Raw genomic sequence first — 56,580 nt, 5'->3', positions numbered from 1 at the left:
CGCCCCTGCCCTGCCCGCCTCGCGCGTCCTGCCCCGGGTAAATGCCCGCGCCGTGGTGATGGTGGCTTACCTTCTGTTCCTGCTCTTGCCGATCTACTGGCTGCTGAACATGAGCCTGAAGACCAATGCCGAGATCCTCGGCAGCTTCAGCCTCTGGCCGAAGGATCTGACCTTCCGGAACTACGCGACCATCCTGACCGACCCGTCCTGGTACATGGGCTATGTCAATTCGATGATCTACGTGGTGATGAACACGGTCATCTCGATCACCGTCGCGCTGCCCGCCGCCTATGCCTTCAGCCGCTACACATTCCTCGGCGACAAGCATCTGTTCTTCTGGCTGCTGACGAACCGTATGGCCCCGCCCGCGGTGTTTGCCCTGCCCTTCTTCCAGCTCTATTCCTCGGTCGGGCTTTTCGACACCCATATCGCGGTGGCACTGGCGCATTGCCTCTTCAACGTGCCGCTGGCGGTCTGGATCCTCGAGGGCTTCATGCGCGGCGTGCCCAAGGAAATCGACGAGACTGCCTATATCGACGGCTATTCCTTCCCGCGCTTCTTCGTGAAGATCTTCATGCCGCTGATCGCCTCGGGCATCGGGGTCGCGGCCTTCTTCTGCTTCATGTTCTCCTGGGTCGAGCTTCTGCTGTCGCGGACGCTGACCAGCGTGGACGCCAAGCCCATCGCCGCTACCATGACACGCACGGTCAGCGCCTCGGGACTGGACTGGGGGGTGCTGGCCGCCGCGGGTGTGCTGACCATCGTGCCCGGTGCGCTCGTGATCTACTTCGTGCGCAATTACATCGCCAGGGGTTTTGCCCTCGGGAGGGTTTGATGACAGCAGATCAGGAAGCCATGATCCGGGACGCGCTCGATGCGCTGGCCCCCGGCGAATTCCACTTGCCCGACGCGGTCGGCGCCCGATGGGATACGCTCTGGATCGGCGAGAAGGTGGGGATCGGCAACGATTTCCTGCGGGCCGTACGGGAGGGCCGGTTCGAGGGGATCGAGGATACCGGCCGCAAGGAACACGGCCTGCATGTCTACGTGAAGACGGGGTAAGCGCATGGACTGGATGGCCTGGACCTGGCCCACGGCGGCCTTCTTCGCCACGATCGCGGCGCTTCTGGTGCTGTTCACCGTGCTGGCGATCCGGTTTCCGGAAACCCCGCGCGTGGGTGTGCTCAGGTTCGAGACGACCCGCGGCGACCGGCTCTTCATCACGTTGCTGGGCGCGGCCTTTCTCAATCTGGCCTGGCTGGGGCTTGCGCCCTGGCCGCAATGGGGCGCGCTGATCCTTTGCGCGGGCTGGGCCGCGGCCGTCTTCCGCTGGGTGTGACCCGCGCAGGACGGTCGGGCGGCGGGATTGGAGGCCCGCCGCGCTGACGCACGGCCCGACGACACGAAAAGACTGGGTTCAATAGGGAGGAAACCATGACCCACGGATACCGAACCACAACCGCGCTGGGGTTGGCGCTGGGCCTTCTGGCCGCGCCCGGCTGGGCAGGGATGGACGAGGCGCGCAGCTTCCTCGACGCCGAGATCGGCGACATGTCGGTGCTGTCGCGCGCCGATCAGGAGGCCGAGATGCAATGGTTCGTCGACGCCGCCAAACCCTTCGCGGGGATGGAGATCAAGGTCGTTTCGGAAACCATCACCACCCATGAATACGAATCCAAGGTGCTGGCCCCGGCCTTCAGCGCGATCACCGGCATCAAGGTCACCCACGACCTGATCGGAGAGGGCGACGTGGTCGAAAAGCTGCAGACCCAGATGCAGTCGGGCGAGAACATCTACGACGCCTATATCAACGACAGCGACCTGATCGGCACCCATTGGCGCTATCAGCAGGCCCGCAACCTGACCGACTGGATGGCGGGCGAAGGCGCCGACGTGACGAACCCGGGGCTCGACCTTGAGGACTTCATCGGCACCAGCTTCACCACCGGCCCGGACGGCAAGCTGTATCAGCTGCCCGACCAGCAATTCGCGAACCTCTACTGGTTCCGCTACGACTGGTTCACCGACCCGAAGACCATGGAGGATTTCAAGGCCAAGTACGGCTACAATCTGGGCGTCCCGGTCAACTGGTCCGCCTATCAGGACATCGCCGAGTTCTTCACCGGCCGCGACATGTCCTACATGGGCGCCGAGGGCGACATCTACGGCAACATGGATTACGGCAAGAAGGACCCCTCGCTCGGCTGGCGCTATACCGATGCCTGGATGTCGATGGCGGGCATGGGCGACAAAGGCGAACCCAATGGCCTGCCGGTCGACGAATGGGGCATCCGGGTGAACGAGAACAGCCAGCCCGTGGGGTCCTGCATGGCCCGCGGCGGCGCCACCAATTCGCCCGCGGCGGTCTATGCGGTCACGAAGGCGATCGAATGGCTGCAGAAATACTCGCCCCCCACGGCGGCGGGCATGACCTTCTCGGAGGCCGGTCCGGTGCCCGCCCAGGGCCAGATCGCCCAGCAGATGTTCTGGTACACCGCGTTCACCGCCGACATGGTGGGCGATGGCGCGGGCGCGGTGCTGAACGAGGACGGCACGCCGAAATGGCGGATGGCCCCCAGCCCGCATGGCGCCTATTGGGAAGAGGGCATGAAGATCGGCTATCAGGATGCCGGGTCCTGGACGCTGATGAAATCGACGCCCGTGGACCGGGCCAAGGCGGCCTGGCTTTATGCCCAGTTCGTCACCTCGAAGACGGTCGATGTGAAGAAATCGGACGTGGGGCTGACCTTCATCCGCGACTCCACCATCAACTCGCAGCACTTCACCGACCGCGCACCCATGCTGGGCGGGCTTGTCGAGTTCTACCGCTCGCCCGCCCGGGTGCAGTGGTCGCCGACGGGCACCAACATCCCCGACTATCCGAAGCTCGCCCAGCTCTGGTGGCAGAATATCGGCGATGCGATGTCGGGCGCGAAGACCCCGCAAGAGGCACTGGACTCGCTTTGCGCCGATCAGGAGAAGGTTCTGAGCCGTCTCGAACGCGCGGGCGTGCAGGGCGATCTGGGGCCGAAGCTGAACGAAGAACGCGACGCGGAATACTGGCTCGAACAGCCCGGCGCGCCGAAGCCGAAGCTCGCCAACGAGGAAGAAGAGCCCAAGACCGTCGCCTATGACGATCTGATCCAGTCCTGGAGCAACTGAGCCCTTTTTGCGCAACCGTGGCGCCCGGCCCTTGCTGGCCGGGCGTTTTTCGTTTGGCGGGGAAAGATCCCGGACCCGGCCGAGGACGGACAGTGCCGCGCGCCGGGGTATGACACCGAACCGATCCATGCAGAGGGATCGCAGGCCGCCCCATCCGGAAACGCACCACGTTTCCGGGGACCGGTCCTGCCAACGCTTACGCGGCGGGTGCTTCGGCGGGCAGGATCTTTTCGGGGGCCATGCCGCGCCTAGCCGCGCTTTCAAGGACGGCTTCGCGCATCGCGGGACTGTTCGACAGCAGCTTGCGGAACCGCGCCTCGTCGAGGACCAGAAGCGTCGAGGGGGCGATGGCCCGCACCTCGGCCCGGCGCGGCCTGCGGGTCAGGATCGCCATCTGCCCGAACATCTCGCCCCGGCCAAGCCGCGCGATCTGGCCCGCCATCTCCATCTCGACCGCGCCGCTGGCGATGAAGAAGACCGAACGCGCGGGCATCTCCTTGCGGAAGATCACCTCACCCGGATCGGCATGGCGGGTCACCAGAGCGCGCACCAGCCGCCGCAGCACCGCTTCGTCGAGCCCCGCGAAGAGCGGGAAGCGCCGGACCAGATCGGCCTTGCTCATGGCAAGATCCAGCCGCGGGCGCTCTTCGGCCGCGGCGCGGCGACGGTCGATCTCCTGCATCAGCACCGCGAACAGCTCGGCCCCGATCAGCCCGTCCTCGCGCAGCGACCGGTATTCGCGTTCCTCCAGCCGCAGCGCGGTGCGACGGATGAAGCGGCGCTCCAGTTCCTCGGCATAGCCCGGGAATTGCAGCCTCAGCCCGTCCAGCGCGGTTTCCAGCGCCTCGTCGCGCCGTTCCAGAAGTTCCTGCAACAGGTCCGCCACCCGGCGTCCGTGGATGCGCCGGATGCGCGCCTCGATGAACCCGCCCAGATCGCGCAGCACCAGCCGCTGGATCAGCAGGTCCTCGAACCGGTCGGCGGTCAGCCGCGCCAGCGGACCTGCGATGCGCAGCCGGTTGTTCAGCACCACCGCCAGCCGGAAGGCGCGGCTGTAGCCGGTGCTGGCCTTCGAGGCGGTGCGATAGCCTGACCGCCCGCCGGTGCGCGCGCCCTCGATCAGTCGGTCGGCATTCGACAGCATCCGTTCGGCAAGCCCGAGCGGGATGGTGCGGTCGCGAATGCGGTTCAGGATGGCGTCCCGTTCGGCCCCGGCAAGCGCCACCAGCCCCAGCGTCACGCGGTCCCGATCAAGGATCTCGGCATCCGCATCGGCGGTCTTCACCGCCTCGTCCAGCCGCTCGCCGAAGCGCTTGGCCTCGGAGCGCACGATGTCGTGCGAGAGATCATAGGTTTCGGTGGTGCGGGCGACGTCCTCGCGCACCGTCTGCAGCGCGACCGCCACCACCTGGTTGGACAGCGCCCGGTCGATGGGCGACAGCCGGTCGAGCCCCAGAAGCCGGATCACCGGCCGCAATGTCGTCCCCTGCACGAGCAGGGTGAACAGCGTGAACCCGGTCGCAAGGATACCGACCACGCGCTTGACCTCGACCGGGACATGGACGCTTTCGGTCACCGCCAGCGCCAGCGCCAGCGTGACCGCGCCGCGCAGACCGCCCCAGAGGATCGCCACGCGATAGGGCCGCTCGACCATGGGCGAAAGCCGCAGCAGGGTCAGAAGCGGCAAGAGCCCGAAGAGGATCACGACCCGCGCCGCGATGGCCGCCACGGCCACGGCGGCGACAAGGCCCAGATCGTCCAGCCGCACCTCTTCCATCAGGCGCGGGATCAGCAGTGCGGCCAGCACGAAGATCAGCGCCCCGGCCCAATGCGCCAGCAGGTCCCAGACTTCGCGCAGGTTCGTCATCGCCGAGGGCGCCAGCCGCCCCGGCCCCATCAGGTTCAGCGTCAGCCCCGCCGCCACCACGGCGATCACGCCCGAGGCGCCGACGCTGCGCTCGGCGAGGATATAGGCCAGATAGGGCAGCGCCACCGACAGCGAGATCTGCGCCAGCTCGAACCGCTGGAACAGCGTCATCGTCCATATCGCCACCCGCGCGCAGATCCAGCCGGTGACGGCCCCGCCCGCGATCAGCATCGGAAAGCGCCCCAGCGCCGAGGAAAAGGCGGGGTCGGGCACGTTATCCATGACAAAGCTCATGAACAGACCAAAGAGCGCGATGGCGGCGGCGTCGTTCAGGAGGCTTTCGCCCTCGATGATGCGGGCAAGACGCCGCGGCGCCGAGATCGACCGGAAGATGCCCACCACGGCCGACGGATCCGTGGTCGAGACGATGGCCCCGATCAGCAGGCAGACGGTGATCGGCCAGGGGCTTGCCCAGGCCAGCGCGTAGCCCACCGACAGCGTCGCGACCACGACCGCGACCACCGCCAGCATCAGGATCGGCACCCAGTCGTCCAGCATGCGGCGCAGGTTCATCCCCAGCGTGACCTGGAAAAGCAGCATCGGCAGGAAAACGTAAAGAAAGACGTTCGACCGGATCGGCAGGTTGAGGATCGCCTCGGCCACCGGATTGAGCGCATCGGTCAGGTCGGTCCGCAGGAAGAAGATGGCGCCCGCGCCGATCATCATCCCCAGAACCGCCAGGATCACCGCATAGGGCAGCCTCAGCCGCGCGGCCAGCGGTTCCGCTGCGGCGATGACCACGAAAAGGCAGGCGGTAATGGTGGTGAGAACGACAATGTCCATGGCTCTGAGATAGGCGAAAGCGACAGGGGGGGAAGCGCCGCACGGAAAACCCGTGTGCTCCGCGCTGGGTCAGGGCGCCGCGGAGGACAGGCTACCGCGCCGGGGACGCGACGATCAGGGGGCTCAGGCCAGAAGCGAACAGATCCGCCGCACGCCCAGTTCGTAGCCCTCGATCCCGCAGCCGGCGATGACGCCATCGGCCCGCAGCGAGACATAGGACCGGTGGCGGAAGGCTTCGCGCTTGTGAACGTTCGAGATATGCACCTCGATCACCGGCCCCTCGAAGGCGTTCAGCGCATCGAGGATCGCGACCGAGGTATGGGTGAAGGCCGCCGGGTTGATGACGATGGCGCAGGCGGTCTGCCGCGCCTCGTGAATCCAGTCGACGATCTGCCCTTCGTGGTTCGACTGCCGCAGCGTGACGGAGAACCCCTTTTCCCCGGCCACCCGGGCGCAGGCGGTCTCGACATCGGCCAACGTCTCGCGACCATAGATCTCGGGCTCGCGCTGCCCAAGCAGGTTCAGGTTCGGACCGTTCAGGATGTGGATCGTCTTCATGGGTGGCTCCCGAAACCGCGCCTGTTCTTTCTAGCGCGGACGGGCGCGGCCGGAAAGGCCGCCCCGCCCGGTCCGGCTTGAGGGCTCAGGTATTGAAGAGGAAATGCATCACGTCGCCATCCTGGACGACATAGCCCTTGCCTTCGGCGCGCATCTTGCCCGCGTCCTTGGCCCCCTGCTCGCCGCCATGGGCGATGAAATCGTCAAAGGCAATGGTCTCGGCCCGGATGAAGCCGCGCTCGAAATCGCCATGGATGACGCCCGCGGCCTTGGGCGCCGAGGTGCCCAGCGGAATGGTCCAGGCGCGGGCCTCCTTGGGGCCCACGGTGAAATAGGTCTCGAGCCCCAGAAGCCCGTAGCCCGCCTTGATCAGCCGGTCGAGGCCTGCTTCCTCCAGCCCAAGCTCTTCCAGAAAGACCTCGGACTCCTCGGGATCGAGCTGGCTGATCTCTTCCTCGATCTTGGCCGAGATCACGACGCTGGCCGCGCCCTCCGTCTCGGCCATGGCCGCCACGGCGGCCGAGAAGGCATTGCCGGACGCGGCCTCTTCCTCGGCGACGTTGCAGACATACAGCACGGGCTTGGCGGTCAGAAGCTGCAGCATGCCCCAGGCCCTGGCATCGTCCTCGGCCACCGCGACGGTGCGGGCGGGACGGCCCGCGTTGAGGGCGTCGAGCGCGGCTTTCAGAAGACGCTCCTGCTGGATGGCGTCCTTGTCGCCGCCCCGGACCTTGCGGACGAGCCCCTGCAGACGCTTCTCGATCGATTCCATGTCGGCGATCATCAGCTCGGTCTCGATCACCTCGGCATCGGCGACCGGATCGACCCGGCCCTCGACATGGGTGACGTCGCCATCCTCGAAGCAGCGCAGCACATGGGCGATGGCGTCGCATTCGCGGATATTGGCCAGGAACTGGTTGCCGAGCCCCTCGCCCTTGGAGGCGCCCTTCACCAGCCCCGCAATGTCGACGAAGGTCATCCGGGTCGGGATGATCTGTTTCGACCCCGCGATCTCCGCCAGCTTGTCGAGACGCGGATCGGGAACGGCAACCTCGCCCACATTGGGCTCGATGGTGCAGAACGGGAAATTCGCCGCCTGCGCCGCTGCGGTGCGGGTCAGCGCGTTGAAAAGGGTCGATTTGCCCACGTTCGGCAGGCCGACGATGCCGGTCTTGAAGCCCATGATCCCGTCTCTCCTGGCTTGGGTGCGCGGGCATGTAGGGGGCGCGGACCCCGCCCGTCAAGCGTCCCCGTCGGGCCGGGTCGTCCCGCCGGCCGGTTTGTCCGGCCCAATCGCCGCCCGGGGGCCCTCGCCAACGGCCGGACCCGGGCGCAATTCTTCGCAGAAGAATTGGGGCCCGCCCAAACCGGCCCGCCCCCAATCGCCCTCAGTCCGGGGTCGCGCGCGTCACGAGGCCAGCCACCCCGTCCCAGGCGCCGGGAGACAGCGCGATCCCGAGAACCCGGTCCGGGTTCGTGGGCGGCGGCATCTCGACCGCGTCGAGCTTGGTGAACCCGAACCGCGCGTAATAGGGCGCGTCCCCCACCAGCATCACCCGGTCCACCCCCAGCGCCTCGGCCCGCGCCAGCGAGTCGCGTATGAGAAGCGCCCCGAGCCCCTCGCCCTGGCGCGTCGGGTGCACCGCGACCGGCCCCAGCAGCAGCGCCCCGGCCGCACCGATCCGGATCGGCCAGTAGCGGATCGCCGCCGCCAGGATGCCGGCCTCGTCCCGCGCGGTCAGGCACAGCGCCGCGACTGGCGGCACCCCGTCCCGCAGCCGGTAGGACGACAGCGCCGTGCGCCCCGGCGCGAAACAGAGGTCGTAAAGCGCCTCGACGTCCCACCAGTCCTCGGCCGTTTCTTCCGCCACCCGGTTCACCGCGCTCTCCCTTGTTGCTGGAACCGGCCCTAGCACGAGGTTATGCCGGGGGAAATGCCCGAGAGGACCGCCATGTTCTACCGCCCCGAGGCCGGTCACGGCCTGCCGCACAACCCGTTCGGCGCCATCGTCGCCCCCCGGCCCATCGGCTGGATCTCGACCCGCGACGGCGCGGGACGGGACAACCTCGCGCCCTATTCCTTCTTCAATGCCGTGGCCTACGAACCGCCCCAGGTGATGTTCGCCTCGACTTCGGCCAAGCCGGATCGCGACGGCACCAAGGACAGCGTGGCCAATATCCGCGACACTGGAGTCTTTTGCGTCATGATCGTCGAGGAGGCCGCTACCGATGCGATGAACGCGACCTCGGCCCCCGCCCCGCGCGAGACCGACGAATTCGCCCTCGCCGGGATCGCCCGCGCCCCTTGCGAGACCATCGCCTGTTCGCGGGTGGCCGGAGCACCGGCCGCGCTGGAATGTCGGCTGACCCGGATCGTCACGCTGCCGGGGGCGGCCAATTTCGCCGTCTTCGGCGAGGTCACCGGCATCCATCTGCGCGACGACTGCCTGGTCGACGGCCGCTTCGAGGTCACCCGGTTCCGGCCGCTCGCCCGGCTCGGCTATCGCGATTATGCCGTGGTGCGCGACACCTTCGAGCTGAAGCGCCCCGGCGACTGAGACCAAGACCAATCGGCCGAAGCCGCCACCCGCGGAATTAATGGACATGCGGCCTTGGCGCCGTTTCCATTCCGGGACGGGACGCTTAAAAGGGGCGCCGGCATGCCAGATCCAAAAAGAGGGACGGATGACATGGAACGAATGATCGCGGTGATCGGCGGCTCGGGCGTCTACGACATCGACGGGCTTGAGGACGCGCGCTGGCAGGCGGTGGACACCCCCTGGGGCAAACCCTCGGACGAGATCCTGACCGGCACGCTCGACGGGATGAAGATGGCCTTCCTGCCGCGCCATGGCCGCGGCCACGTGCATTCGCCGACCTCCGTGCCCTACCGCGCCAATATCGACGCGCTGAAACGGATCGGCGCCACCGATGTCGTCTCGGTCTCGGCCTGCGGCTCGTTCCGCGAGGATTTCGCCCCGGGCGAATTCGTCGTGGTCGACCAGTTCGTCGACCGCACCATCGCCCGCGAGAAAAGCTTCTTCGGCGAAGGCTGCGTGGCCCATGTCAGCATGGCGCATCCGACCTGCGCCCGGCTGTCGGCCGCCTGCCTGCAGGCCGCGCGCGACGAGGGCATCACCGTGCATAGCGGCGGCACCTATCTGGCGATGGAAGGCCCGCAATTCTCGACGCTCGCCGAGTCGAAGCTTTATCGCGAGAACTGGGGCTGCGACGTGATCGGCATGACCAACATGCCCGAGGCCAAGCTCGCCCGCGAGGCCGAGCTTTGCTATGCCTCGATCGCGATGGTCACCGATTACGATTGCTGGCATCCCGACCATGACGCGGTCGAGGTGGCCGATATCGTCAAGACCCTGATCGGCAACGCCGAAAAGGCGCGCGGCATGGTCAGCCGCCTGCCCCGGCTGCTGGGCGCGCACAAGCCCTGCGACAAGGGCTGCGACACTGCGCTGGAATACGCGCTGATCACCGCCCCAGAGAAACGCGACCCGGCGCTGCTGGCCCGGCTCGACGCCGTCGCGGGCCGCGTGCTCGGCCGCTAAGCCGAAAACGACCCTGACGCCCGGCCTGCACGGCCGGGCGTTCGCACAAGAACAAGCGCCCCAATCAGGCCGCTGCGCTCAGCAGAAGCGCCGTCAGATAGACGCCATAGCCGGCCACCAGACCCCCGCCCTCGGCCCGCGTGATCCGCCCGCCGGTCCAGGCCACGACGATCAGCCCGGCCGTGGCCGCCAGCATCACCCAGACATCGAACCCGGCGATCCGCCCGGCCACCTCCAGCGGCTGCACCAGGGCGGTCACGCCAAGGATGCCCAGAAGGTTGAAGATGTTGCTGCCGATGACATTGCCGATGGCAACACCGCTTTCGCCGCGCCGCGCCGCCATCAGCGAGGTGACAAGCTCGGGCATCGACGTGCCGATGGCGACCACGGTCAACCCGATCACCGCCTCGGACAAGCCAGCCGCGGCGGCAAGCCCCACCGCCCCCGCTACCAGAAGTTTGGCCCCGGCCAGCGTCAGCCCCAGCCCGAGCGCCATGACCGGCAGGGCCAGCCCCGGTCGGTCGAGCGGGCCGAGCGTCTCTGCCTCGGCCTCGTAAACCGCCCCGGCCGCGGTCGCGGACCGCCGCTCCTGCCAGATGGTGACGGCAAGATAGGCCACCAGCAGCGTCAGCCCCGCCGCACCGCTGCCGCGCCCCAGCGCGCCGCCCAGCATGGCCAGCACGGCAAGGCCGGTCGCAAGCGCCAGCGCGCCGCCGTCGCGCCGCAGGGCGGCCGGACAGACCTGCATCGGCCGCACCAGCGCCGCCAGCCCGAGGATAAGAAGGATGTTGCCGATATTGCTGCCGACGACATTGCCAAGGGCGATGTCGGGCGCGCCGGTCAGCGCCGCCTGCAGGCTCGTCACCAGTTCGGGCGTCGAGGTGCCGAACCCGACGAAGGTCAGCCCGATGATCATCGGCGACACGCCAAAGCGCCGGGCCAGCGCGACCGCGCCGCGCACCAGAAGCTCGCCGCCCGCGATCAGCGCCGCGAGCCCGGCCAGAACCAGGACGATATCCAAGGGAAAACTCCAAGGCCCCGACCCCGCCGGCCGCGCCCGGACCCGGGGCGCGGCGAGGCCGACCTAGGATGGCGCCGCGTCCCCTTCAAGGGGCGCGAGGCGCGGCCTTGCGGTCTTTGGCGCCGCACCGCTACTTTCGCGGCTCGGAACCGTTCTCGCGCACGAATTTCCGGATGAAGGCCCGGATCTCGCGCGCCGCACTGGTATCGAGCGCCTTGCAGAGCGCGACAAATTCCTCGCGCTCGTCCTTGTCCAGCCGCAACACCAGCTGACTGTCCTTCTTGCCGCCCTTCTTCCCCATCCGGACCTCACGCCGCCATTGATTTTTGCCTAGGCGATGTATATACATTTTCCATTAACCTCAAGCGGGCATGGGTCCACAAGAGAAAAAGGAAGGGATCGGGAAAATGAATCTTCATGTCGCGCAGACCCTGTTGACGCGGGACCGGATGGACTGGCGCAAACCGCATCTCAGCTGGATTTCCGACCGGTTCTACCGCTATTTCATGACCTCGCGCAGCTGATCCGTCGCAGCCGACCCGCCGCTTGCGTCAAACCACGCCCTTGCGGGGGGCAAGGCCTTGCGCCAGAACCGGGGCCCGAAGGATCTGAAGCAGAGGGCCCCCGGGATGATCGCCAGCAGCAGCGTCAAGGACTACATCCGCACCATCGTCGATTTCCCCCATGAGGGGATCATGTTTCGCGACGTGACCACGCTTTTCGCCGATCCGCGCGGGTTTCGGATGGCCATCGACCAGTTGTTGAACCCCTATGCCGGGGCGCAGATCGACAAGGTGGTGGGGCTCGAGGCACGCGGCTTCATCCTTGGCGGCGCCATCGCTCACCAGCTTTCCAAGGGCTTCGTGCCGATCCGCAAGAAGGGCAAGCTTCCGGCTGCGACCATCGCCGAGGAATACAAGCTCGAATATGGCGAGGCCGTGGTCGAGATCCATGACGACGCGCTCGCTCCGGGCGAAAAGGTGCTGATCGTCGACGATCTCCTGGCCACCGGCGGGACCTGCGAGGCGGGCATCAAGCTGTGCGAACGGCTTGGCGCCGAGGTGATCGGTTGCGCCTTCATCGTCGACCTGCCCGATCTTGGCGGCCGCAAGCGGCTGGAAGAGATGGGGATGGACGTGCATACGCTCTGCGCCTACGAGGGCGCCTGACGACAGCGCCGGGGGCGTTGCCCCCGGACCCCCAGGGTATTTCTGCCAAGAAGAAACGAACGTCCGCTTCTTCTTGGCGAAAATACCCACGACGCGACCGCGCCGTCCGCGCCCGAGATCAGGATGGGGCCCGCAGCACCGCCCCCGGGTTCATGATCCCGGCGGGGTCGAGCGCAGCCTTGATCGCCCGCATCGCCGCCAGCCGCGCCGGGTCGCCGTAGCGTTCCAGATCCTCGACCTTCATCCGCCCGATCCCATGCTCGGCGCTGACCGAGCCATCGAAGGAGGCCACCAGATCGTGAATGCAGCGCTTGATGGCGCTGCGGCGGGGCTCATGATCGGCCCGGGTCTCGCCCGGCATCGGGAAAACGTTGTAATGCAGGTTGCCGTCGCCCAGATGGCCGAAGCAGTTGATCCGGAAGCGGCCGATCCGGGCCAGCGCGGGTCCGGCCGCGGCGATGAAGTCGGGGATCGCGGAAAGCGGCACCGAGATGTCGTGGGACGAGATTGCCCCGATCCGCCGGTTGGCCAGCGGGATCGATTCGCGCACCATCCAGAAATCGTGCCGCTGCGCCTCGGACTGCGCCACCAGACCATCCGAGACCAGCCCCGCCTCGAAGGCCTCGGCAAAAAGGTCCTCGAGCGCCGCGGCCGGGTCCTGCCCGGCACCGAGCCCGAGGTCGATCAGCACTGTCCAGTCCGGCGGATCGGCGAAGGGACGGCGCAGGTCGGGCAGGGTCTCGGCGATGAAGTCGAACCCGGCACGGTGGATCAGCTCGAAGGCCGAGATCCCCTCGCCCACCCGGTCCCGTGCCATGGCCAGCAGCGCCAGCGCCGCCGCCGGATCGCGCACCGCCAGAAGCGCCGCGCCCGTTCTCGCAGGCCGGGGCGCCAGTTTCAGCGCTGCCGCGGTGATCAGCCCCAGCGTGCCTTCGGCCCCGATCAGAAGATGCCGCAGGTCGTAGCCGGTATTGTCCTTCCGGAGCCGCTTGAGCCCCTTCAGGATCGACCCGTCGGGCAGCACCGCCTCGATCCCGAGGCAGAGATCGCGCGCATTGCCATGGCGCAGGACGTTGACGCCGCCCGCATTGGTCGACAAAAGCCCGCCGATGCGCGCCGAGCCCTCGGAGGCCAGAGACAGCGGAAACAGCCGCCCCGCCGCCTCGGCCGCGTCCTGCACCTCGGTCAGGATGCAGCCCGCCTCGGCCACCAGCACATTCTCGTCGGCATGGACCGCGCGAATGGCCCGCATCCGTTCCAGCGTGACGATTACCGGGGCGGGGCCCGCTTCCAGGATCTGCCCGCCGACAAGACCGGTCCCGCCGCCATAGGGCACGATGCCGACCCGCGCGGTGGCGCAGGCGCGCACGATCTCGGCCGCCTCCTCGACCCGCCCCGGCGCCAGCAACAACCCTCCCTGCCCCCGGAACCGGCCACGCGGCTCTTCCAGATAGGCGGGCGTCAACTCGCAGAAGACGGCGGCGGGCAGGCGAGTGCGCAGGTCGGCGGCAAAGGCGTCGGTGACAGGGTTCAGCATGGGCATTCCTTTCCCCACCGGTGAAGCATGGCGGGCCGCCCGCTGGCAAGCCGGTCGGACAGGGTTGGACAGATCGGGCGGAGAGCTCAGTCGGAGAGGAGCTCCAGCACCACGACCGTCGGACGGGACGGCAGCGTGCGAAGCGACAGCTCGAGCGACGAATCCCCCGGCCGGGTCACCGCGAACTCGTCCGCCATGCCGGCCAGAAAGCGGTCGAGCGTCCGGGGGCCGAACCAGTGCATCGGGATCACCACCGAGCTTTTCAGCCGGGTCAGCACCGCGATCATCGAGGGCAGGTCCAGCGTCAGCCGCCCGTCGACCGGCGCCATCACCACGTCGAGTCGCCCGAGCGCCGCGAATTGCGCCTCGTCCGGGATGTGGTGCAGGTGGCCCAGATGCCCGATGCAAAGCCCCGCCACCTCGAAGACGAAGATCGAGTTGCCGTTGGGGTGGACCGCCGCACTGTCATAGCCGCGAATGTCGGTCGGCACGTTGCGCACAAGCATCTCGCCCAGATCGAGGTGATGATCGGCCGCGACCCCGTCCCTGGCCCAGCCCCGCAGCACATGGGGAATGGCCGGATCGGGAAAGGATGTGAAATGGGTTTCGTGGGCGTTGTTCATGGTCACCACGTCGGGCGTGACCGGCATCGGGCCGAGATAGCCGGTATAATCGGTCGCCGCGACCAGACCGCCCGGGGTTTCGAGCAGAAAGGTCGCGTGATCGACGAAGGTCAGCCGAACCGTGTTCTCGGCGAGCGGCGTGCCGAAGGACGCGCGGTGCAGGTAGGCGATGCCGGGGTCCGCATCGGCGATGGCGATGCAATGGCTGAGCCGCCGTCCATCGGCAGCGGCGGACGAGGCGGTCAGGACCGCAAGCAGGATCAGGCAGGATCGCAGCATGGATGGCACCTCCCGCCCCGAAGATAGCGCCCGGTCCGCGCCGGTCACGCCCGGGCGGTTCGATTCACGCAGCATCAATGCAAGCATGGCTATCTGCGCCCAGGCCCGGACAGCACGTCAGGGTCCTGGCGCAGAGGGTTCTCATGCAACTGCCGAAACTCACTCCCCCCGCCGACCCGCATGTCGTGCAGGATTTCTTCGTTCCGGTCTTCTGGGGCATCACCGATGCCGACGAGATCGCCGCCTTCGCCCGGGCGATGGCCAAGCGCATGGCGGGCGGCGTCCATTTCGCCGACAATTTCCTCAGCTGGGGGCGCAACAACTCGATGTTCGACGACCAGCCCTTCATGACCGCCTGGCAGGGCAATCTGGGCGATCACGCGATCGACCAGGCGACGGTCTGGCGGCGGTATATCCTGGCCTGCGCGGGCTATCACGCGGTCCAGCTCGAGGGCGACTTCGTCGAATGCGGCTGTTATCGCGGCACCGCGGTCAAGGTCGTGGTCGACTATCTGGGCGGGCCGGAATTCCCTCGCCAGTTCTGGGCTTACGATCTTTTCGAACATGATGACAGCGACCCGCATCACGCGATGCCGGAACACGGGCCGGACCTGCACGCCCGGGTGCAGGCGCGGTTCGCGGGCTATCCGACGGTGCGGATCGTGCGCGGCCGCATCCCCGATGTCCTGCGGACCGAGGCGCCGCAGAAGATTTCCTACCTACATCTCGACCTCAACCAGGTCGGAGCGGAACTTGCCGCGCTGGAAATGCTGTTCGACCGGGTGGTGCCGGGCGGCATCGTCATTCTTGACGATTACGAATGGTCGATGGGCTACCGTGCGCAGAAGCTGGCCGAGGACCCGTGGTTCGACGCCCGCAACTATCGGGTCTTCCCGCTGCCGACCGGACAGGGGCTGGTGCTGAAACGCTAGGCCCTGCGCCGGACGGCCTCAGGCCAGACCGGTCTCGGTCCGGCCGCGCCGGTCGCGGCGCAGGTTCGAATAGAGCACGTGATTGCGCCAGCGTCCGTTGATCTGCAGATAGCTCTGGGCCACGCCTTCGTATTTGAAGCCGCATTTTTCCAGAACCCCGCGCGAGGCGGCATTCTCGGGCAGGCAGGCGGCCTCGATCCGGCTCAGATCCTTGTGGGTGAAGGCGTATTGCACCAGAGCCTCGATCGCCTCGCGCATGTAGCCGTGGCGGGCATGGCATTCGCCGATCCAGTAGCCGAGCGTGCCCGATTGCGACGGGCCGCGGCGGATGTTGTCAAGCGTGATCGCCCCCAGCAGCGCGTCGTCCGAGTGGCGGAACAGGAAAAGCGGCACCGCCGAGCCGGTGCCCAGCGCCCGCTGTGCCCAGTAGACCCGGTTGGTGAAGGCCTTGCGCGACAGATGGTCGGGCGACCAGGTCGGTTCCCAGGGGGTGAGGAACCCCATGCTCTCGGCCCTGAGCATCGCCCAAGGCCGGAAATCGGCATGAACCGGGGGGCGCAGGGTCATTCGCTCGGTCTCGATCCGGACCTTGCGCCTGAACCCCAGCATCAGGCGGCGAGCCTGCCTTGCAGCGCGTCAAGCGCCGGTGCCCCCGAGACGGGGCCGTAAAGGGCCAGCGCCGGGCGGGCGGTTCCGGCCAGCCGGGCCGCGAACTCGCGCACATCGCCGGTGGTGACCGCGTCGATATTGGCGACCGTCTCCTCGACCCCGGGCACGCGGTCCCAGATCGAGACCAGCCGCGCCAGCCGTTCGGCCCGGTTGGACGGGCTTTCCAGCCCCATCAGAAGCCCCGCCTTCATCTGCACCCGGGCGCGCGCCACCTCGGCCGGCGTCATGTCCTGGGCGGCGCGGGCCAGCTCGGCCATGGTCAGCTCGGCCATCGGTCCGACCTGTTCGGCGCTGGTGCCCGCGTAAAGCGTCAGCATCCCGGTATCGGCATAGGCGCCGGTCTGGGCGAAGACGGTATAGCAGAGCCCGCGTTTCTCGCGCAGTTCCTGGAACAGCCGCGAGGACATGCCGCCCCCCAGCGCGGTCGAGAAGACCTGCGCGGTATAGATGCCCGGGTCGCGATAGCCGGGGCATTCGAAGGCCAGCGCCATATGCGCCTGTTCCAGCGGCTTGATCTCGCGCCGCTCGCCGCTGGCGAAACGCGCGGGGTCCAGCTGGCCGCGCGCGGCGGGCGTCTGTCCCGAGAAAAGCGCCTCGGCCAGGCGCACGATCTCGGCGTGATCGACCGCACCCGCGGCGGCCAGGATCATCCGGTCGGGCGTGTAATGCGTGCCGATGAAACGGAAAAGATCCTCGCGGGTGAAGCCTCGCACCCGCTCGGCCGGGCCGAGGATCGACCGGCCCAGCGCCTGATCGGGATAGGCGACCTCTTGCAGCCAGTCGAAGATCACGTCGTCGGGGGTGTCGAGCACCTGCCCGATTTCCTGCAGGATCACCCCGCGTTCGACCTCGATCTCTTCTTCGGCGAAAAGCGGGTTCACCAGGATGTCGGCCAGCACGTCCAGCGCCAGCGGCACGTCGGCCTCCAGCACCCGGGCGTAATAGGCGGTCATCTCGCGCGAGGTATAGGCATTGATATAGCCGCCCACATCCTCGATCGCTTCGGCGATCTGCAGGGTCGTGCGCTTCTCGGTGCCCTTGAAGGCCATGTGTTCAAGGAAATGCGCGATGCCGTTTTCCTCGGGCCGCTCGTCGCGCCCCCCGGCCATGATCCAGATCCCGATGGCCGCGGATTGCAGACCGGGCATCCGCTCGGTCACGATACGAAATCCGTTCGGCAGCCTGTGCAGCTCGACGCTCAACGCTTGCGCCTTTCATTGATGAGGGCTTCGAGGGCGGCAAGGTCGTTCTCGACCGGGCTCACCCGTTCCGGCCGGTCATACAGATCGGCCATCGATTTTGGAAGGGGCGGCCGCGCGCCGGTGGCGGCCTCGACCGCATCGGGGAATTTCGCCGGATGCGCCGTGGCCAGCGTCACCATCGGCGCGGCCGAGGCGGGCTGGTCGGCCGCGACCTTCACGCCCACTGCCGTATGCGGGCAGATCGTCAGCCCCGTCGCGGCAAAGGTCGCGCGGATCGTGTCTGTCGTCTCGGCCTCGGACGCACGGCCCGAGGCAAAGGTCTCGCGCAGGAATTCCAGCGCGCCCTGGCTGATGGCAAAGCCGCCCTTGGATTTCAGGTCCTCCATCTGCCCGGCCACGGCCGCACCGTCGCGGCCATAGGCCTCGAACAAGGCGCGCTCGAAGTTCGAGGACACCTGAATGTCCATCGACGGGCTGATCGAGGGCGCAACGCCCTTCGTTTCATAGGCCCCGCCGGTCAGCGCCCGGTGCAGGATGTCGTTCTGGTTGGTGGCGATCACCAGCTTCTCGACGGGCAGGCCCATGCGCTGCGCGATATAGCCCGCGAAGATGTCGCCGAAATTGCCCGTGGGCACGGTGAAGCGGACCGGGCGGTGCGGCGCGCCGAGGCTGACCGCCGCGGTGAAGTAGTAGACGACCTGGGCCAGCACCCGCGCCCAGTTGATCGAGTTGACGCCGGCAAGCCCGACCGCGTCGCGGAACTCGAAATGGTTGAACATGTCCTTCAGCCGCGCCTGGCAATCGTCGAAATCGCCCTTCAGCGCCAGCGCATGCACGTTGTCCTCGGCGGGGGTCGTCATCTGGCGCCGCTGCACCTCGGAAACCCGGCCCTCGGGGAAGAGGATGAAGACATCGACATTGCTCAGCCCGCGGAAGGCCTCGATCGCGGCCGAGCCGGTATCACCGCTGGTCGCCCCGACGATGGTCACCCGTTGCCCAGACCGTTCCAGCGCGGCCTGGAAGAGCTGGCCGATCAGCTGCATCGCGAAGTCCTTGAACGCGAGCGTGGGGCCGTGGAACAGTTCAAGCAGGAAGTGGTTCGGGCCGATCTGGGCCAGCGGCGCGCGGGCGGCGTGGTTGAAGCCGGCATAGGCGCGGGCGATGATCGCCTCGAATTCTGCGTCGGTGAACGTATCGCCCACGAAGGGGCGCATCACCCGGAACGCGGCCTCTTCATAAGAAAGCCCCGCAAGTGCGGCGATGGCCCCGGGCGTCATCGTCGGCACGGTCTCGGGCACATAGAGCCCGCCGTCACGGGCCAGCCCGGTCAGCATCGCTTCTTCGAAATTCAGGACCGGGGCCTGCCCCCGGGTCGACACATAGCGCATTGACTGCTCTTTCCCTCAACCTGACGCGTGATACGCCAGACGCCGGGCCATGTCACCCCGCGGCGCGGCCCCGGGAAGCGACACAAAGTGACGGTCGCACGGCAGACAGCTACAGCGCGGACAGGCCGCAAGCCGGGCGACACTGCGGCAAACTGAGGTCTGTGGTACCGGTGCGATTGCCCCTAAACAAGAAATCCGACGCTGCGGGAGCGCGCAGCGTCGGACTCTTGATGGGTCTGGCCCGGCTTCAGCCGGCCCCCAAAGGCCCATGTGGAGCGACATGGACCAATTCCCCGGTTCCCTGACGTGGCGCCTTGCGCCATCGTTGCGGTGGATCGCGCCTGGATCGCGTCTCACCGTTGCATCTTGAGATCAGAGAAACATATTGGGCGGGGCGGCACAAGCGAAACCTGCGACATTCTGCCGCTTTTTCCAAAGCCCGATCCGCGCCAGCTCAGGAGACCTCATGCAACACCCCCCGTTCCGCCCTTTCGAGACCGCGCTGGACCGCGACCGGGCGCTGATGCTTTTGCAGGCGGCGACGCTTGGGGCCGATGACGGCGAGCTTTTTCTGGAACGGCGCCGGTCGGAGGTTTTAAGCTTCGACGACGGGCGGCTCAGGACGGCCAGTTACGATGCCTCCGAGGGATTCGGCCTGCGCGCCGTCCGGGGCGAGGCAGCGGGCTATGCCCATTCCACCGAAATCTCCGAAGCCGCGCTGAAACGCGCGGTCGAGACGGCGCGGCTGGCGGTGGGCGACGGCGGCGCCACGCTGGCGCTGGGGCCGCAGCCGACCAACCGGCGGCTTTACACCGATGCCGACCCGCTGGCCGAGGCACCCTTCGCGCTGAAGATCGACACGCTTCGCGAAATCGACGCCTTCGCCCGGGCGCTCGATCCGCGCGTGGTGCAGGTGACGGCCTCGGTCGCGGCCTCGCTGCAGGAGGTGGCGATCCTGCGGCCCGACGGGCGGTTGCTGTCCGACATCCGGCCGATGACCCGGCTCAATGTCTCGGTGATCGTCGAAGAGAACGGCCATCGCGAATCGGGCAGCCATGGCGGCGGCGGCCGCACCGGGCTGGCCGGGCTGATCGACCGCACCTCGTGGGAGGCTTCGGCGCGCGAGGCGCTGCGCGTCGCGCTGGTCAATCTGGGCGCAGAGCCCGCCCCCGCCGGAACCATGGATGTGGTGCTGGGGCCGGGCTGGCCGGGCATCCTGCTGCACGAGGCGGTGGGCCACGGGCTCGAGGGCGACTTCAACCGCAAGGGCAGTTCGGCCTTTGCCGGGCTGATGGGCCAGCAGGTGGCGGCGAAGGGCGTGACCGTCCTTGACGACGGCACGATCCCCGACCGGCGCGGCTCGATCAGTTTCGACGACGAGGGCACGCCCTCGAACCGCACCGTGCTGATCGAGGACGGCGTGCTGGTGGGCTACATGCAGGACCGTCAGAACGCCCGGCTGATGGGGGTCGCGCCCACCGGCAACGGGCGGCGCGAAAGCTATGCCCATCCGCCGATGCCGCGGATGACGAATACCTGCATGCTGGGCGGCGATGCCGCGCCCTCCGACATCCTGGCCGATCTGAAGGACGGGATCTATGCGGTCGGCTTCGGCGGCGGGCAGGTCGACATCACCAACGGCAAGTTCGTCTTCAGCTGCACCGAGGCCTATCGGGTGAAGAACGGCAAGGTCGGCGCCCCGGTCAAGGGCGCCACGCTGATCGGCGACGGCCCCACCGCGATGAAGCAGATTCGCGCCATCGGCAACGACATGGCGCTGGACCCGGGAATCGGCAACTGCGGCAAGGCCGGACAATGGGTGCCGGTGGGTGTCGGCCAGCCGACCCTGCTGATCGGCGGGCTGACCGTGGGCGGCGCCGGGGCCTGAGGCGGCATTTCCCCAGTGCATTAAGGGCTTGCCGCCGTGTCGGGCGCGCGGGCCGGACATCAGATAGGAAGACTTCGCGTAAAAGGTGAAATTCTCGATTCCGTTCACCTTGTATTAACCCATTCCGATGCACATTGGCCTCACGGATGAGCGGAGCTGCGAAACGTGGAGATTGTTTCTTCCTACCACCCCCTCGCACCACCCACCCGGGAAGACTCCCTGGTTACGTGGCTTCGTCTCATCCGGTCGCGCCGTGTCGGCGCGACCACTTTTTTCAGGCTGATCGACGATCATGGCAGCGCCGCGGCGGCGCTGGAGGCCCTGCCGCGGATCGCCGAGGAAGCGGGCGTCGAGGACTACGCGCCCTGCACCGAAGAGACCGCCCGGGCCGAGATCGCCCGCGCCCGCAAGGCTGGAGCCGTGGCCGTGCTGCATGGCAGCCCCGCCTACCCCCCCGCCCTTCTGGACCTGCCCGACGCGCCGCCCGTGCTCTGGGCGCTGGGTCACACAGAGCTGCTGCACCGGCCGATGGTGGCGCTGGTCGGCGCCCGCAACGCCTCGTCGCTGGGGCTGCGCATGGCCCGACGGCTGGCCGAGGGACTGGCCGGGGCGGGCTATGTCATCGTCTCGGGGCTTGCGCGCGGGATCGACCGCGCCGCCCATATCGCCGCCCTCGAAACCGGCACCATCGCCGTACAGGCCGGCGGGATCGACGTGCCCTACCCGGTCGAGAATACCGGGCTTGCCAACGAAATCGCGCAATTCGGCCTGCGGCTGTCCGAACAGCCCCCCGGGCTCGACCCGCAGGCACGGCATTTTCCGCAGCGCAACCGCATCATCTCGGGCCTCGCCCGCGCCGTCGTCGTGGTCGAGGCCGCGTCGCGCTCGGGCAGCCTGATCACCGCCCGATCCGCGCTCGATCAGGGCCGCGACGTGCTGGCGGTGCCCGGCCATCCCTTCGATGCCCGCGCCTCGGGCTGCAACATGCTGATTCGGGACGGCGCCGTACTGGTGCGTCATCCCGACGATGTGCTCGAGGCGCTTGGCCCCGCCCCTTCCCTGACCGAGGCACGGCAGCCCGAGGCCCCCGCGCCGCGGGCGAGGCCACGGGTGACCGAGGTGCCCGAAACTCCCGCCGCCCACTCTCGCGTACCCGCCGACCCGGCCGTGCTGCATGCCCGCATCCTCGACCGGCTCGGCCCCTCGCCCTTGGCCGAAGACCAGCTGATCCGCGATCTCGGCCTTCCTGCGGGCGCCGTGGCACCCGAACTGGTCACGCTGGAACTCGACGGCCGGATCGCCCGCGCGCCCGGCGGGCTTCTGTCGCGCACCCGCTGAACGGCCCGTCACAGCCCCGATCCGATCTGACGCAGCGGGACCTCAACCCAAGAGCGAATCCCGCCCGTCATCCAGCCGTGCATTGACATTCGCGGCCTCCCCCCCACATCTTGCGCCGCCAAGGCACCCGTCCCCCGAGTCGAGAGAAATCCATGCCCGTCGTCGTCGTCGAGTCCCCGGCCAAAGCCAAGACAATCAACAAATATCTGGGCTCCGACTACACGGTTCTCGCGTCCTATGGCCATGTCCGCGACCTGCCGCCCAAGGACGGATCGGTCGATCCCGAGCACGGATTCGAGATGACCTGGGAGGTCGCCTCGGACAGCAAGAAGCACGTGAAGGCCATCGCCGACGCGCTGAAGGAAGACAATGCGCTGATCCTCGCCACCGACCCCGATCGCGAGGGCGAGGCGATTTCCTGGCACCTTGAGGAAACCCTGCGCGCCCGCCGGGCGATCAAGAAGGACACGCCGGTCAGCCGCGTCGTCTTCAACGCCATCACCAAATCGGCGGTGACCGAGGCGATGAAGAACCCGCGCACCGTCGACGAGCCGCTGGTCCATGCCTATCTGGCGCGCCGCGCGCTGGATTATCTTGTGGGCTTCAACCTGTCGCCAGTCCTGTGGCGCAAGCTTCCGGGCGCGAAATCGGCGGGTCGGGTCCAGTCGGTCTGCCTGCGGCTGATCGTCGAGCGCGAGATGGAGATCGAAGCCTTCCGCGCCCGCGAATACTGGACGGTCACGGCGGTGCTGGAAACGCCCCGCGGCCAAAGCTACGAGGCGCGGCTGGTCACGCTGGGCGGCCAGAAGCTCGACAAGTTCGACCTTGCCACCGCGACCGATGCCGAACTGGCGGTCAAGGCCATCGAAAGCCGCGACTTCACCGTCGCCTCGGTCGAGGCCAAGCCCGCGACCCGCAATCCCGCGCCGCCCTTCATGACCTCGACGCTGCAGCAGGAAGCCAGCCGCAAGTTCGGCTTTGGCGCGCGCCAGACGATGCAGGCGGCACAGCGGCTTTATGAGGCGGGCATCATCACCTACATGCGGACCGACGGGATCGACATGGCGCCCGAGGCGGTGATGGCCGCGCGCGACGCGATCAAGGACCGCTACGGCGCGGACTACGTGCCGAAATCGCCGCGGATGTACAAGAACAAGGCCAAGAACGCGCAGGAAGCGCATGAATGCATCCGGCCGACCGAGATGACCCGCGATCCGTCCAAGCTGAAGGTGACGGATGACGATCAGCGAAAGCTGTACGATCTGATCTGGAAGCGCACCATCGCCAGCCAGATGGAAGCCGCGCGGCTGGAACGCACCACCGTCGAGGTGGAAAGCGCCGACCATCAGGTCGCGCTGCGTGCCACCGGCCAGGTGGTGATGTTCGACGGATTCCTCAAGGTCTATGAAGAGGGCCGCGACGACGTCGAGGATGGCGACGACAAGCGCCTGCCGCAGATCATGCAGGGCGAGCCCGCGCGCAAGGACAAGATCACGCCCGAACAGCACTTCACCCAGCCGCCGCCGCGCTACACCGAGGCGACGCTGGTCAAGCGGATGGAAGAGCTAGGCATCGGCCGGCCCTCGACCTATGCCTCGATCGTCACCACGATCCAGGATCGCGGCTATGTGCTGAAGGACAAGAACCGCCTGGTCCCCGAGGACAAGGGGCGGCTGGTGACGGCCTTCCTGTCGAACTATTTCAGCCGCTATGTGGGCTACGAATTCACCGCCAATCTGGAGGATGAACTCGACGACGTCTCGGCCGGCGCGCGCGACTATCACGAGGTGCTGGACCGGTTCTGGAAGGATTTCTCGGCCGCCATCGCCGAAACCGCCGACCTGCGCATCTCCGAGGTTCTGGAAAAGATCGACGAGGTTCTGGCGCCGCATCTTTACCCGCCGCGCGAGGACGGGTCCGACCCGCGCATCTGCCCCAAATGCGGGGCGGGGCGGCTGAACCTCAAGACCGCGCGGTCGGGCGGCGCCTTCATCGGCTGCACGAACTATCCCGACTGCCGCTATACCCGCTCGCTTTCGGCGGTGAATGGCGATGACGGGTCCGAGCTTGACGGCAAGGTGCTGGGCCATGACGGCGAGGACGAGATCAGCCTGCGCATCGGCCGTTTCGGCCCCTATGTGCAGCGCGGCGAGGCCACCGAAGAGGTGCCGAAACCGCCGCGCGCCAGCCTGCCCAAGGGCTGGAAACCCGAAGAGATCGACCTCGACAAGGCGCTGATGCTGTTGAGCCTGCCGCGCGAGATCGGGCCGCATCCCGAGGATGGCGAGACCGTCGAGGCCGGGATCGGGCGCTATGGCCCCTTCGTCAAGCATGGCAAGAAATACGCCAACCTGCCCGATGTCGAGGAAGTCTTCACCATCGGCATGAACCGCGCGGTCGAGGTGCTGGCCCAGAAGAAGACCCGGGGCGGCGGCACGGCCGCGAAGCCGCTGCGCCAGCTTGGCGAACATCCGGAAAAAGGCGGTGCCATCGACGTGATGGCCGGGCGGTACGGGCCTTATGTCAAATGGGAAAAGGTCAACGCGACCCTGCCCAAGGATGTGGAACCAGGCGATGTGACGCTGGAACAGGCGGTCGAGCTGATCGACGCGAAGGCCGCCAAGGGCGGCAAGACCAAGGCCAAGGCGGCCCCCGCCAAGACGGCGAAGGCGCCCAAGGCTGCGGGCAAGACAGCCAGGAAGGCGACCGCCAAGACCGCAAAGCCCACTGCGCGCACGAAATCGACCAAGGCGGCGGAATAGCCGCCGACCGTCCACGCGCGCCACCCGCTCTTACGCTACGTCAGCGCGCGATCCGGTGAGCGGAGTTGATTGGCAAGTCCGCGCGCCGCGCCCCAGTTTGCCCGGGATAAGAACCCGGAGCAGGCCAGGGGGCATTCCATGACAGACCGGACATTTTCGCGCCGCGCGGCGCTTGTGACGCTGGGCGCCGGACTGGGGGCGCCCGCGCTTCTGAGGGCCGAACCCGCGCCGATGGCCCGCCGCAATATCTCGAGCTTTGCGCGGCAGGACTGGCGCGACCATTTCGACCGGCTCGGCAAGGCGGTGATCGTGGCCGATACCAGCTCACGCGCGCTGCATTTCTGGTCCGGGGACGGCACGGACTACCGGATCTACCCGACCTCGGTGCCGATCAGCGAGAACCTGACCAAACGCGGCTATACCGAAGTCTTGCGCAAGAAGGTCGGCCCCGACTGGACCCCGACCCCCTCGATGGTCGAACGCAATCCCGATCTGCACTACATGCCGCCCGGCCCCGGAAACCCGCTTGGGACGCATGCGATGTATCTGTCCTGGCCCGCCTATCTCATTCACGGCACCCACGACACGCGCAAGATCGGCCGCCCGTCCTCGGACGGTTGCATCGGCCTTTACAACGACATGATCGCCGAGCTTTACGACATCACCCCCATAGGCACCCGGGTCCGGATCATCTGATTGGCACCGTGCCGCGAGAGCGCAGTCGATTGACTCCCCCGTGACCGTTCGTCACAACTTCAGCCAGAGGAGCAGAGGGGAGACTTTCATGCAGAAGATCTACGGCACTGCCGCCGAGGCCCTGGACGGGCTCTTGTTCGACGGCATGCTCATCGCCGCGGGCGGTTTCGGGCTGTGCGGCATACCGGAGCTTCTGATCAAGGCGATCCGCGAGGCAGGCACGAAGGATCTGACCTTCGCCTCGAACAATGCCGGCGTCGACGATTTCGGGATTGGCCTCCTGCTGCAGACCCGCCAGGTCAGGAAGATGATCTCGTCCTATGTGGGCGAGAATGCCGAATTCATGCGGCAATACCTGTCGGGCGAGCTGGAGTTGGAATTCAACCCCCAGGGCACGCTGGCGGAACGGATGCGGGCGGGCGGTGCCGGGATTCCGGGCTTCTACACCAAGACCGGCGTCGGCACAGTGATCGCCGAGGGCAAGGAACATAAGGACTTCGACGGCGAGACCTATATCCTCGAACGCGGGATCGTGGCCGATCTGTCGATCGTCAAGGCCTGGAAGGCCGACGAGACCGGCAACCTCGTCTTCCGCAAGACCGCCCGCAACTTCAACCCGCCCGCCGCCATGTGCGGCAAGGTCTGCGTCTGCGAGGTCGAGGAAATCGTGCCGGTGGGCAGCCTCGAGCCCGACCAGATCCACCTGCCGGGGATCTACGTGCACCGCCTGATCCAGGGCGACCACGAAAAGCGGATCGAACAGCGCACCACGCGCGCGGCGTAAAGGGGGGAATAGGTATGGCCTGGGACCGCAACCGGATGGCGGCGCGCGCCGCCGAGGAACTCAAGGACGGGATGTATGTCAATCTCGGCATCGGCATTCCGACGCTGGTGGCCAATTACATCCCCGAAGGCGTGAACGTCACGCTGCAATCGGAAAACGGGATGCTGGGGATCGGCCCCTTCCCGATCGAGGGCGAGGAGGACCCCGACCTCATCAATGCCGGCAAGCAGACCATCACCGAGCTGCCGCATTCGGCCTATTTCGACAGTGCCACCAGCTTCGGCATGATCCGGGGCGGCAAGATCGCGATGGCGATCCTCGGCGCGATGGAAGTGGCCGAAAACGGCGATCTGGCGAACTGGATGATCCCCGGCAAGCTGGTCAAGGGCATGGGCGGCGCGATGGACCTGGTCGCGGGCGTCGGCCGGGTGGTGGTGGTGATGGACCACACCAACAAGCATGGCGAGTCGAAGGTCCTGAAAGCCTGCACCCTGCCGCTGACCGGGACCGGAGTCGTGAACCGGATCATCACCAATCTCGGCGTGCTCGACGTGGTCGAGGGCGGGCTGCGAATCGTCGAATGTGCGGACGGCGTCACCGAGGACGAAATCCGCGCCGCGACCGAGGCCAGCATCGTCGACTGACCGGTCCTCCTGCCGGACATGAAGAAGGCCGCGCCGGTGTCCCGGTGCGGCCTTTTTGCGGTTCGCCTCTCCGGCACGGGCGGTGCGCTCAGGCACCTTCCGTGCGGACCGGACGGAGCCCGTCAGAGCCCTGTCCTCTGCAGATCAGTCAGCGTTCGCAGCCAGTTCGGCGGCGATTTCGGCAACGCGGGCGTTGGCGATTTTCTCGGCGGCCGGGCCGTTGTCGCGGTAGCCGACGACCGAGGTGTAGCCGTTATCGCTGGCTTTCGCATGGGCGGCCACGATCTGGGCGACGCGCGCATCGGCATAGCCCGAACTCGACATGCTGACATTGGTCGCCGGCGCGGCCGTGTCGAAGCGCACCCAGCCATTCACGCCGTCTTTCTCGGCGGCGGCTTTCAGCTCGATCAGCTGGTTCAGCGAGTAGGCGCCGGGCTGGACGCCCAGGTCCTGTTCCAGCTGCGACTGGGCGAAGACCGGTGCAGAGAGGGCGACAAGAGCGGCGGCGGTAAGAGCAAGAGTTTTCATCGTTTCGTTCCTTGTGTGCTTGTTATGACGGCTTGTTGCCGTCCGATGAGGCATAAATGGCATGAGCCCTTCCCGATTTCAACGCACAAACACTTGTGTTTGGCGTGTAAATGGTGCGCTGATGCACATGCAAATGTCAGAAATCAGCCAGCCGGGCCGAGGTGTCGGACAATCTTTAGTTTCCGGGAAATCGGGTCGCAGTCTTCCGGCAATCCCGTGCTATCTGCCCGGTGAGATGACCATGACAAAGATTCCCTCCGCCTCGGACGCCGCGCCCGCTCCCCGTCGCCTCCGCGACGCCCTGCTGATGGGCGCCCTTCTGAGTCTGGTGCTGGCCAGCCTTGCCGGTCTGGCCGCGGCCACCGGCTGGGACCAGACCATGGGCCAGCTTGCACGGCTCGGCTGGATGCAGGGGGCCGCGCTGCTGGCGCTGTCGCTGGCCAATTACCTGCTGCGGTCGCTGCGCTGGAACCTGTTCGGCCGCCGGGTCGGCCTGCCGCCCGGGCTCTGGCGCGACATCCGCCACTATCTGGGCGGCTTCCTGATGATCGCGACGCCGGGGCGGCTGGGCGAGCTGGTGCGGGTGCGCTGGATCCGGCGCGAGACCGGGCTGTCGCTCGACCGCTCGGCCCCCCTGTTCGTGATGGACCGGGCCGCCGATCTGGTGGCGATGGCACTGATCCTCTGCGCGGCGCTGGCGCTGTCCTCGGGCCATATCGCCGGGGCGATTCCGGTGGCCGCGCTGGCGCTGGCGGCGGCGGCGGTGGCAACCCATGGGCGGCTGATGTCCGCGCTGGTGACCCGCGGCTACCGGATCGTCGGCCGCTGGCCCCGGCTGTTCGGGCGGCTGCGCGGCATGGCGCGGACGCTGGGACAGTTCACCGACGCCCGGGTCCTTGCGGCCTCGATCCTGCTGGGGTCCCTGGGCTGGATGGCCGAGGGCTATGCCTTCCACCTGTTGCTGGTCTGGCTCGGAGCCGATATCGGGCTCTGGAAGGCCGTCGGCATCTTCGTCTTCGCCACGCTGGCGGGCGGGTTGACCGGCGCGCCGGGCGGTCTGGGCGGTGCCGAGGCTGCGATGATTGCGCTTCTTGCGCTCGAGGGACTGCCGCTGGAGACTTCGGTCGCGGCCACGGCGGTGATCCGGGTCACCACGCTGTGGTTTGCGATCGGGATCGGCGCACTGGTCTTTCCGGTGGCGGAACGGATGTCGAAAAGGACGGCTGATGCAGTGGAAGACCGCTGACTATGCGGGATGGGGCCGGGCCCTTCGGGCCAAGGGGCGGATCGCCCGGCCAGAGCGGGTTTCGACCCTGAAGGACGCGCTGGCCGAAGGCGGCCCCGCGATCGGCAATCGCCGGTCCTATGGCGACGGCGCGCTGAACAGCGGCGGCGCCGCGACCGAGATGACCCGGATGGACCGGCTTCTGGCCTTCGACCCCGGGACGGGCGTGATCGAGGTCGAGGCCGGCGCCACCATCGGCGCGCTGCTGAAGCTGCTGGCGCCGCAGGGCTGGATGCCCGCGGTGATGCCCGGCACCGGGCTGGCCACCATCGGCGGCTGCATCGCCAATGACGTCCATGGCAAGAACCACCATGGCGCGGGCAGCTTCGGGCAGCATGTGCTGGCGGTCACGCTGATGACGCCCGCAGGCCCGCGCGAGGTGAGCCCGGCCTCCGATCCCGCCCTGTTCCGCGCCACGATGGGCGGTCAGGGCCAGACCGGCGCCATCCTTTCGGCGCGGCTGCAGCTGATGGCCATTCCGGGCCAGCGGATGAAGGTTCTGGAAACCCGGATGCGGGATTTCGACAGCTTCATCGCCGCGCTCGACGCGTCGAAAGCCGAATTCGCGGTGGGCTGGATCGACGCGACGGCGAAACGCAAGCGCCTCGGGCGCGGCATCCTCGAAGAGGGCACGCTGGTCGAGGGCACCCGCCCCGGCCCCGAGCGCAAGCCGAAGCCCGTGCCCTTCGATGCGCCTCAGGCGCTCTTGTCCTGGCCGGTGGTGAAGATCTTCAACCGCTGGTACGGATCGGGCGTGCCCGACAGCGGGCGCAAGCGGACCCGGGCGCTGGACGAGTTCTTCTTCCCGCTCGATGCGCTGAGCGGCTGGAACCGCTTGTACGGCAAGCGCGGGTTCCACCAGTTCCAATGCGTGGTGCCTGCCGACCGGGCGCCCGCGCTGAAGGAAATCCTGAACACCATCGCGCGGGGCGGCGTCGCCTCGCCGCTGGCGGTCCTGAAACGGATGGGGCCGGGCCGCGCCGGGCATCTGTCCTTCCCGATGGACGGCTACACGCTGGCCGTCGACCTGCCTGCCCGCGCCAGAGTGCCAGCGCTTTACGCGCGGCTCGAGGATCAAGTGATTGCCGCAGGCGGGCGGATCTATCTGGCCAAGGACGCCCTGGCGCGGCCCGAAAGCATGGCCGCGATGTATCCCGAACTGGAGGCCTGGCGCGCCGAGGTCGCCAAGGCCGATCCCGCGGGGCGTCTGGCCACCGATCTGGTGCGGCGGCTGAAACTGAGGAGCGCGTGATGGCAGAGACCTGGATCGTTCTCGGGGCCTCGTCCTCGATGGCACGGGCGCTGGTGCGCCGGTTGGCGGCGCGCGGCGACGGGCTGATCCTTGCCGGGCGGGATCTTGGCGATCTCGAACGCGACGCGGCCGATGCGCGCGTGCGGGGCGCGGCCTTCGCCGAAACCATCCGTTTCGACGCGCGCGACCTCGCCTGCGTGGCCTCGATCCTTGCCCGGGCCGGGGCCTGCGAGGGCACGGTCTCGGCCGCGGTCTTCGTGGGCTCGATGCCGCCCCAGGCCGAGATCGACGCCGATCCCGGCCTGATCGAGGGCGTCGTCACCGACAGCTTTACCGGCCCGGCCCGGGTGCTGCAGGGGCTGGCCCCGATCATCGAGGCCCGCGGCGCGGGCACCGTCATCGGCGTGGGCTCGGTCGCGGGCGACCGCGGGCGGATCGGCAACTATGTCTACGGGGCGGCCAAGGCGGCCTTTGCCACTTATCTGTCAGGGCTGCGCAACCGGCTGGGCCGCGCGGGCGGGCATGTGCTGACGGTCAAGCCCGGCTTTACCGATACCGCAATGACCTGGGGGATCGAGGGGATGTTTCTGGTGGCCTCGCCCGACAAGGTGGCCACAGACATCCTGAGCGCGCTGGAAAAACAGCGCAACGTGATCTACACGCCGTTTTTCTGGATGGGGATCATGGGCATCATCCGGCTGATCCCGGAACGGGTATTCAAGAAGCTTTCGGTCTGAGACCGGCGCCGTCCGGCCCCTGCGGCCGGGCGGCTCAGAACCCGAACCAGCGCTGCCAGAGCCCGGCGCTGTAGAACATGAAGGACAGCGCGAAGAAGATCAGCCCCAGCCCCGCCCGGTCGCGGAGCGCAAAGACGATGGGGTCGTAATCCTGCTGTCCGCGATAGCCGAGCCAGACCATCCGGACCAGCCAGACCGCCAGCGGAACGGCCGCCGCCCATAGCAGCCAGCGGGTCTGGTAAAGCGCCTCGGCCTGCGCAGAGAAGCTGTAGGCGACGAAGACCACCAGCGCCCCCACCACGCCGAGCCCCGCCATGTTCAGCAGATCGCCCCGGTCGCCCCGGCCATAGCCCCGGCCGGGCAGGCGCTCGTCGGTCTCGGCCCGGGCCAGTTCGGTCATCCGCTTGACGCAGCCCAGCGTCACGAAGACCGGAAAGACGAAGACCAGCATCAGGAAGGACGCCTCGCCTCCGCTGGCCGCCGCCCCCGCCACCACGCGGATCGTGTAAAGCGCGGCAAGCGTCGCGATATCGACCCAGCGCATCCGCTTGAGCCGCAGCGAATAGGCCAGCGACAGCGCCATATAGAGCAGAACCACCGTCAGGAAGGGCGGCCCCAGCGCCGCGCCGACTCCAAGGGCCACCAGCGCCAGTGCCGCGCCCGCCGCCATGCCCGCGCCGATGGGCACCTTGCCGCAGGCAAAGGGGCGGCGGCATTTGGTTTCGTGCAGCCGGTCGGCCTCGAGGTCGAGCAGGTCGTTGACGATATAGATGCAGGACGCGGCCGCCGAGAAGGCCAGGATGCCCATAAGCACCAGCACCAGCGTTTCGGGCCGGAAATCATGCGCGGCCAGCGCGGGCAGCAGCAGAAGCACGTTCTTGACCCATTGATGCGGTCGGAGCGCGCGCCCCAGGTCGCGCAGCTTCCAGCCCGCCGGGATCTCTTCGACCGGATGGCCCGCCGCCGACAGCTCGGCCGCCAGCCGGTGCTGCCGCCCCAACAGCAACGCCCGGTCGGCCTCGCGCCAGACGGGACGGTCGGCGGCCCGCGCGCCGGCATAGTCGAAGCCCCGGCGCCCGAAGCGTTCGACCAGCGCCCGCGCCTTGGCGCCCCCCTCGGGCGCGGCTGCCCCTTCTGCGCCGAGGGCCTCTTCACAAAATCCGTAATGGCTGGCCAGGGCGGCGACGAGCCCCGGATCGGCTCCGCCTGCCAGCACCACCGGCCGCCCGGCCTCGCAGGCCTCAAGCGCGCGGGCCGCCATCTCGGGCCGCAGCGGCAATAGATCGACCCGGGGTGGGGCGATCCGCGCCAGCTCGCGGCAAAGCCCGGCCCGGTCGCGAAGATGCATGGCCGTCGCCCGCAGGGTCTTCAGCGGCGCGCGGCCGAGGCCGTTCCAGAAGCATTCAAGCCCGAGATCGGTCTTCAGAAAGGTCCCGTCGACGTCGAGGACCAGCGGTTTCTGGCGTTGCATCCTATCCCCTGCCCTTGGCCCGGAACACGCAGCCGTCGCTGATCAGCTCGGGCGGGGTCCGGCACAGCCCCCGGGCCACCGCCCAGGCTGCCAGCACCTTCGGCACATAATCGCGCGTTTCCAGATAGGGCGGAACGCCGCCATGGGCGCGCACCGCCCCTTCTCCGGCATTATAGGCGGCCAGAACCAGCACCGGGTCGCCGCCGAACTCGCCCATCAGCCAGTCGAGATAGGCCACGCCGCCGCGGATATTGGCGACCGGATCGGCGGCATCGGCCACGCCGAAGCGCCGGGCGGTCGCGGGCATCAGCTGCATCAGCCCCAGCGCCCCCTTCGGGCTGAGCGCCCTGCCGCGCCCGCCGCTTTCGACCCCGATCACCGCCAGCGCCAGCGCGGGCGAGACCCGGGTGCCGACCGTGGCCGACAGGATCGCGCGGCCATGGGCCTCGGCGATGTCCTGCAAAAGCTGCAGCCGGGGCGCGCGCACCGCTTCGCCGGGCGGCGCCTCGCCCAGTGCCACCAGCGCGGGCGCCAGCCGCCCCGGCCGGCTGTCGCTCAACGCGGGCGACACCCGCGACCAGAACCAGTCCGGCCCCGGCTGCGCCGCGTTGCCGGGGGGCGGTTCGGCCGCAGCGTCGGGCGCGCGCGCCAGCGGAGCGGTCGGCGGGCCCAATGCGGCCGGTACCACGGTCGCGCGCGACTCGATCTGAACGGTGATGCGTCTTGACGCACCGGGGGCGGGCGGTTTGACCCTTCGGAAGGTGAACTCTGGCCAGGGCGGCGGCTCGGCCCGCACCGGTCCGGGCGCCGCGCCCGCGCTGGCAAGAACCAGCCCGGCCAGAACCAGACCTTCCAGATGACGCCGCATGTTCTGCCCTGCCCGACCTTGCGGTTCTTTGCATTTCCGCTTTGCGGCACGGACCCGACAGGCCCGTCCTGCATACAGAGAGTTTTCAAGGCAATTGTTATTGCATTTTTGATCAATTCCCAAGGTTTCGATGGTCTTTTTCCGCCGGGGCAGAAATTGCCAAGGCCCAGCCCAACTCTTGCCCGATTCCGGTGGCCCTATGACCGGGTCGAAGCGGTTGCGCCCCCATTGCTGGGGGTCCGGCCCTTCACCCAAGGGCATTTGAATTGAGCGAGCATCCTACTGGAGGGACCCCCATGAAACTCTTCAAACTCTTCAAGACCTTCGCCAAGGACGAGTCCGGCGCCGTCACCGTCGACTGGGTCGTGCTGACCGCCGCCATCGTCGGCCTCGGCATTGCCGTTCTGGGCACGGTTCGCAGCGGCGTGAACGGCCTCGGCGACAAAATCGAAGCTTCGCTGACCACCGCAACGGTCGCGACCCTGTCCAACCTCGGCTGGGGCAGCGACGCCACTGACAACACCTCGGAATAAGAGAACCACACAGACGCCTAAGGAGGGTCGCTTCCCACAGAAGCGGCCCTCATTGCTGTCTCTTCGCCAGAGGCCTGCGCTGATGTGGAGGCCGCGCGCCGCTTTAGAACCGGTGGGTGATACCCTCGATCTTTAACTGAATATCCACCGGACGTCGCCAAGATCCCCCGGGGATTGCCGCATTACCGTGGCAAATCAAAAGAACGAAGGAAACTCCGCGGCCAGCGCCGGGGTCGCGGATCGGCGACGAAAGGACATGCCATGCGCCTGATCTTCGGACTGGTCCTTCTGATGGGGCTCGGTCTGGCAGGGTTCGCGGTCTACATGGCCCAGGGCTATTTCGACCAGACCAAACGCGAACTGGCTGCCGCGCGCGCCGCCCAGGCCCAGCAGGTCGCGCTGGAACCGGTCGTCGTCGCCAGGGAACCGCTGCGCTATGGCCAGCAGATCACGCTGGACAACCTGCGCCCGGTGCTCTGGCCGAAGGACTCGATGCCCGAAGGCGTGTTCCAGACCAAGGAAGAGCTGTTTCCCGAAGGCCAGCCGCAATTCCGTACCGTCCTGCGCGCGATGGAGGCGGGCGAACCGCTCTTGCGGGTCAAGGTCACCGATCCCGGCGCCGATGCCGGTATCACCTCGCGCCTGACCAAGGGCATGCGCGCCTTCGCGATCCGGGTCGATGTCAGTTCCGGCGTTTCGGGCTTCCTGCGGCCGGGCGACCGGGTGGATGTCTACTGGACCGGCGAGAGCCAGTCGAAACAGGTGACCAAGCTGATCGACACCGGCATCCGCCTGATCGCCATCGACCAGATCGCCGACGAGGACACCACCCGGCCGGTGATCGCGCGCACCGTCACGGTCGAGGCTTCGCCGCAACAGGTCGCCTCGCTCGCCCAGGCGCAGTCGAGCGGGCGGTTGTCGCTGTCGCTGGTTGGCGCCAATGACGATGTCGTGGCCGAGGCGGTCGAGGTAGACCAAAAGGCTCTGCTGGGCATCGAGGACGCCCCCGAAGTCGCCCCCGAACAAAAGCGGATCTGCACAATTCGAACCCGCCGCGGGTCGGAAGTGGTCGAGATCGAAATCCCCTGCACGAACTGACCCCATTCGCCAAACCGGCCGCAGACAGAAGCTCCGCCCTACGGCCGGCATGATCGGAACGGGAGGCCGGGGCCAAGGACAGAGCGGAGCTATACAACCTTCGCGTGCACTTCCGAGGCCAGCCAACAGGGGCGATTGTTGCGAGATACCCACAGGCCGCTTCCTGTGACGGCACGCAATGATTGCAAAAAAACCGGCCTTGCCGCATCCTGACCGCCAAAAGGGGCGAAAGACCCCTCGTGAGGCGTGATCGGAAAGGCAGGGTCACATGAGATTTCGGACCATCCTCGCGGCGGGACTGTTTGGTCTTGCCGCGATTCCGGCCCTGCCGCCGGAGGCCGGAGCGCAGACCCTGCGAACGCTGGAGGGTCTGGCGACCGGCAAGCTCACGGTCCCGATGAACCGCGCGGTGGTGGTCGAAAGCGATCAGGTCTTCGCCGAATTGTCGATTTCGAACCCGCAGATCGCCGATATCTCGACCCTTTCCGACCGCACCATCTATGTGCTGGGCAAGTCGCCCGGGCGCACCACGCTGACGCTCCTGGGGCCCGACGGCACGCTGATCACCAATGTCGAGGTCCAGGTGACCCCCGACATGAGCGAACTCAAGGAACGGCTGCGCGAGGTGCTGCCGGGCGAACCCATCGAGGTGCGCGCGGCCAATGACGGGCTGGTTCTTTCGGGCACGGTCAGTTCGAAGACGGTGATCGACCGGGCGCTCGATCTTGCCTCGCGCTATGCGCCGGAACGGATCTCGAACCTGCTGAATGTCGGGGGCACCCAGCAGGTGATGCTGAAGGTCCGGTTCTCGGAAATGAACCGGTCCGTGTCGAAAAGTCTCGACACCAGCCTCGGGGTCGCGGGCCTGACCAATGGCGGCGACCTGGGCTTTGCGGGCGGCACCAACACCATCACCGAGGGCACCAACCTCGGCGATCTCTTCGACGGCGATCCGTCGACCACGCCGGCCCGGTCGCGCAGCAGCAACGGCGTGTTCTCGATCGGCATCGGCGCCGGCGATCTGCAATTCGCGGTCCTGCTGGAAGCGCTGGAAACCAAGGGCTTCGTCCGCACCCTGGCCGAACCGAACCTGACCGCCCTGTCGGGCCAGGCGGCCAGCTTTCTTGCGGGCGGGGAATATCCGATCCCGGTGGTCGGCGGCGATGGCGACGTCACGGTCGAGTTCAAGCCCTTCGGGATTTCGCTGAACTTCATCCCCAATGTGGTGGGCAACAATATCAACCTCGAGATGAACGCTCAGGTCAGCAGTATCGATCCCTCCGTGACCTTCAACAACAACGGCATCATCATCAGCGGGTTCTCGACCCGCTCGACCTCGACCACGGTCGAGCTGCATGACGGCGAAAGCTTCGCGGTCGCGGGCCTCTTGCAGGACGATTTCGCCAGCCTCAAGGGCCAGGTGCCGTGGCTTGGCGACGTGCCGATCCTGGGCACGCTGTTCCGCAGTTCCGAATACCAGCGCGACCAGAGCGAACTCGTGATCATCGTCACTGCGCATCTGGTCTCGCCCACGCGCGGCGAGGCGCTGGCCCTGCCGACCGACCGCGTGGCCCCGCCAAGCGAGCGCGACCTCTTTCTTCACGGCCGGCTTTCCTCGCCGCGCACCCCGCGCTCGGGCGCTGCGGGAGAGGTCGCGCGGCAGGATTTCGGCGGCTCCTACGGCTATGTGATGGAGTAGGCCCATGCGCGCCCGCCTTGCCTTCGTGACCCTGAGCGCCGCGCTGGCGCTGACCGCCTGCAGCCCCCGCCAGATCGCCGATTTCAACCGGCCTGCGGGCGATGCGCTGGACGATGGCAGCTTTGGCAACGCCACGATGACCAACCAGATGGTGATGACGTCCGACCGGGCAATGGCCATCGACATGACCCGCCGCTTCGCCGCCGACGTGCCCAGCACCGTCACCTTCGCCTTCGACAGCGCAGCCCTCGACGCCACGGCACAGGCCGCGCTCGACCGGCAGGCGGCCTGGATCCTGCGCTATCCCTTCGTGGTCTTCCGGGTCTACGGCCATGCCGACCAGGTCGGCAGCGCGCCCTACAACAAGGCGCTGGGCATGCGGCGGGCACAGGCGGCGGTGGCCTATATGGTGGCGCGCGGCGTCCCGCGCGCGCGGCTTCAGGCCGTGGTCTCCTATGGCGAGACCCGGCCGCTGGTCCATACCGAGGGGCCCGAGCGACTGAACCGCCGCACGGTGACCGAGGTCGCGGCCTTCCTGCGCCCGCGCCCGATGACGATCGATGGCAAGTACATGGCGCGCAGCTACCGGGCCTATCTCGACAGCGCGCAGCCCAAGCCCACGCTTCAACCCGCAGACGTCGCCGCGCAGGACTAACCCCCGCACTAACTCCCGCGCGGGGACCAGCCGCGCGTGGGCCGCGGATTGAAGGTTTTTCGAACAATTCAGCACCTCGGGCCGTAATGTTGCCCAAGTTGTTCTTCACGCTCGGCCCATGGACCAACGTGCGCGCACGAAGTGAGTCGCGCGCGAACGGGGCAGAAGCGGTCGGCCGCCCGCCCTGCCCGGTCTGCGTGGAAGGATGTGGGAACGATGACGAGCATGCCAGCGTCGATACCCGACCAGGCCCCGATCCGGGCTTGCACGGTGTCGCGGGACATCCAGAATTTCGATCTTCTGATCGAGGACATGGAAGCCGAGCTGGGCGGCGGCTGGGGCGATATTGCCTTCGACGAGGCGCGCGGCTTTTTCGATCAGCCCGAGGCGCAGGACATCGAGTTCATCGCGGTCGCGGTCGACGATGCCGATGAGGCCGACATCGCGGCCATCGGCGAGATCGTCCGCGCCGCCAAGCAGCGCGGGCTGAGCGTGCTGGTCATCGCAGAAGAACTTAGCCCGATCGCGTTGCACCAGCTGATGCGGATGGGGGCCGACGATTTCGTGCCCTACCCGCTGCCCGAGGGGGCGCTGCACGAGGCCATCGTCCGGTTACGCCAGACCCCGGCCGCGGCCCCCGTGGCGCCTGCCCCCGCGGATCCCGCCGCGCCCAGGCTGTCGCGCTCGAACCGGGACGGCGTGGTGCTGTCGGTGCAGGGTCTGGCAGGCGGGGTCGGCGCCTCGACCTTCGCGGTCAACCTCGCCTGGGAACTGGCGCTTGCGGCGCGCAAGTCGGGCGGCCGGGTCTGCCTGCTGGATCTCGACCTGCAATTCGGCTCGACCGCGACCTATCTGGACCTGCCGCGCAAGGATGCGGTCTTCGAGCTCTTGTCCGATATCGGCGCAATGGACGGCGACAGTTTCCTGCAGGCGCTGCAAAGCTACCGAAGCGACCTGCATGTGCTGACCGCGCCCTCCGACATCCTGCCGCTCGACATCATCGGGCCGCCCGAGGTGAACGCGCTGATCGACATGGCACGCTCGCAGTTCGAATTCGTGGTCGTCGACATGCCGAAGACCCTGGTCAACTGGACCGAGACGGTGATCACCCAGTCGCATCTCTATTTCTCGCTGCTGGAACTCGACATGCGCTCGGCCCAGAACGCGCTGCGCGTGATCCGGGTGCTGAAATCCGAAGGGCTCCCGCGCGAACGGGTGCGCTATGCGCTGAACCGGGCGCCGAAATTCACCGACCTGTCGGGCCGCAGCCGGGTCCGCCGACTGGCCGACAGCCTCGATATCGACATCGAGATCCAGCTTCCCGACGGCGGCAAGGCGGTCACCGAGGCGGGCGATCACGGCCTGACCCTGGCCGAGACCGCGGCCAAGTCGCCGCTCCGCCGCGAAATCCAGAAGCTCGCAGCGTCGCTTTACGATCTCGGCACGGCCGCGGCCACCGCGGCACAGTAAAGGGGCTACGAATGTTCTCGCGCTACAGAAAGCCCGAGCCCGGCACCGTCCAGCCCGCGACGCCGCCAGAGCCCCGGCCCGAGGCACCGCCGCCGCCTGCCGCGGCCATGCACCCGACCCTCCCCGCCCAGCCCGCGCCCAGCGAAAAGGACCGCAAGCGCAAGGAACGCCTGGGCGAGCTGAAATCCGAACTGCACAAACAGCTTCTGGAAAGCCTGAACCTCGCCGCGCTGGAACATGCCGAGGAAAAGGAGCTGCGCGCCGAGATCCAGGCCATCGCCTCCGAGGCGCTCGAGGAAATGGGCGTCGTCCTGAACAAGGACGACCGCACCCAGCTCTATCAGGAGCTGTTCGACGAGGTGACCGGGCTGGGCCCGCTGGAGCCGCTTTTGAAGGACGAAAGCGTCAACGACATCCTGGTGAACGGCCCCAAGCAGATCTTCGTCGAACGCGCGGGCAAGCTGCAACTGACCGACATCGCCTTTCGCGACGAAAAGCACCTGCTTCGGATCATCGACAAGATCGTCTCGGCAGTGGGGCGGCGAGTCGATGAATCGAACCCTTATGTCGACGCGCGGCTTGCCGACGGCTCGCGTTTCAACGCGATGGTGCCGCCCATTGCCGTCGATGGCAGCCTGGTCTCGATCCGGAAGTTCAAGAAAGACAAGCTTGGCATCGACGATCTGGTCACGTTCGGCGCCTTCACCGAAGAGATGGCCGCCTATCTGCAGGCGGCGGTCGCGACCCGGCTGAATATCATCGTCTCGGGCGGCACCGGGTCAGGCAAGACCACGACGCTGAACGCGCTGTCGTCCTTCATCGACAATTCCGAACGGATCCTGACCATTGAGGACACCGCCGAGCTGCAGCTGCAGCAGACCCATGTCGGCCGGATGGAAAGCCGCCCCCCCAATGTCGAGGGCAAGGGCGCGGTCAGCCAGCGCGACTGTCTGAAGAACGCGCTTCGGATGCGGCCCGACCGCATCATCGTCGGCGAGACCCGCGGCGACGAGGTGATCGACATGCTGCAGGCGATGAATACCGGACATGACGGGTCGATGACCACGATCCACGCCAACAACGCCCGCGACGCGGTCAGCCGTCTGGAAAACATGATCGCCATGGCCGGGATCGAGATGCCGCTGAAGGCGGTGCGCGCCCAAATCGCCTCGGCCGTCAACCTGATCGTGCAGGCCAGCCGCCTGCAGGACGGCTCGCGCCGCATGGTCTCGATCACCGAGGTGACCGGGATGGAGGGCGAGGTGATCTCGATGCAGGAAGTGTTCCGCTACGAACGGCTCGGGCTCGATTCCAGCGGCAAGATCATCGGCCGCTTTACCGCGACGGGCGTGCGCAGCGCCTTTTCGGAGCGGTTCCGGCAATGGGGCTACGACCTGCCCGCCAGCATCTTCGAACCGGTCCGGGGGAAATAGCCCATGCAGATCGGCGCGGAACCCCTGATCTACGGATTGATCTTCCTCTCGGTGCTGGCGCTGGTCGAGGGGCTCTATCTGACCGTCTTCGGCAAGTCGATCAGCCTGAACGCCCGGGTCAACCGGCGGCTCGAGATGCTGGAAAAGGGCGTCGACCGGGAAAAGGTCCTGGAACAGCTCCGCAAGGAGATGACCCAGCACATGCGCGCCCGCGGCATCCCGCTTTACTCGATTCTGGCCGAGCGGGCGCAGAAGGCCAATATCGCCTTCACGCCCGTGCAGCTGATCGGGGTCATGGTGGTGCTGTCGGGCGTGGCCTTTCTGGGTCTGACACTGGGCACCGGGGCCGTGCTTCCGGTGCGCGTGCTGGCCTCGATCGGGATCGGCATCGGCGGGGTCTATACCTGGGTCAACGGCAAGGCCAAGAAGCGGCTCGGCCTGATCGAGGAACAGTTGCCCGACGCGGTCGAACTGATGGTGCGCTCGCTGCGCGTGGGCCATCCCTTCATCTCGGCCATCAACATCGTCGCCCAGGAGGTGCCCGACCCGCTGGGATCGGAATTCGGCGTCATCGCGGACGAGGCCGCCTATGGCCGCGATGTCAGCGAGGCGCTGAAGGATCTGGCCGAACGGGTCGACATGCAGGACCTGCGCTTTCTCGCGGTCGCGGTGACGATCCAGCAGCAATCGGGCGGCAACCTGGCCGAGGTGCTGGCGGGTCTCGCCGCGGTGATCCGCTCGCGCTTCAAGCTCTTCCGCCGCGTCAAGGCGATCACCGCCGAGGCGAAATGGTCGGGCATGTTCCTGTCGGGCTTTCCGATCGCCGCGATCCTGATGATCTCGGTGCTGAAGCCCGACTATTACGACGATGTCAAGGAAACCGCCGCCTTCATCCCGGCCGCCATCGCCGTGGCCGTGTTTCTCGTCGTGAACGTGATCTTCATGCGCATCATGGTCAACATCAAGGTCTGAGGGCAGGGCCATGGATTTCGTCGCTTACGTCGCCGGCTGGATCACCGACCGTTTCGGGCCGCTCGGGCCGCTGATCGCGGTGGGCCTGCTGGGCGTGGGGCTGATCGCGCTGTCGCTGCCGGTCTTCCTCACGCGACGCACCGACCCTCTCGACAAGCTCAAGCGTCAGGTCCGCGAGGCCGAATCCGCAACCGTCCGCGACCAGCAGGCGCCCCTGCGCCAGGTGTCGCGCGCCGACAAGCTCGACCGCTTTTCGACGTTCCTCGAACCCCAGGACGAAAAGGAACTCTCGGCCGCACGGCTGAAGCTGTTGCGGGCGGGCTACCGGTCGAAATCGGCGGTGCGGGTGTTCCACTTCGCGCAGTTCACGCTGGGGCTTCTGTTTCTGGCAGGCGGTCTGATCTATTCGGTCCTGCTGAACGCGGGCGGCGAGGTCGACACGACAAGGATCGTCCTGTCGGTGATCGTGCCGGGCGCCATCGGGTATTACCTGCCGAAATACTGGGTCGAACGCCGGGTGCAGACCCGCCAGGAAGAAATCGTCAACGGCTTTCCCGACAGTCTCGACATGATGCTGGTCTGCGTCGAGGCGGGGCAATCGCTCGACCAATCGATCCTCCGGGTCGCGCGCGAGATGCGGGCGGGCTTTCCCGACCTGGCCTCGGAATACGAAATCGTCTCGAACGAGATGAAGGCCGGCAAGGACCGGGTGCAGGTGCTGCGCGACATGTCCGAACGCTGCGGCGTCACCGACATTTCGTCCTTCGTCACGGTGCTGATCCAGTCGGCGACCTTCGGCACCTCGATCGCCGAGGCGCTGCGGGTCTTCTCGGCCGAAATGCGTGACAAACGCGTCATGCGCGCCGAGGAAAAGGCGAACAAGTTGCCGACCAAGCTGACTTTGGGCACGATGATGTTCACGGTTCCGCCGTTGCTCATCATCCTGATCGGCCCATCGGTCTATGCGATCTACGACACGCTCAACAACGCCAAGTTCTGACCTTCTGCGCTGTTGCGGGCTGGCGCTCGCCCTGGTCTGCGCGGGCTGCGCCCCCTCGGACCGGCTCTCGCCCGCCTATCGGGGCCTGCCCGCCCCGCCCGGCGCCCCGCATCTTGACGAGGCGGTCGACGGGCTGGTCGTCGGCCACCGCCTGATGGCCGCGGGCGAATACGAACTGGCGCTGAAGGCCTATTTCCGCGCCGCGGCAAAGCAGGGGCTGACCGCCGATGTCCTGTCGGCGATCGGGTCGGCCAATCTGAGGCTCGGGCGGCTCGGTCAGGCCGAAACCCAGCTGCGCCGCGCCATTGCCGAGGACGAACGCTTCGTGCCCGCCTGGAACAATCTGGGCGTCGTGCTGATGGAAAAGGGCGAGGCCGGCGAGGCCCGGCGGGTGTTCGAGACCGCTTTCGCGCTCGACAGCGGCGGCTCTGACGACATTCGCCGCAATTTGCGGCTCGCTATCGCTAAAACCGAAAATCGCGATTATGATTCGGCACCGAACGAAGGGAACAACTTCGACCTGGTGCGGCGCGGCGAGGGCAGATACCTGCTTCTGGCCACGCCCTGAGGACAGAGCAGCCGAAAGGACGCCGCGATGCGCCATCCCGTTCTGGCCCCGATCTGCGCCGCCCTGGCGCTGTCGGTCGCGGCCTGCCAGAAACCCGGCGATACCGATGTCGACCGCGCGGTGCAGGACGTGCTGGCGAGCGACGAAAACAGCCTCAACGACATCATGATGACGGTGGCCGATCCCGACGAGGCGATCCGCTATTTCCGGCGGCTGCTGGACGAAGACCCCGACAAGCTGGCCGCCCGGCGCGGGCTGGCGCAGTCGCTGATCCGGGCCAGGCGCCCGACCGAGGCCGTCGCCGCCTGGGCCGAGGTGGTGCGCCACCCCGAGGCCGGGAACGCGGACCGGGTGAACTACGCCGATGCGCTGATCCGGGTCGGCGACTGGGGCAAGGCCGAGGCCGAGCTCGACAGGGTCCCGCCCACCTTCGAGACCTATCAGCGCTACCGGCTCGAGGCGATGGTGGCCGACAGCAACCGCGAATGGGCCAAGGCCGACAGTTTCTACGAGACCGCCGCCGGGCTGACCACCAAACCCGCCGGGGTCTACAACAACTGGGGTTATTCCAAGCTGACGCGGGGCGATTACCGGGGCGCCGAGCGGCTTTTCGTCGATGCCCTGACCTATGACCCCAAGTTGTTTACGGCCAAGAACAATCTGGTGCTGGCCCGGGGCGCGCAGCGCAAATACGACCTGCCGGTGATCGAGATGACCCAGACCGAGCGGGCGCAGCTTTACCACACGCTGGCGCTGACCGCGATCAAGCAGGGCGACGTTGCCATCGGCAAGGGCCTGCTGGAAGAGGCCATCGAGACCCATCCCCAGCATTTCGAGGCCGCCGTCCAGGCCCTGCGCGCGCTCGAGGCGCGGGGCTAGGCCGGGCCCATGACCGAGGCGCTCTGGTTTCTGCCCGTCGCGACCCCCATCGCGCTTTGGGCTGCGCTCAGCGATCTTCGGACCATGACCATTCCGAACCGCGCGGTGCTGGCGCTGGTCGCGGTCTATGCGCTGGTCGGGCTCGCGGTGCTGCCGCTGGACGCCTGGGCCTGGCGCTGGCTGCATCTGGCGGTGGTGCTGACGCTCGGTTTCGGGCTGAACCAGATGGGCGCGGTGGGCGCGGGCGATGCCAAGTTCGCCGCCGCGATGGCCCCCCTGGTTGCGCCGGGCGATATTGGCGCCTTTCTCTTCCTGCTGGCTGCGGCGATCCCGGTGGCCTTCGCCGCGCATCGTCTGGCCCGGCGGATCCCGGGCCTTCGGCGCGCCCTGCCCGGCTGGGCTTCGTGGGAGGCACGCGATTTTCCCATGGGGTTCGCGCTTGGCCCGGCCTTGATCCTTTATCTGGCGTTGGCCGCGGGCGGCGCGATGCCCAGCACGATGTAGTCGCGGGTCCGGCGCAGTTCGGTCAGATCGTAACCGCCCGCCTCGATGGTCGCGAGGATACGACGCCGTGCGCCGATATCGCCCGCGCATTGCGGCACCAGCAAAAGCTCGGCTCCCTCAATCCCGGGCAGCCCGCCGTAATACCAGGGCGCCCCGCCTTCGAGCCGCCCCACCCCGCCGAACAGCCAGTAGGTGCTGAGGATATCGGCAACAAAGGCCGGATGACCCGCGAAGCCCGCCGCCGCGAGGTCTTCCGAGATCGCGCGATACCAGCCGACAAGCCCGTTCGTGATGATGCAGTCCTCAAGCGCGCTGCCGCGAAAGACAACCGGCTCGGGACCGGGATCGCCCCACCATTCGGGCCGTTCGAGCTCGAGAGCGCGAGGGCTGCGGGTCTCGACCTGGTATGCGCGCTTGGCGGGCATCCAGAGGCCCTGATCGCCGGGCAAAAGCGCAACCGCCTCGGTTTCGGCCGCGAGGACGTTGCGAACCGGGCTCTCGAAAAGGGAAAAGAAGATGGGCGCGGCCAGCACCAGCGCCGACCAGCCGACCGCCATCAGCCCGCGGGGGGGCGGGGTTCCTGGCCGCCGCAACGCCAGCGCCACGATGCCCAGAAGAAACAGCCAGACCGGGGCGTTGCCATGGTTCTGGTAGGTCACATAGGCAAGGCCCGGCGCCGCCGTCAGCAACAGCAGACCCTCCCGACGCCAGCCGCCGCGCCGGGCAAGGATCACTGCCACGAGATAAAGCAGCGTGCCGGCCACGGTCGGTGCCCCGCCGATCACCGTCAGGAACGGATCGCCGGGATAGGGGCGTATGTCGGTGCGGGCAACCTCCAGCAGATCGGCCAGATAGGCTGGCCAGAGCCCTGGCCCGGCCACCAGCGTGAGCCCGCCGAAGATCGCCAGAGCCGCCGCCAGCGCGGTCGCCAATGCGCGGCCGTCGCGGCGCAGCGCCAGCGCCAGAAGGGCGACCGGTGCGCAGGCCAGCAGGTAGGTGGCCTTGATCAGCGCAAGCGCCGCAAGCCCCAGCCCCAGCACAAGCCCGTCGGCCAGTTGCTGCCCCGGGCCGGACCCGCGCGGCGGCAGGATGGCAATCGCGAGCACGACGAAGGCGATGGCCCAGCCCCAGCGGTTGTAATGCATCGAGAGCGAGATCCAGGGCTCCGGTCCCCCGGAGGCCAGGGCCACGGCCAGCCCCATGACGCCCGCCCCGAAGAGCCAGGCCCAGCCCCGGTCGAGCCGGCTGAGCCCGACCCAGAGCGCGCCGGGCAGCAGGACCGCGCCAACCAGCGCCTGCGCCCAGATCACGGCGAGCCCCAGCGGCAGGCCTAGGGCGGCCAGCGCCGCGATGGGGGCATAGGCCAGAACGCCCAGCGGCGTGACGAAATCGAGATGCGGCCATTCGCCGTCGACCTCGCGCCGGACGATGTCGGCCAGATGCAGCAGATCGCCCTCGTGATTGGAGATATGCAGACCGCCCTTGGCCAGCCCCAGCGCCGTGGCCAGCGCAAGGATCGCCGCCATCAGTCCCGCCGGACCTGCGGGGAACGGTCCCTTCATGTGCCAACCTCCGACTTGCGGCCCCTTTCTGGCCGAGACGGCTGAACGAAAGGTTGCAATCCCCGCAATTGTCGCGAAAACTCGGCTCTTTGCCCCAGAATTGCCCGAAACACGCGGCAGTCTCGGCCCCGATACCGCAGTCAGCCCTGGACCCGCGATGAACATGCAAGCCTCGACGGTCTTCGGGCCGCCCGCCCCACGTGCTCTGGCCGAGATGCAGCTGCCGATGGTGATGATGCGCGACATCCTGCTGAAGACGATCTTCCGCAAGAATGTCGATGTGGTGACCGAGATCGCCCGGGCGATCTGCCTGCCGGTGCCGGTCGCGCAGGAACTGGTCGATCTCGCCCGCGGCCAGAAGCTGCTGGAGGCGACCGGGACGCTCCATGCCAATTCGGGCGGCGAGATGGGCTATCAGCTGACCGAGGCGGGCAAGGCGCGCGCGCTCGACGCGCTGACCCAGTCGGAATATTACGGCGCGATGCCGGTGCCGCTGGAGGTCTATGCCGAACAGGTCCGCCGCCAGTCGATCCGCAACATCCAGATCACCCGCAGCCAGCTGACCGGGGCGATGGGCCATCTGATCCTGCCGGATTCGCTGCTCGACCATCTGGGTCCGGCGGTCAGCGCCGGCCGGTCGATCCTGATGTATGGCCCGCCCGGAAACGGGAAATCCTCGATCTCGAACGGCATACGCGACGCGCTTGGCGACCGGATCTACATTCCGCGCGCCATCGAATATGCCGGTCAGGTGATCACCGTCTACGACCCCATCGTGCATACCGCCGCCGAGGAACAGGAAGACGACCCGACCGCGCTGCGCCGGGCCGCGGGCCGCACCGACACGCGCTATGTGCTGTGCCGCCGCCCCACCGTCATCACCGGGGGCGAGCTGTCGCTGTCGATGCTCGATCTCGTCTACAACCCCACCGCGCGCACCTATCAGGCGCCGCTGCAGCTGAAGGCCACCGGCGGCGTCTTCATCGTCGACGATCTCGGGCGCCAGGCCGAACCGCCGCAGGCGCTGATCAACCGCTGGATCGTGCCGCTGGAGGAAAGCCGAGACATCCTCGCGCTGCAATCGGGCGAGAAGTTCGAAGTGCCCTTCGACACTCTGGTGATCTTCTCGACCAACTTCCACCCGAACGAGATCTTCGACCGCGCCGCGCTGCGCCGGATCTTCTTCAAGATCAAGGTCGACGGCCCCTGCCAGGAGGATTTCCTGAAGATCTTCGCCCTCGTCGCCCGCAAGAAGAAGATGCCCATCGACGAGGACACGCTGATCTACCTGCTCAGGGAAAAATACCCGACCATCGACAATGTCTATGCCAACTATCAGCCGGTCTTCCTGATCGACCAGATGATCGCCATCTGCGAGTTCGAGGGGATTCCCAGCCAGATGAGCCCCGAGCTGATCGACCGCGCCTGGGCAAACATGTTTGTCCGCGAAGAGACCATCGTGCACTAAACCTCCGGCTGCCGCGTCCGCAGGCAAAGCGCCATTTTTTGACCACAAGGTCTGCTTTCGGGCTTTCCGTCCCCCGAATCTTTTCGTTAGGCTTGCCGGGTAAGTCAGACCCCCTGACCCGTCAATCCCGGAGACATTCGTGGATCCCAAGACCCTGCCCGCCGTTTTCGACGGCCATAACGACGTTCTTCTCAGACTTTATCGCGCCGGCGGACCGGCGGCCGCCGAAACCTTCCTGACCGGGGATGCGGGCCATATCGACCTGCCCAAGGCCCGCGCGGGCGGGCTCGGCGGCGGTTTCTTCGCGGTCTATGTGCCCTCCGAGGGCGGCGAGGACAATGAAGAGGCGATGGCGCAGGACAGCTACGACTTGCCCCTGCCCCCGCCCGAACCGCAGGACCACGCGCTGACCGTTGCCATGGCACAGATCGCAACGCTGGAGCGGCTGGAAGAGCTGGGCGCGCTGAAGATCTGCCGCAGCGCCGCGGAAATCCATATCTCGATGGTCGAACACAAGCTGGCGGCCATCCTGCACATGGAAGGCGCCGAGGCCATCGACCCCGAGCTGATCACGCTTGACGTTCTGCACGGCGCGGGGCTGCGTTCGCTCGGTCCGGTCTGGAGCCGGCCCACCATCTTCGGCGAGGGCGTACCGTTCCGATTTCCCTCGGACGGCGATACCGGCGGCGGGCTGACCGATCTGGGCGTGGCGCTGGTCCGGCGCTGCAATGCGCTGAGGATCATGCTCGATCTGTCGCACATGACCATGGCGGGCTTCTGGGACGTCGCCAAACACTCGGATGCGCCGCTGGTCGCGACCCATTCGAACGCCCATGCGATCTGCCCCCATGCCCGCAACCTGACCGACGCCCAGCTCGAGGCCATCGCCGCCAGCGACGGCATGGTCGGGTTGAACTTTGCGACCGCCTTTCTCAGGCCCGACGGGCGCATGATCGATACCGGTCTTGACGACATGCTGCGCCATCTCGACCATCTGCTGGGCAAGCTCGGCGAGACTCGCGTGGGGCTCGGGTCGGATTTCGACGGGGCGATGATCCCGTCCGCGATCGGGTCGGCCGCGGGGCTGCCCGCATTGCGCGCCGCGATGACGGCCCATGGCTACGGTCCTGAGCTGATCGAACGGATCTGCCATGGCAACTGGCTGAGGGTGCTGGAGAAAACCTGGGGCCACTGACGGGCAAGACCGGCGCAACGACGCCGGAAGACGACATAAAAACAGACCAACAGAGAGGACGACCAAGATGAACGCTTTTGCAAGGCTGATGTCGGGCGCCGCGCTGGCCGCGACGCTCGCGGGCGTGGCGCCTGCGCTTTGGGCCGAAACGCCCGCGAACATGCTGGTGGTGGCCAACCGGATCGACGACATCACCACGCTCGACCCGGCCGAGACCTTCGAATTCGCGGGCGGCGACGTGCTGCGCAACGTCTACGGGCGGCTGGTGAACTTCGATCCGCTGGATTTCGAGGCCGGCTATCAGCCCGACCTCGCCGAAAGCTGGGAGGTCAGCGAGGACGGCCGCACCATCACCTTCACCATGCGCGAGGGTGTCAGCTTCGTCTCGGGCAACCCGGTGACGGCCGAGGATGCCGAATTCTCGCTGCGCCGCGCGGTTCTGCTGAACCTCACGCCGTCGTTCATCCTGACCCAGTTCGGCTTTACCCCCGAGAATATCGAGGAAACCATCAAGGCCGACGGCAACAAGCTGGTCATCACCACCGACAAGGCCTATGCGACCTCCTTCGTGCTGAACTGCCTGACCGCGACCATCGGCTCGATCGTCGACAAGACGACAGTGATGGCGCATGAGGTCGACGGCGACATGGGCCACGACTGGCTCAAGACCAATTCGGCGGGCTCGGGCGCCTACAGCCTCGTGGCCTGGAAACCGAACGAATCCGTGACCCTGAAGGCCAATCCAGACTTCTATCAGGGCACGCCCGCGATGCAGCGCGTGATCGTGCGCCATATCGCCGAAAGCGCGACCCAGCGGCTGCTGCTGGAACGCGGCGATGTCGATGTCGCGCGCAACCTCAACCCCGAGGACGTGCAGGGCATCACCGGCGCCGAGGGCATCAAGATCCAGGAAGAGCTGAAAGGCTACCTGATGTATGCCTCGTTCAACCAGAAGATCCCCGAGCTGACAAAGCCCGAGGTGCTGGAGGCATTCAAGTATCTCGTCGATTACGACGGCATGGTGAACAGCTTCCTCAAGGGGCAGTGGACCGTCCAGCAGAACTTCCTGCCCCAGTCCTATCTGGGTGCCGTGAAGGACAACCCCTTCTCGCTCGATGTCGAGAAGGCCAAGGCGCTGCTGGCCGAGGCGGGGGTCGACGGGCTGGAACTGACCATCGGCGTGCGCGATGTGCAGGAGCGTCTGGAGATCGCCCAGTCGATGCAGAACACCTTTGCCCAGGCCGGGGTCAAGCTGAACATCGAGGTCGGCACCGGCAAGCAGGTGCTGGCCAAGTACCGCGCCCGCGATCTGGACGTCTATCTGGGCACCTGGGGGCCGGACTATGCCGACCCGCAGACCAATGCCTCGACCTTCGCCTATAACCCCGACAATTCGGACGAGGCGCAGAATGGCGGCATTCTGGCCTGGCGCAATTCCTGGGATGCGGGCGGGCTGACCGAGATGACCGAGGCCGCGGTGGCCGAGCGCGACACCGCCAAGCGCGCCGAGATGTATCACGAGATCCAGGCCAGGTTCCGCGAAATCTCGCCCTTCGCCATCATGTTCCAGAACATCGAGCAGGACGGCGTGCGCGAGAATGTGCAGAACTTCACCACCGGGCTGGCGGTCAGCGATGCCAGCTACTGGAAAGTGACCAAGTAACGTGTCGGCAACCGGCAAGGCACAGGAAGGGCGCGCCCGCGCGCCTTTCCCTCCCCGCTGGGTGAAACGGACGGGCGTGACGCTGGGGTCGATCGCGATCACCATGCTGGGCTTGCTGTTCGTCACCTTCCTGATCGGCCGCGTGATGCCCATCGACCCGGTGCTGGCGATCGTCGGCGAACGCGCCAGCCCCGAGGTCTATAACCGGGTCTATCAGGAACTCGGGCTGGACCGGCCGCTGCTGGTGCAGTTCTGGTTCTATCTGCAGGACGTCTTCCGGGGCGATTTCGGCACCTCGCTGCTGACCGCGCGGCCCGTATCCGAAGACATCGCCCGGGTCTTTCCCGCGACGCTGGAACTGGCGACGCTGGGCACGCTGATGGGCGTGCTGCTGGGCGTGCCGCTGGGCGTGCTGGCCGCCGTCCGGCGCGGGTCCTGGATCGACCAGATCGCGCGCGTGGTGGCGCTGGTGGGCTATTCGATGCCGATCTTCTGGCTCGGGCTCATGGGGCTTCTGATCTTCTACGGCATTCTCGGCTGGGTCGGCGGGCCGGGGCGGCTGTCGATCTTCTATGACGGCATGATCGAGCCCGTGACCGGCATGATCCTGATCGACAGCGCGCTGGCGGGCGACGGAACGGTCTTTCGCGACGCGCTCAGCCATATCGTGCTGCCGGCCTCGCTGCTGGGCTATTACAGCCTCGCCTATATCAGCCGCATGACCCGCTCCTTCATGCTGGAACAGATGTCGGCCGAATATGTCACCACCGCCCGCGTCAAGGGCCTGAGCGAACGCGCGGTGATCTGGGGCCATGCCTTCCGCAACATCCGGGTGCAGCTGATCACGGTGATCGCGCTCAGCTATGCCGGTCTTCTGGAAGGCTCGGTGCTGACCGAGATCATCTTTTCGTGGCCGGGCATCGGGTCCTACATCACCAACGCCCTGCTGTCCGCCGACATGAGCGCGGTCCTGGGCGGCACCGTGGTGGTGGGGCTCGCCTTCGTGCTGCTGAACGTCTTTTCCGACCTGCTTTACAAGGTCTTCGATCCGAGGGCGAAATGACCGAGATGACCGGACTTCGCGCCTGGCTTCTGACCGACACGCCGCAGTCGCGGGGACAGGCCCGGCTGGCGAACCTCTATCACGGCTGGCTGGCCTTCCGCCGCAACCCGATGGCGATGTTCGGGCTGGCGATCCTGATCGCGCTGCTGGCGATTGCCGCGCTCGCGCCCTGGATCGCGCCGCATGACCCGTTCTATCAGGACCTCACCGCCCGGCTGCAGCCGCTGGGCACGCCCGGCCATCCGCTGGGCACGGATTCGCTGGGGCGCGACATCCTCTCGCGGCTGATCTACGGCTCGCGGATCACGCTTTACATCGTCACGCTGGTCGCGCTGATCGCGCCGCTGGCGGGGCTGATCGTCGGCACCGTCTCGGGCTATCTCGGCGGCTGGGTCGACATGGTGCTGATGCGGATCACCGACATCTTCCTGGCCTTCCCGCGGCTGGTGCTGGCGCTGGCTTTCGTCGCCGCGCTGGGCGCAGGCATCGAGAACGCGGTGCTGGCCATCGCCCTGACCGCCTGGCCGCCCTATGCCCGGATCGCCCGGGCCGAGACGCTGACCCTTCGGAACGCCGATTTCATCAGCGCCGTCCGCTTGCATGGTGCCGGTCCGATCCGGATCATCACCCGGCATATCTGGCCGCTCTGCATCTCGTCGCTGATCGTGCGGGTGACGCTTGACATGGCGGGGATCATCCTCGCCGCAGCCGGGCTTGGGTTCCTCGGGCTCGGCGCCCAGCCGCCCAGCCCCGAATGGGGTGCGATGATTTCCGAGGGCCGCCGCTTCATCCTCGATCACTGGTGGGTCGCCACCATGCCGGGGCTGGCGATCTTCACCGTGTCGCTGGCCTTCAACCTGCTGGGCGACGGCCTGCGCGACGTGCTCGATCCGAAGGGAGAGAAATGACCCCCCTGCTCGAAGTCGAGGACCTCTGGGTCCGGTTTCCGACCCGCACCGGGATACTGGACGCGGTGCGCGGCGTCTCGTTCACGCTTGGCCGCGAGCGGCTGGGCATCGTCGGCGAAAGCGGGTCGGGCAAGTCGATGACCGGCCGGTCGATCCTGAGGCTGATCCGGCCGCCGGGACAGGTCACCGCCGCGCATATCCGGCTTGATGGCGAAGACCTGATGCAGAAATCGGAGGCCCAGATGCGCCAGGTGCGCGGCGAGCGGATCTCGATGGTGATGCAGGACCCGAAATTCTCGCTGAACCCGGTGATGAGCGTGGGCGATCAGCTGATCGAGGCCTGGCGCGTCCACAAGAAGGGCAGCCGGTCCGAGGCACGCGAGCGCGCGCTCGACATGCTGGAGGCCGTCTCGATCCGCGACCCGGAACGGGTGATGCGCGCCCATCCCCATGAGCTGTCGGGCGGCATGGGCCAGCGGATCATGATCGCGATGATGCTGATCCCCGACCCCGAACTGCTGATCGCGGACGAACCGACCTCGGCGCTCGATGTCTCGGTTCAGGCACAGGTGTTGCAGATCATGGACCGGCTGGTGCAGGATCGCGGCATGGGGCTGATCTTCATCAGCCACGACCTGAACCTGGTGGCCGATTTCTGCGACCGGGTGCTGATCATGTATGCCGGCCGCGTGGTCGAGACCTGCGAGGCCGACAAGCTGCACGAGGCGAAGCACCCCTATACGCGAGGGCTTCTGAACTCGCTGCCCCGGCTCGATGCGCCGCAAAAGCGGCTCGAGGTGCTGCGCCGCGATCCCTCCTGGGCCGAGGCCCCGTCGGTGAGGCCGTCATGAGCGCGCTTTTCTTCGACGATGTGAGCGTCTGGTTCGGCGAGGGCCGCGACCGGGTCGATGCCGTCCGGCACGCGAACTTTCGCGTCGGCCATGGCGAAAGCTTCGGGCTGGTCGGCGAAAGCGGCTCGGGCAAGTCGACGATCATGCGCGCGCTGACGGGGCTCGCGCCCGACTGGTCGGGACGGATGGCGGTGAACGGCAATCCGGTCCGCTCGGGCCACCGCCGCGACCGCAACTTCTACAAGAGCGTCCAGATGGTCTTTCAGGACCCCTATGCCTCGCTCCATCCGCGCCAGTCGGTCGATCAGGTGCTGTCCGAAACCCTGCACCTGCACGGGTTTCGCGATATCGAACCGCGCATCGTGCGGCTGCTCGACGATGTGGGCCTCGGCTCGGCCTTCCGCTTCCGCTATCCGCACCAGCTGTCGGGCGGCCAGCGCCAGCGCGTGGCCATCGCCCGGGCGCTGGCCCCCGAACCCTCGATCCTGCTCCTCGACGAGCCCACCTCGGCGCTTGACGTGTCGGTCCAGGCCGAGATCCTGAACCTGCTGACCGACCTGCGGGCCGAACACAAGCTGACCTTCCTGATGGTCTCGCACGATCTCGCGGTGGTCGCCCATGTGTGCGAACGCATCGCGGTGATGCAGGCCGGAGAGATCGTCGAGGTGATGGGCGTGGACGAAATGCGGGCGCTGACGCCGGCGCATCCCTACACCCGCAAGCTTCTTCAGGCCTCGCTTGGCTATACCCGGGGTTGACCCGGGATTACCCCCCGTGCGCCCCGGCTTCGCCTGAATTTCGCTCGAACTTTACGAGAAACGTCAGCGATCGCCGGAGCGCTGGCATACCCTATCTTAACGTCGCGACAGCTAGTGCTCTGAACTGGAAACCCTCCGGTACCGGAACACGACATGCGTCTTGCCTTTGCCGTCGCACTTGCCGCGGGCCTCCTTGGGCCAGCCACCTCTCTCCTTGCCGATTCCGGATCCGACCGGTCGGTCGTCCGCTTCGCCCAGGTCGCGGCCCTTGAAGGGCCGGCCGGGGCACTGGGCCAGGGCATGCGCCTCGGCCTGCTGGCCGCCTTCGAGGAAGCCAACCGGGCCGGCGGGGTGAATGGCCGCAGGATCCAGATGGACAGTTTCGACGACGGCTACGAACCCACCCGCTCGGCCACCGAGGTCGAGAAGGTGCTTGCCGACGACCGCTACCTTGCTCTGGTCGGCCAGGTCGGCACCCCCACCGCCAAGGCGACGCTGCCGGTCGCGGCCGCGGCCGGGATGCCGATGATCGGCCCGCTGACCGGGACCGATTTCCTGCGCGCGCCCTGGGTCAGCAACGTGGCCAACATCCGCGCCAGCTACGACACCGAAACCGAAGCCTGGATCGCCTATCTGGTCGATGCGCTCGGCAAGGACCGGATCGCGGTCCTTTATCAGGATGACGGGTTTGGCCAGTCCGGACTGGAAGGGGTGCGCCGCGCGCTGCAAAAGCGCGGGCTGACCCCGGTCGCCGAAGCAAACTACACGCGCAACACCCTGGCGGTGAAGGTCGGGCTTCTGAACATCCGCAAGGCCAATCCCGACGCGGTGGTGATGGTCGCCGCCTACAAGCCGGTCGCCGAATTCGTCCGCGTCGGACGCAAGCTCGGCTTCACACCGCAGATCGTCAACATCTCTTTCGTCGGCTCGCGCGCGCTCAGCGAGGAACTGGGCCCCGCCGGAGAAGGCATCATCGTCAGCCAGGTCGTGCCCCTCCCGGGCGACAGCTCGGTGCCGGTCGTGGCCGAGTACCAGGCCGCGCTGAAAGCCGTCGATGCCGAGGCCGCGCCCGAATTCGTCTCGCTCGAGGGCTATCTGGCCGGGCGGGTCGCGCTGAAGGCTCTTGAAAAGGCCGGTCCCTTCCCGACCCGCGCCAAGGTGCTGGCCGCGCTCGATCAGTTGGGAGACATCGATCTCGGCGGCCTGCATCTTGTCTTTGGCCCGGGCGACAATCAGGGGCTCGACCAGGTCTTCCTGACCCGGATCTCGGCCGATGGCGCGTTCGAGCCCGTCGAGATCCCTGCCCCGGGCTCCAGGCCGGCCGCCGGGTCGGCCGCCGAGACGGCCCTTGAGCCGAAATCCTGATCCTGCGGGCGGCCCCGCGGCCGCCCGGTATACAAGGACCACGTCACGCCCCGGAGGGCTGCCATGCTGAAGTTCGTTTCGACGGTGTTCGGTAGTATCGCGCTGAAATTCGCGTCCGCCCTCGTTCTGATGGGGGCAATGACCGCCGCCGCCATCGTGATCTCGACGATGGTCTTCGACTCGCTGTCAGCGCAGATCGACAAGCTCGTCTCCGATGACCTGCCCGGCATCCGGGACAGCGTCACGGTCATCGAGCATACCGGGGACATCCGCGACTCGCTTTCGGAAATGCTGATGGCCCGCAATATCGAAGGCGTCGAAACCGGGTTCAAGGATTTCGGAGGCGAAAGCAAAGATATGCTTGCGGCCGTCAACGCTCTTTCTCCGGAGGACCGCAAGGCCTTCCTGCCGATGCTGGTGGCCCTGGCCGACAAGGCGCAACAGATGCGGAAGGCGCTGGAGCGGCGCTTCGCGAGCCAGACGCTCTTGCAGAACCAGCTGTCCGAATTCGGGGCGCAGGTGGGCGAGATCCAGGAAGCGCTGTCGACCATGACCGAGGATGCCGTCTATGACATGAACCTCGCGGGCGACCAGACCATCGAAAGCGTGTCCGATACGCTCGACACGCTGGTCCATTCCGACTTCAACTCGACAGCGCTGATCCTGCAGGCCCGGGCCGAGATCAATCTGCTTTCCGGCGTCGCCCTGGCCTTGGCCCGGCAGGAAGATCCCGCGCTGGCCGCGATCCTGCGCGATCTGGCAACGGCCAGCCTGCGCAAGCTGGAAGGGCTGCTTTCCGATCTCGACGCGGCGGGCACGATCCCGGACTACCTGCCGATCCTGACCGAAACCCGGGCCGCCTTTGCCAGTTCGGCCAATGCCGGATTCCGGGCCCGCGCGGGCTATACCGAAGAGGTCATGCGGCTTCGCGACGCCAGCAATATCGCGCTCAGCTCGGCCATCGACGACCTGACCTTCAAGTTGATGATCGGCGCCGAGGATACCGCCGTCTTCAACCGCGAGGCCATCCACCGGCTGCTGAGCAACGAGGTGCAGCAAATCCGCGACGCGTCCGATGTCGACCTCGCGGTAAAGACGCTGATCGCCTCTGCCTATCTCGGCGCCACCGCCAAGGATTCGGCCGAGGCCGATGCCGCGCAAGACCAGATCCTCGCCGCACGCGATGCGCTGACCGATCTGGCCGGGCGGGTCTATCTGAACAGCGGCCTCCAGACCATGATCGACGGAATCGTCGCCTTCGCCGACCCGGAAACCGGCGTGGTGGCGAACCGCCGCGCCTGGCTTGCCGCGCAGCGGGAGGCCGAGGACGCCTCGCGCGACGCCTACGATCGCCTCCGCGACATCGCCTCGGTCGCCAGCAAACAGGGGACGACCGCCATCGCCGCCGTCGGCGACATCGGCGCCGCCATCCTGGCCGAGGCAGGCGACGCAAAGGACCGCCTCAAGCTCGTGACGGTCGGCAGCGTCGCGATCTTCATTGCCGCGCCGATCCTGACCTGGCTTCTGATCATCTGGCCGATGGCGCGGCTGGTCCGCGTCACCGGCCGCCTCGCCCGCGGGGAACTGGCCGAGGTCAAGGGCTTCGGGATCTTCGGGGGAGAAATCGCGGGCATGGCCGCGTCGCTCCTCGTCTTCCGCGAAGGCCTGGCCGAACGCGAGCGCATGCAGCAGGCCGAACGCGCGGCGGAACAAGAGCGGCAGGCCCGCGCCGCCGAACAGCAGGCGGTCGTTTCGAAGCTTGCCAGCGCGCTTCAGGCGCTGTCTGGCGGCGATCTGACGAGCCGGATCGACGAACGGTTCGCGGAGGATTACGAGCGGCTGCGGAGCGATTTCAACGCGACGGTCGATA

At 67.2% G+C, this 56,580-nt stretch carries 52 protein-coding genes (1 of these 52 only partly in view); 37 read left to right on the top strand and 15 right to left on the bottom strand.

Features of this window, described 5'->3' with window-relative positions; all coding sequences use genetic code 11:
- The 4 genes from BYZ73_RS16045 to BYZ73_RS16030 form a co-directional block, all read left to right on the top strand.
- On the top strand, nt 1-835 hold the 3' portion of the coding sequence (locus BYZ73_RS16045) for a carbohydrate ABC transporter permease (protein ID WP_112316718.1). The gene continues 8 nt to the left of window position 1, outside the view; the window shows 835 of its 843 coding nt (coding positions 9-843); its start codon lies beyond the left edge, outside the window; the stop codon is at nt 833-835.
- Complete coding sequence (locus BYZ73_RS16040; RefSeq protein WP_108024564.1) at nt 835-1,062, top strand: DUF1413 domain-containing protein; 228 nt, start codon at nt 835-837, stop codon at nt 1,060-1,062. The genes BYZ73_RS16045 and BYZ73_RS16040 overlap by 1 nt, the downstream gene beginning before the upstream one ends.
- 4 nt (nt 1,063-1,066) lie before the next feature.
- Entirely contained in the window at nt 1,067-1,339 is a 273-nt protein-coding gene (locus tag BYZ73_RS16035; RefSeq protein WP_108024563.1) for a DUF2160 domain-containing protein, read from the top strand.
- A gap of 95 nt (nt 1,340-1,434) precedes the next feature.
- Nucleotides 1,435-3,162, top strand: coding sequence for an ABC transporter substrate-binding protein (locus BYZ73_RS16030; RefSeq protein WP_112316717.1), 1,728 nt, complete (start codon nt 1,435-1,437; stop codon nt 3,160-3,162).
- A 196-nt stretch (nt 3,163-3,358) separates the two neighbouring features.
- Here the strand turns inward: BYZ73_RS16030 and BYZ73_RS16025 are convergent, their stop codons facing one another.
- The 4 genes from BYZ73_RS16025 to BYZ73_RS16010 form a co-directional block, all read right to left on the bottom strand.
- Complete coding sequence (locus tag BYZ73_RS16025) at nt 3,359-5,872, bottom strand: cation:proton antiporter (RefSeq protein WP_112316716.1); 2,514 nt, start codon at nt 5,870-5,872, stop codon at nt 3,359-3,361.
- 123 nt (nt 5,873-5,995) lie between these two features.
- Nucleotides 5,996-6,430: a type II 3-dehydroquinate dehydratase gene (gene aroQ / locus BYZ73_RS16020; RefSeq protein WP_112316715.1), complete on the bottom strand. Its 435-nt coding sequence runs from the start codon at nt 6,428-6,430 to the stop codon at nt 5,996-5,998.
- An 85-nt stretch (nt 6,431-6,515) separates the two neighbouring features.
- Nucleotides 6,516-7,613, bottom strand: coding sequence for a redox-regulated ATPase YchF (gene ychF, locus BYZ73_RS16015; RefSeq protein WP_112316714.1), 1,098 nt, complete (start codon nt 7,611-7,613; stop codon nt 6,516-6,518).
- 205 nt (nt 7,614-7,818) lie between these two features.
- The gene (locus BYZ73_RS16010; protein ID WP_112316713.1) at nt 7,819-8,310 is read right to left on the bottom strand and encodes a GNAT family N-acetyltransferase; all 492 of its coding nucleotides are present in this window, start codon (nt 8,308-8,310) and stop codon (nt 7,819-7,821) included.
- A 72-nt stretch (nt 8,311-8,382) separates the two neighbouring features.
- On the opposite strand from BYZ73_RS16010, the gene BYZ73_RS16005 reads away from it, so the two are divergent.
- Nucleotides 8,383-8,988 (top strand): flavin reductase family protein, encoded by a 606-nt coding sequence (locus BYZ73_RS16005; RefSeq protein WP_112316712.1) that lies wholly within the window; start codon nt 8,383-8,385, stop codon nt 8,986-8,988.
- Between the two features lie 132 nt (nt 8,989-9,120).
- The gene (locus BYZ73_RS16000) at nt 9,121-9,993 is read left to right on the top strand and encodes an S-methyl-5'-thioadenosine phosphorylase (protein ID WP_112316711.1); all 873 of its coding nucleotides are present in this window, start codon (nt 9,121-9,123) and stop codon (nt 9,991-9,993) included.
- Nucleotides 9,994-10,057: 64 nt separating this feature from the next.
- Here BYZ73_RS16000 and BYZ73_RS15995 read toward each other — a convergent pair whose 3' ends face one another.
- Entirely contained in the window at nt 10,058-11,014 is a 957-nt protein-coding gene (locus tag BYZ73_RS15995; protein WP_112316710.1) for a calcium/sodium antiporter, read from the bottom strand.
- 130 nt (nt 11,015-11,144) lie between these two features.
- Complete coding sequence (locus BYZ73_RS22830; protein ID WP_166673685.1) at nt 11,145-11,315, bottom strand: hypothetical protein; 171 nt, start codon at nt 11,313-11,315, stop codon at nt 11,145-11,147.
- Nucleotides 11,316-11,643: 328 nt separating this feature from the next.
- On the opposite strand from BYZ73_RS22830, the gene BYZ73_RS15990 reads away from it, so the two are divergent.
- Entirely contained in the window at nt 11,644-12,183 is a 540-nt protein-coding gene (locus tag BYZ73_RS15990) for an adenine phosphoribosyltransferase (RefSeq protein WP_075786220.1), read from the top strand.
- Between the two features lie 118 nt (nt 12,184-12,301).
- Here BYZ73_RS15990 and BYZ73_RS15985 read toward each other — a convergent pair whose 3' ends face one another.
- Complete coding sequence (locus BYZ73_RS15985) at nt 12,302-13,726, bottom strand: FAD-binding oxidoreductase (RefSeq protein WP_112316709.1); 1,425 nt, start codon at nt 13,724-13,726, stop codon at nt 12,302-12,304.
- Between the two features lie 80 nt (nt 13,727-13,806).
- Entirely contained in the window at nt 13,807-14,622 is an 816-nt protein-coding gene (locus BYZ73_RS15980; RefSeq protein WP_112316708.1) for an MBL fold metallo-hydrolase, read from the bottom strand.
- Between the two features lie 143 nt (nt 14,623-14,765).
- Between BYZ73_RS15980 and BYZ73_RS15975 the strand changes: the two genes are divergently transcribed.
- The gene (locus BYZ73_RS15975; RefSeq protein WP_220086851.1) at nt 14,766-15,554 is read left to right on the top strand and encodes a TylF/MycF/NovP-related O-methyltransferase; all 789 of its coding nucleotides are present in this window, start codon (nt 14,766-14,768) and stop codon (nt 15,552-15,554) included.
- An 18-nt stretch (nt 15,555-15,572) separates the two neighbouring features.
- On the opposite strand, the gene BYZ73_RS15970 is transcribed toward BYZ73_RS15975, so the two are convergent.
- Genes BYZ73_RS15970 through thrC form a run of 3 tightly spaced genes read right to left on the bottom strand, consistent with a single transcriptional unit; the run spans nt 15,573 to nt 18,813 of the window.
- Nucleotides 15,573-16,163, bottom strand: coding sequence for a GNAT family N-acetyltransferase (locus BYZ73_RS15970; RefSeq protein WP_108024539.1), 591 nt, complete (start codon nt 16,161-16,163; stop codon nt 15,573-15,575).
- Nucleotides 16,163-17,425, bottom strand: a complete 1,263-nt coding sequence (locus tag BYZ73_RS15965) for a M16 family metallopeptidase (RefSeq protein WP_108024537.1) — start codon at nt 17,423-17,425, stop codon at nt 16,163-16,165. Before BYZ73_RS15965 ends, BYZ73_RS15970 begins: the two co-directional genes overlap by 1 nt.
- Nucleotides 17,422-18,813 carry a threonine synthase gene (gene thrC, locus BYZ73_RS15960; protein ID WP_112316706.1) on the bottom strand — a complete coding sequence of 464 codons (1,392 nt, stop codon included), beginning with the start codon at nt 18,811-18,813 and terminating at the stop codon, nt 17,422-17,424. Before thrC ends, BYZ73_RS15965 begins: the two co-directional genes overlap by 4 nt.
- 466 nt (nt 18,814-19,279) lie before the next feature.
- Between thrC and tldD the strand changes: the two genes are divergently transcribed.
- From tldD to BYZ73_RS15930, 6 genes are all read left to right on the top strand, one after another.
- Entirely contained in the window at nt 19,280-20,701 is a 1,422-nt protein-coding gene (tldD, locus tag BYZ73_RS15955) for a metalloprotease TldD (protein ID WP_112316705.1), read from the top strand.
- 171 nt (nt 20,702-20,872) lie between these two features.
- The gene (gene dprA / locus BYZ73_RS15950) at nt 20,873-22,039 is read left to right on the top strand and encodes a DNA-processing protein DprA (RefSeq protein WP_245943196.1); all 1,167 of its coding nucleotides are present in this window, start codon (nt 20,873-20,875) and stop codon (nt 22,037-22,039) included.
- A 152-nt stretch (nt 22,040-22,191) separates the two neighbouring features.
- Nucleotides 22,192-24,801: a type I DNA topoisomerase gene (topA, locus tag BYZ73_RS15945; RefSeq protein ID WP_112316704.1), complete on the top strand. Its 2,610-nt coding sequence runs from the start codon at nt 22,192-22,194 to the stop codon at nt 24,799-24,801.
- 138 nt (nt 24,802-24,939) lie between these two features.
- On the top strand, nt 24,940-25,497 hold the full coding sequence (locus BYZ73_RS15940) for a L,D-transpeptidase (protein WP_112316703.1): 558 nt from the start codon (nt 24,940-24,942) through the stop codon (nt 25,495-25,497).
- An 88-nt stretch (nt 25,498-25,585) separates the two neighbouring features.
- Nucleotides 25,586-26,281: a CoA transferase subunit A gene (locus tag BYZ73_RS15935; RefSeq protein WP_108024529.1), complete on the top strand. Its 696-nt coding sequence runs from the start codon at nt 25,586-25,588 to the stop codon at nt 26,279-26,281.
- 14 nt (nt 26,282-26,295) lie between these two features.
- Nucleotides 26,296-26,925 carry a 3-oxoacid CoA-transferase subunit B gene (locus BYZ73_RS15930; RefSeq protein WP_112316702.1) on the top strand — a complete coding sequence of 210 codons (630 nt, stop codon included), beginning with the start codon at nt 26,296-26,298 and terminating at the stop codon, nt 26,923-26,925.
- 144 nt (nt 26,926-27,069) lie between these two features.
- On the opposite strand, the gene BYZ73_RS15925 is transcribed toward BYZ73_RS15930, so the two are convergent.
- On the bottom strand, nt 27,070-27,453 hold the full coding sequence (locus BYZ73_RS15925; protein ID WP_112316701.1) for a hypothetical protein: 384 nt from the start codon (nt 27,451-27,453) through the stop codon (nt 27,070-27,072).
- Nucleotides 27,454-27,694: 241 nt separating this feature from the next.
- On the opposite strand from BYZ73_RS15925, the gene BYZ73_RS15920 reads away from it, so the two are divergent.
- Genes BYZ73_RS15920 through BYZ73_RS15910 form a run of 3 tightly spaced genes read left to right on the top strand, consistent with a single transcriptional unit; the run spans nt 27,695 to nt 30,727 of the window.
- Nucleotides 27,695-28,699 carry a lysylphosphatidylglycerol synthase transmembrane domain-containing protein gene (locus BYZ73_RS15920; RefSeq protein WP_112316700.1) on the top strand — a complete coding sequence of 335 codons (1,005 nt, stop codon included), beginning with the start codon at nt 27,695-27,697 and terminating at the stop codon, nt 28,697-28,699.
- Nucleotides 28,680-29,990, top strand: a complete 1,311-nt coding sequence (locus tag BYZ73_RS15915; RefSeq protein ID WP_112316699.1) for an FAD-binding protein — start codon at nt 28,680-28,682, stop codon at nt 29,988-29,990. The genes BYZ73_RS15920 and BYZ73_RS15915 overlap by 20 nt, the downstream gene beginning before the upstream one ends.
- Complete coding sequence (locus BYZ73_RS15910; RefSeq protein WP_108024519.1) at nt 29,990-30,727, top strand: SDR family NAD(P)-dependent oxidoreductase; 738 nt, start codon at nt 29,990-29,992, stop codon at nt 30,725-30,727. The genes BYZ73_RS15915 and BYZ73_RS15910 overlap by 1 nt, the downstream gene beginning before the upstream one ends.
- A 34-nt stretch (nt 30,728-30,761) precedes the next feature.
- Here BYZ73_RS15910 and BYZ73_RS15905 read toward each other — a convergent pair whose 3' ends face one another.
- Together BYZ73_RS15905 and BYZ73_RS15900 are read right to left on the bottom strand one after the other, a co-directional pair.
- Entirely contained in the window at nt 30,762-32,198 is a 1,437-nt protein-coding gene (locus BYZ73_RS15905) for a UbiA family prenyltransferase (RefSeq protein WP_112316698.1), read from the bottom strand.
- Between the two features lies 1 nt (nt 32,199).
- Nucleotides 32,200-33,066, bottom strand: coding sequence for a lytic transglycosylase domain-containing protein (locus tag BYZ73_RS15900; protein WP_112316697.1), 867 nt, complete (start codon nt 33,064-33,066; stop codon nt 32,200-32,202).
- Nucleotides 33,067-33,362: 296 nt separating this feature from the next.
- On the opposite strand from BYZ73_RS15900, the gene BYZ73_RS15895 reads away from it, so the two are divergent.
- The 11 genes from BYZ73_RS15895 (at nt 33,363) to BYZ73_RS15845 (ending at nt 43,877) form a co-directional block, all read left to right on the top strand.
- Nucleotides 33,363-33,599, top strand: a complete 237-nt coding sequence (locus BYZ73_RS15895; RefSeq protein WP_112316696.1) for a Flp family type IVb pilin — start codon at nt 33,363-33,365, stop codon at nt 33,597-33,599.
- Between the two features lie 261 nt (nt 33,600-33,860).
- Nucleotides 33,861-34,697: a Flp pilus assembly protein CpaB gene (gene cpaB / locus BYZ73_RS15890; RefSeq protein WP_112316695.1), complete on the top strand. Its 837-nt coding sequence runs from the start codon at nt 33,861-33,863 to the stop codon at nt 34,695-34,697.
- A gap of 268 nt (nt 34,698-34,965) precedes the next feature.
- On the top strand, nt 34,966-36,396 hold the full coding sequence (locus BYZ73_RS15885) for a type II and III secretion system protein family protein (RefSeq protein WP_112316694.1): 1,431 nt from the start codon (nt 34,966-34,968) through the stop codon (nt 36,394-36,396).
- A 4-nt stretch (nt 36,397-36,400) separates the two neighbouring features.
- Entirely contained in the window at nt 36,401-37,051 is a 651-nt protein-coding gene (locus BYZ73_RS15880; protein ID WP_112316693.1) for an OmpA family protein, read from the top strand.
- A 216-nt stretch (nt 37,052-37,267) separates the two neighbouring features.
- Entirely contained in the window at nt 37,268-38,521 is a 1,254-nt protein-coding gene (locus BYZ73_RS15875) for a CpaE/TadZ family protein (RefSeq protein ID WP_112316692.1), read from the top strand.
- 11 nt (nt 38,522-38,532) lie between these two features.
- On the top strand, nt 38,533-39,954 hold the full coding sequence (locus tag BYZ73_RS15870) for a TadA family conjugal transfer-associated ATPase (RefSeq protein ID WP_112316691.1): 1,422 nt from the start codon (nt 38,533-38,535) through the stop codon (nt 39,952-39,954).
- Nucleotides 39,955-39,957: 3 nt separating this feature from the next.
- On the top strand, nt 39,958-40,926 hold the full coding sequence (locus BYZ73_RS15865; protein WP_112316690.1) for a type II secretion system F family protein: 969 nt from the start codon (nt 39,958-39,960) through the stop codon (nt 40,924-40,926).
- A 10-nt stretch (nt 40,927-40,936) separates the two neighbouring features.
- The gene (locus BYZ73_RS15860) at nt 40,937-41,926 is read left to right on the top strand and encodes a type II secretion system F family protein (protein ID WP_112316689.1); all 990 of its coding nucleotides are present in this window, start codon (nt 40,937-40,939) and stop codon (nt 41,924-41,926) included.
- A complete protein-coding gene (locus BYZ73_RS15855) occupies nt 41,889-42,494 on the top strand; it encodes a tetratricopeptide repeat protein (RefSeq protein ID WP_112316688.1) in 606 nt (201 codons plus the stop codon). The genes BYZ73_RS15860 and BYZ73_RS15855 overlap by 38 nt, the downstream gene beginning before the upstream one ends.
- 27 nt (nt 42,495-42,521) lie before the next feature.
- A complete protein-coding gene (locus BYZ73_RS15850) occupies nt 42,522-43,373 on the top strand; it encodes a tetratricopeptide repeat protein (protein ID WP_112316687.1) in 852 nt (283 codons plus the stop codon).
- 9 nt (nt 43,374-43,382) lie between these two features.
- Complete coding sequence (locus BYZ73_RS15845) at nt 43,383-43,877, top strand: prepilin peptidase (protein WP_112316686.1); 495 nt, start codon at nt 43,383-43,385, stop codon at nt 43,875-43,877.
- Here the strand turns inward: BYZ73_RS15845 and BYZ73_RS15840 are convergent.
- A complete protein-coding gene (locus tag BYZ73_RS15840; protein WP_146746318.1) occupies nt 43,832-45,439 on the bottom strand; it encodes a hypothetical protein in 1,608 nt (535 codons plus the stop codon). The two genes, BYZ73_RS15845 and BYZ73_RS15840, sit on opposite strands and share 46 nt — an antisense overlap.
- 157 nt (nt 45,440-45,596) lie before the next feature.
- On the opposite strand from BYZ73_RS15840, the gene BYZ73_RS15835 reads away from it, so the two are divergent.
- The 9 genes from BYZ73_RS15835 to BYZ73_RS15795 all read left to right on the top strand — a co-directional run.
- Entirely contained in the window at nt 45,597-46,907 is a 1,311-nt protein-coding gene (locus BYZ73_RS15835) for an ATPase (protein WP_112316684.1), read from the top strand.
- A gap of 139 nt (nt 46,908-47,046) precedes the next feature.
- Nucleotides 47,047-48,102, top strand: a complete 1,056-nt coding sequence (locus BYZ73_RS15830; RefSeq protein ID WP_112316683.1) for a dipeptidase — start codon at nt 47,047-47,049, stop codon at nt 48,100-48,102.
- A gap of 67 nt (nt 48,103-48,169) precedes the next feature.
- Entirely contained in the window at nt 48,170-49,765 is a 1,596-nt protein-coding gene (locus BYZ73_RS15825; RefSeq protein WP_112316682.1) for an ABC transporter substrate-binding protein, read from the top strand.
- Nucleotides 49,766-49,826: 61 nt separating this feature from the next.
- A complete protein-coding gene (locus BYZ73_RS15820) occupies nt 49,827-50,828 on the top strand; it encodes an ABC transporter permease (RefSeq protein ID WP_425451093.1) in 1,002 nt (333 codons plus the stop codon).
- The gene (locus tag BYZ73_RS15815) at nt 50,825-51,736 is read left to right on the top strand and encodes an ABC transporter permease (RefSeq protein WP_112316681.1); all 912 of its coding nucleotides are present in this window, start codon (nt 50,825-50,827) and stop codon (nt 51,734-51,736) included. Before BYZ73_RS15820 ends, BYZ73_RS15815 begins: the two co-directional genes overlap by 4 nt.
- Nucleotides 51,733-52,587, top strand: a complete 855-nt coding sequence (locus BYZ73_RS15810) for an ABC transporter ATP-binding protein (RefSeq protein ID WP_112316680.1) — start codon at nt 51,733-51,735, stop codon at nt 52,585-52,587. Before BYZ73_RS15815 ends, BYZ73_RS15810 begins: the two co-directional genes overlap by 4 nt.
- A complete protein-coding gene (locus BYZ73_RS15805; protein ID WP_112316679.1) occupies nt 52,584-53,345 on the top strand; it encodes an ABC transporter ATP-binding protein in 762 nt (253 codons plus the stop codon). Before BYZ73_RS15810 ends, BYZ73_RS15805 begins: the two co-directional genes overlap by 4 nt.
- Before the next feature lie 153 nt (nt 53,346-53,498).
- Nucleotides 53,499-54,710 carry an ABC transporter substrate-binding protein gene (locus BYZ73_RS15800; RefSeq protein ID WP_112316678.1) on the top strand — a complete coding sequence of 404 codons (1,212 nt, stop codon included), beginning with the start codon at nt 53,499-53,501 and terminating at the stop codon, nt 54,708-54,710.
- A 63-nt stretch (nt 54,711-54,773) separates the two neighbouring features.
- Nucleotides 54,774-56,580, top strand: a 1,807-nt coding sequence (locus tag BYZ73_RS15795; RefSeq protein WP_146746317.1) for a hypothetical protein, incomplete at its 3' end; no start/stop codon positions are given.

The sequence above is a fragment of the Rhodovulum viride genome (genome assembly GCF_003265965.1).
Taxonomy (GTDB): Bacteria; Pseudomonadota; Alphaproteobacteria; order Rhodobacterales; family Rhodobacteraceae; genus Rhodovulum; species Rhodovulum kholense.
Note: the sequence above shows the minus strand (reverse complement) of the source record. Positions and strands in the feature narration are given on the sequence as shown.

Excerpts from the sequence above, each read along its gene's own strand:
- BYZ73_RS15920 (WP_112316700.1), top strand. The coding sequence starts at position 27,695 with ATGACAAAGATTCCCTCCGCCTCGGACGCCGCGCCCGCTCCCCGTCGC.
- BYZ73_RS16005 (WP_112316712.1), top strand. The coding sequence starts at position 8,383 with ATGTTCTACCGCCCCGAGGCCGGTCACGGCCTGCCGCACAACCCGTTC.
- BYZ73_RS16025 (WP_112316716.1), bottom strand. The coding sequence starts at position 5,872 with ATGGACATTGTCGTTCTCACCACCATTACCGCCTGCCTTTTCGTGGTC.
- thrC (WP_112316706.1), bottom strand. The coding sequence starts at position 18,813 with ATGCGCTATGTGTCGACCCGGGGGCAGGCCCCGGTCCTGAATTTCGAA.
- BYZ73_RS15845 (WP_112316686.1), top strand. The coding sequence starts at position 43,383 with ATGACCGAGGCGCTCTGGTTTCTGCCCGTCGCGACCCCCATCGCGCTT.
- BYZ73_RS15840 (WP_146746318.1), bottom strand. The coding sequence starts at position 45,439 with ATGAAGGGACCGTTCCCCGCAGGTCCGGCGGGACTGATGGCGGCGATC.
- aroQ (WP_112316715.1), bottom strand. The coding sequence starts at position 6,430 with ATGAAGACGATCCACATCCTGAACGGTCCGAACCTGAACCTGCTTGGG.
- BYZ73_RS15895 (WP_112316696.1), top strand. The coding sequence starts at position 33,363 with ATGAAACTCTTCAAACTCTTCAAGACCTTCGCCAAGGACGAGTCCGGC.
- BYZ73_RS15900 (WP_112316697.1), bottom strand. The coding sequence starts at position 33,066 with ATGCGGCGTCATCTGGAAGGTCTGGTTCTGGCCGGGCTGGTTCTTGCC.
- BYZ73_RS15975 (WP_220086851.1), top strand. The coding sequence starts at position 14,766 with ATGCAACTGCCGAAACTCACTCCCCCCGCCGACCCGCATGTCGTGCAG.
- BYZ73_RS16040 (WP_108024564.1), top strand. The coding sequence starts at position 835 with ATGACAGCAGATCAGGAAGCCATGATCCGGGACGCGCTCGATGCGCTG.
- BYZ73_RS16035 (WP_108024563.1), top strand. The coding sequence starts at position 1,067 with ATGGACTGGATGGCCTGGACCTGGCCCACGGCGGCCTTCTTCGCCACG.
- BYZ73_RS15910 (WP_108024519.1), top strand. The coding sequence starts at position 29,990 with ATGGCAGAGACCTGGATCGTTCTCGGGGCCTCGTCCTCGATGGCACGG.
- BYZ73_RS15860 (WP_112316689.1), top strand. The coding sequence starts at position 40,937 with ATGGATTTCGTCGCTTACGTCGCCGGCTGGATCACCGACCGTTTCGGG.
- tldD (WP_112316705.1), top strand. The coding sequence starts at position 19,280 with ATGCAACACCCCCCGTTCCGCCCTTTCGAGACCGCGCTGGACCGCGAC.
- BYZ73_RS15980 (WP_112316708.1), bottom strand. The coding sequence starts at position 14,622 with ATGCTGCGATCCTGCCTGATCCTGCTTGCGGTCCTGACCGCCTCGTCC.
- BYZ73_RS15970 (WP_108024539.1), bottom strand. The coding sequence starts at position 16,163 with ATGCTGGGGTTCAGGCGCAAGGTCCGGATCGAGACCGAGCGAATGACC.
- BYZ73_RS15865 (WP_112316690.1), top strand. The coding sequence starts at position 39,958 with ATGCAGATCGGCGCGGAACCCCTGATCTACGGATTGATCTTCCTCTCG.
- ychF (WP_112316714.1), bottom strand. The coding sequence starts at position 7,613 with ATGGGCTTCAAGACCGGCATCGTCGGCCTGCCGAACGTGGGCAAATCG.
- BYZ73_RS15930 (WP_112316702.1), top strand. The coding sequence starts at position 26,296 with ATGGCCTGGGACCGCAACCGGATGGCGGCGCGCGCCGCCGAGGAACTC.
- BYZ73_RS15940 (WP_112316703.1), top strand. The coding sequence starts at position 24,940 with ATGACAGACCGGACATTTTCGCGCCGCGCGGCGCTTGTGACGCTGGGC.
- BYZ73_RS15810 (WP_112316680.1), top strand. The coding sequence starts at position 51,733 with ATGACCCCCCTGCTCGAAGTCGAGGACCTCTGGGTCCGGTTTCCGACC.
- BYZ73_RS16030 (WP_112316717.1), top strand. The coding sequence starts at position 1,435 with ATGACCCACGGATACCGAACCACAACCGCGCTGGGGTTGGCGCTGGGC.
- BYZ73_RS15800 (WP_112316678.1), top strand. The coding sequence starts at position 53,499 with ATGCGTCTTGCCTTTGCCGTCGCACTTGCCGCGGGCCTCCTTGGGCCA.
- BYZ73_RS15875 (WP_112316692.1), top strand. The coding sequence starts at position 37,268 with ATGACGAGCATGCCAGCGTCGATACCCGACCAGGCCCCGATCCGGGCT.
- BYZ73_RS15985 (WP_112316709.1), bottom strand. The coding sequence starts at position 13,726 with ATGCCCATGCTGAACCCTGTCACCGACGCCTTTGCCGCCGACCTGCGC.
- BYZ73_RS16000 (WP_112316711.1), top strand. The coding sequence starts at position 9,121 with ATGGAACGAATGATCGCGGTGATCGGCGGCTCGGGCGTCTACGACATC.
- BYZ73_RS15925 (WP_112316701.1), bottom strand. The coding sequence starts at position 27,453 with ATGAAAACTCTTGCTCTTACCGCCGCCGCTCTTGTCGCCCTCTCTGCA.
- BYZ73_RS15915 (WP_112316699.1), top strand. The coding sequence starts at position 28,680 with ATGCAGTGGAAGACCGCTGACTATGCGGGATGGGGCCGGGCCCTTCGG.
- BYZ73_RS15850 (WP_112316687.1), top strand. The coding sequence starts at position 42,522 with ATGCGCCATCCCGTTCTGGCCCCGATCTGCGCCGCCCTGGCGCTGTCG.
- BYZ73_RS15870 (WP_112316691.1), top strand. The coding sequence starts at position 38,533 with ATGTTCTCGCGCTACAGAAAGCCCGAGCCCGGCACCGTCCAGCCCGCG.
- BYZ73_RS15855 (WP_112316688.1), top strand. The coding sequence starts at position 41,889 with ATGCGATCTACGACACGCTCAACAACGCCAAGTTCTGACCTTCTGCGC.
- BYZ73_RS15825 (WP_112316682.1), top strand. The coding sequence starts at position 48,170 with ATGAACGCTTTTGCAAGGCTGATGTCGGGCGCCGCGCTGGCCGCGACG.
- BYZ73_RS15905 (WP_112316698.1), bottom strand. The coding sequence starts at position 32,198 with ATGCAACGCCAGAAACCGCTGGTCCTCGACGTCGACGGGACCTTTCTG.
- BYZ73_RS15815 (WP_112316681.1), top strand. The coding sequence starts at position 50,825 with ATGACCGAGATGACCGGACTTCGCGCCTGGCTTCTGACCGACACGCCG.
- BYZ73_RS15835 (WP_112316684.1), top strand. The coding sequence starts at position 45,597 with ATGAACATGCAAGCCTCGACGGTCTTCGGGCCGCCCGCCCCACGTGCT.
- cpaB (WP_112316695.1), top strand. The coding sequence starts at position 33,861 with ATGCGCCTGATCTTCGGACTGGTCCTTCTGATGGGGCTCGGTCTGGCA.
- BYZ73_RS15885 (WP_112316694.1), top strand. The coding sequence starts at position 34,966 with ATGAGATTTCGGACCATCCTCGCGGCGGGACTGTTTGGTCTTGCCGCG.
- BYZ73_RS22830 (WP_166673685.1), bottom strand. The coding sequence starts at position 11,315 with ATGGGGAAGAAGGGCGGCAAGAAGGACAGTCAGCTGGTGTTGCGGCTG.
- topA (WP_112316704.1), top strand. The coding sequence starts at position 22,192 with ATGCCCGTCGTCGTCGTCGAGTCCCCGGCCAAAGCCAAGACAATCAAC.
- BYZ73_RS15990 (WP_075786220.1), top strand. The coding sequence starts at position 11,644 with ATGATCGCCAGCAGCAGCGTCAAGGACTACATCCGCACCATCGTCGAT.
- BYZ73_RS15935 (WP_108024529.1), top strand. The coding sequence starts at position 25,586 with ATGCAGAAGATCTACGGCACTGCCGCCGAGGCCCTGGACGGGCTCTTG.
- BYZ73_RS15805 (WP_112316679.1), top strand. The coding sequence starts at position 52,584 with ATGAGCGCGCTTTTCTTCGACGATGTGAGCGTCTGGTTCGGCGAGGGC.
- BYZ73_RS15880 (WP_112316693.1), top strand. The coding sequence starts at position 36,401 with ATGCGCGCCCGCCTTGCCTTCGTGACCCTGAGCGCCGCGCTGGCGCTG.